Consider the following 56,828-nt stretch of genomic DNA (forward strand, 5'->3'; position numbering starts at 1 on the left):
ACGATATCAATGCAACACTGGATGAGGTTTTAAAAGAGTTGCTGAGTCTGACAAACCTTCAATCCGGATGGATTTTTCTGATCGAAGAAGATGGGTCTTATACGTTAGCGGCCGACGCTTATCTGCCCCCGGCTTTAAGCCGCAAGGAAAAAGTGCTGATGTGCGAAGGGGAGTGTTACTGCCTGACGAAATTCAATAACGGAGGGCTTAGAAAGGCTGCAAATATCATGAACTGCAAACGCATCGAATCAGCAGATAACCTGCATTGTTTTGACACAGAAGGGATTACGCATCATGCAACTGTGCCTTTAGAAGACGGGGACAGAAGATTCGGATTGTTAAATGTAGCGGCGGCCGGAAAAACCATGTTTGATGAGGAAGAGCTGCATTTACTCGAGTCTGTCGCCTTTCAGATCGGAACGGCAATCCAGCGTATGAGGCTTTCTGAATATCAACAAAAAAATGCTCTTTTAATGGAGCGTAACCGCCTCGCTCAGGAGCTTCACGATTCAGTCAATCAAATGCTGTTTTCCGTCAGTTTAACTGCCAAAGCTGCGAAGACACTAACAAAAGATGAAAATTTACAGCAGATGATTGATTTCATTCAAAACCTATCACAGGACGCGCTCGCAGAAATGAAAGCGTTAATTTGGCAGCTTCGCCCCGGAGGATTGGAAAAAGGGCTGGCTGAAGCCATTAAAAGCTATGGTGCGCTCATTGGATTGAAGATCATTTTTACACAAAAAGGCTGTCCTGTTCTGACTGATGAGCAGGAGCATATGCTATGGCGTGTCGTACAGGAAGCTTTAAATAACTGCAAAAAGCATGCCGGAACGGATACGGCATATGTTAGTCTGACTGCTTCTTTGTGCCATGCGGAGCTGGATATCATCGATCATGGGGCGGGATTTCGCTATGAAGCGCATGCCGATCTGCCTTCACTTGGCATCAAGGGTATGAAAGAGCGAGCGGAAAAAGCCGGAGCTAAGTTTTGGATTGAGTCAGCGCTTGGAACAGGAACAAAGCTGTCCATCAGGCTTCCGCTAACAAGCCGAAAAGGAGGGGCGGTATGAAAATTGTCATTGCTGATGATCATCATGTTGTCAGAAAGGGTCTGCGTTTTTTCTTTGCCACCCAGGATGATATTGAAGTCGTCGGAGAAGCTGCAACCGGAATAGAAGCTCTCCGTGTCATCGAAGAGACAAAGCCGGATCTTGTGCTAATGGATCTGTCTATGCCCGAAATGGACGGCATTCAAGCCATTAAAAAAGCAATACAGCAATTTCCGGAGACGAATATCATTGTGCTGACGAGCTACTCTGATCAGGAGCACGTCATCCCCGCGCTTCAGGCAGGCGCGAAGGCGTATCAATTAAAGGATACGGAGCCCGAGGAATTGGTGAAAACACTAAGACAAGTGCATGGTGGCGAATACAAGCTTTCTACAGCTATTATGCCCCATTTGCTAACACATATGAAAAATCAGCACGACCCGGAAAAAGAAAAATACTATCAATTAACAAGAAGGGAAAAAGACGTTCTGACTGAAATAGCGAACGGGAAAAGCAATAAAGAAATCGCAGCAGCCTTGTTTATTTCAGAAAAAACAGTAAAAACCCATGTATCGAATCTTTTAGCAAAACTTGAAGTGGCCGATCGCACGCAAGCAGCGCTTTTCGCAGTGAAATATAACCTGAATGGAGAGATCTCAAAATGAACATGTTAGTCATAAATGGCACGCCTAGAAAACATGGCAGAACAAGAATTGCAGCATCCTATATTGCAGCTCTGTATCACATGGATTTGATTGATCTAAGCGAGTTTGTATTGCCGGTTTTTAACGGTGAAGCGGATCAATCTGAACTGTTGAAGGTACAGGAGCTTAAGCAACGCGTTACGAAAGCGGATGCGATTGTATTATTATCGCCTGAATATCACAGCGGCATGAGCGGCGCTTTAAAAAATGCCTTGGATTTTCTAAGCAGCGAACAATTCAAATATAAGCCCGTTGCATTATTGGCAGTAGCGGGAGGCGGAAAAGGCGGCATCAATGCGCTGAACAATATGAGAACTGTGATGCGGGGTGTCTACGCCAATGTCATTCCGAAGCAGCTGGTGCTTGATCCGGTGCATATTGATGTTGAAAATGCTACAGTGGCTGAAAACATTAAGGAAAGCTTAAAAGAGCTTGTTGAAGAACTCAGCATGTTCGCAAAAGCAGGAAATCCCGGCGTCTAAACGCCGGGATTTGTTTATGTGAGAAGGGCTATTTGATCTTCATAAGTCAGCTCTGTGGCATGATCAATATATCGGAGAAGGGAATACAGCATCTTTTCTAAAACGGCGTAATCCTGTTCAAAATGATACGCATGCAGAAAATGCTCAATTCGTTTTGATAACAAATCGTCCTCTGTACGCACCATTAAAATTAATAAATTATCCCATTGAGAACGATGGGTGTAATAAAGCGCTTTATCGTAATCGGCATAATCCATGAATCGCTTCTCCTTTCTTGGGTGAGAAGTTCATGATTAGTTTATGCCGCATCCTCTGTTATTGACGGGGCAAAACTTGCCGTCTGCGTCAGTAAAGGGGTAGCAATATGAGGGAGACATAAAATCAAAATGCCTGAATGAAGATATCGCTTTTGGTAAACCTATGAGGGAATATATTCTGGGTACAGGAGACTGAAAAAATGAAATCCCTGCCGTATACCATCGCGCTTCTTTTTTGCGGATTGATTATCGTGTCAATGGCTGCAAAAGGTCATTCAACGGACACAGACGAGTCCGTTCAAAAGTGGGAACAGCTTGCCTGGAGCAAAATTCAGGATGAATATAAGGGCGCTTCATTTTCTGATTATGCTTATATGGGGCGTACAGAGGTGAATGATCAGCAGACGAAAGATGTCTTTCGGGTGACAGTCAGACAGAAAGATGACACTTTTTCTGTTCGGGCCGAAGTCTATTTTCATCCGGTGACAAATCATATGATCAGCATCAACGTCTTTAGGCTCTAATAAAAAACTGTACAGCCGTTAAGGCCGCACAGTTTCTATTTTTAGAAATATCGTTTTGCACCGAGATAGCGCTGTTTCCAGTAAGAGTTGTTCATATTGGAAATGACAACTCCGGAATCGTTGGCATTTATGAATTCCCCGTTGCCTAGGTAAATTCCGACGTGGGAAGGGCCGGCTTTATATGTTGTAAAGAAAACAAAATCTCCGACAGCAGGCTGGCTAACTGATTTCATTGTGTTCCAATATCCCGCTGCCGTTAATCTAGATACGGATGTGACTTTGTTCAGTACATAGTAAATGAATCCGCTGCAGTCAAACCCGGACGGTGTCGTGCCCCCCCAGCGATACGGAACCCCAAGCTGCGCTTTAGCGGCCGAAATCATTGTGTTAATCTTCGCACTCGTTGAGCTGGTGGTGTTTGAAGAACCGGATGAAGACGATGATGAAGCTTTTCCGGAAATGACCAGCTTTTGGCCAACCTGCAAGACATCCGTTTTTAAATTGTTTTTCTCACGAATCTGCTGAGCTGTTACATTAAATTTTTGAGCAATTACCCATAAGGAATCACCGCTTTTCACCGTGTATGTAGTCGTCGTGCCGGAGCTTGCATTTGACGAAGAAGACGACGATGATGAAGAGCCTGAAGATGCTTTACCTGTCAGCTTCAATACTTGTCCAACGTACAGCACATCTGATTTCAGATTGTTGATATTTCGGATTTGCTGTACAGTCAGGTTATAGTTGTTTGCGATTTTCCAAAGTGAATCACCGCTTTTAACGGTATATTTAGTTGTTGCTGAAGTTTGGTTCGATTTGGATGAATTGTCTTTAGAAGACGTATCAGAGCCGCTTGATTTTGTTTTCAACACCTGATTCACGTAAATGGTGTCTGATTTTAAGTTGTTCAAGACCTTCAATTCAGCGATGGACATATTGACTTTGTTTGCAATTTTCCAGAGTGAATCTCCAAGCTGCACCTTATATGTTCCCGTAGAAGATGAGGAACTTGAACTCTTATTAGAACTGCTTTTTGAACTGGAGCTTGAACTCTTATTAGAGTTGCTTTTTTTACTGGAACTAGAGCTTGAAGAAACTGTACCGGACACCTTTAATTTCTGCCCAGCACGAATTAAATCGCTGCTTAGTCCGTTTAATTTTTTCAGTTCCTGCACGGTCATTTTAAACTCATTTGCGATCAGCCAAAGTGAATCTCCGCTTTTCACTGTGTAAACAGAACTTCCGCTCTTCTTGGTTGTTGAGCTTGAAGTAGATGAAGAAGTGCTGGATTTGCTGCCTGGAATAGTAAGCGTCTGGCCGATCGACAGAACAGTAGTCGAAAGATGATTGGCGGATGTGAGGGCCGCCACACTTGTGTTATAGGTTTGGGCCAGTTTCCATAAAGAATCTCCGCTTTTTACCTTAATCGTTGCTGCTTCAGCTGGTGTCACTACTAAAGTTGTGCCGACAATCGCAGATGCTGTCAGCCCTGCTGCTAATTTCTTTTTCATCTTAGCTCTCCTTTTTCCCCCAATGATTTTGCATTTGCTGTTTCTTTTTTATATCGGCACATTTGTCTCATCGTTTTGCCTTTTTATAAAAATAGCCAAATTATCTTAACAATAAGGGGGAAAAAGGGCATAAAAAAGAAGGAATCTTGATCTATTCCTTCATTTTTAAAAGCTTCATGATATCTTCTTTGTTTTTGACGAGGTCGCGCAGTGTATATTTGTCTAAAACTGCGAGGTAGGCTAAAAGCGCTTCATTCAGCACATGTTTTAAGCCGCAAACCGGGGAAATAACACAGAGATTCTTGTTCGCATCAAAACATTCAACAATATTAAAATCGTCCTCCGTTTTTCTGACAACCTCACCGATGTTGATGTCTTCAGGTTCCATGCCTAATCGTATGCCGCCGCCCCGTCCGCGTATCGTTTCTACGTAGCCGAGCTGGCCGAGCCTGTATATGACTTTCATGAGATGATTTTTTGAAATAGAATACGTTTCGGCAATCTGTTTTATATTTGAAAGTTCTCCGGGACGCTCTGCAGCCAGAAAAATCAACACTCTTAATGAATAATCTGTATAATTGGTTAACTTCATAATAAGACCTCAGAATAAGACATTTTCTATATCTTATCATAATCGATTGAAAAATGAAAAAAAAGGAATTAAAAAAACATGCACCCAGCTGGGTGCATGTTTTTTGCTTACATGTCATTCGGTGGATTTTGGTTTTTTCGGTTTTTTTCGATTTCTGTGTTTTGCATTTTGCGTTCAAATGTAGACAGATAACGTGATGCAAAATCCTTACCGCCAAGGCCGAAGGATAAACCGAAAGCGAGTGCGAAGCCGCTAAGAACGATGATAAACGCGGAATTGACGATTGTCGCAGCGACACCAAGCTGATCCAGGGCCATAAAGAAAGCAAGTGCGATAATCGTATATTTAGCAATAGGCGCTAAAGACTTGAATTCCTGGCCTTTTATCATGCTTGAGAGCACTTTTCTCACCAATTCTCCTGCGTAAAGGCCGAGTCCGAGAATGAATACTGCGACAAGGACATTCGGCAGATACGCGATGATGCCAGTGGCAATTTCTACGAGGAAGTGCAGCCGAACAATTTGAAGCGCCTCAGCTGTAAAGAGCAGAATGACAATGATTTGCGCAATCATACCGACAACTTGAGACAAGGACAGCTTTGCAGGCGTTCCGGCTTCCATGCCCATTTTCCTTAAGACAGAATCAAAGCCTGCGCGATGGAGCAGTCCGGACACCATGGATTTCACCCATTTTCCTGTCCAGATACCCGCTAAAACAAGCACGATGGCAATCATGATGTTCGGAAGCATGTTTAAAATCGTATTCAGCATAGAGACAGCCGGTTTTGAAATGCCGGCGACATCCAGCTGATCAAGCGCTGAAATGACAACCGGAATCATAATCAGCACATAAGCGATTGTTCCAATGACTGCTGAAAGGCTTGTGTCTTTTAAGTAAATTGATAAACCCATACGTGCCGCGAATCTTTCCGTGCCGATGCTTGCAAGGAAATTCGTAATGATATCACGGACAAGGCGGGCAACAAGCCAGCCGATTAATACGATAAGCGCCGCTGCAAATAATTTCGGCAGAAAAGCGAGCACGCTTTCCATCATATTTGTAAAAGGACCTGAAATGCCGCTGATTTTCAAAGAAGATAAGACCCCTGGCAGAAAAACAAGCAGCACGAGATAAAAGACAATTTGTGAAGCGGTATTGACAGCCTGGTGAATATCTTTTCCTTCAGACACCAAATTCCACTTGCGCAGTTTGTCACTCGTGTTCAGCTTCATCCCGATTTTTTTGACAAGGAAGCTTAAAACAGAGGCTGCAGCCCATCCTAACAGCAGAATGAGTCCAGCTTTCAGCACGCTTGGGATCGCGGCTGCAATCGCCGAAAGCATACTGACAAACGGCGATGCCACTGTTGTCAGGTGCAAAATGTTAAAGAATAAAATAAAGACGATGATCAGTGCGATAAAATAAACGACCTTGCTTATGACTTTTTCCGAGGAATAGCGTGAAGGCTTTTTCCCAGCAAAGAGCTTGTCGTCGATTTTTGTTTTGCTGAGTCCTTTGTATACCGCTTTTTCAATGATTTTAGCAATAGCCCAGCCGATTAATAAGACGAGTAAAGCAATGATTACGTTTGGCAGCTTACTGAGATAAGAAGAAAACACGTCTGCTACATTCAATTGGTATCGCTCCTTTTTCGTAGTATGGTGTGTGTTTACCCACTTATCCAATAAGCAAACAGATGAATGTGCCGGGGGGAATTTTTTCTTGCCCGAGTGAGACTATCATCTTTTGTCTGGCGGGCTCATACATTATAGATAAGTCCAAGTAGGGGGGATTCGGTTGAACGCGGAGGAGAAGAAGGGATTACAGCGGGCAATTGAGGAAATTACCGAAATTGCAAAAGGATTCGGCCTTGATTTCTACCCGATGAGATATGAAATCTGCCCGGCTGAAATTATTTATACATTTGGCGCGTACGGGATGCCGACAAGATTCAGCCACTGGAGCTTCGGCAAGCAGTTTCACAAGATGAAGCTGCACTATGATCTAGGGTTAAGTAAGATCTATGAACTGGTCATTAACTCAGATCCATGCTACGCTTTTTTGCTGGACAGCAACTCACTGATCCAAAATAAATTGATTGTCGCACACGTTCTTGCTCATTGCGATTTCTTCAAAAACAACTGCCGTTTCCAAAACACGAAGCGCGATATGGTGGAAAGCATGGCGGCAACAGCTGAACGGATAAAACACTATGAACAGGTTCACGGGATAAAAGAAGTCGAATCTTTTTTAGATGCAATCCTTTCGATTCAGGAGCATATCGATCCGTCGTTGGTCCGACCAAAGCTCCAATGGAGTGTGGATGATGAGGAAGAGGAGATTGAAGAGGCAGCCACGCCTTACGATGATCTATGGTCATTGGATGAAAAGAAACCGAAAAAACAAGTGAAAAAATCGAAAAAACCGTTCCCGCCGCGGCCTGAAAAAGATATCCTGCTTTTTATCGAGGAGCATTCCCGGGAGCTGGAGCCATGGCAGCGTGATATATTAACGATGATGAGAGAGGAAATGCTTTATTTCTGGCCTCAGCTGGAAACCAAGATTATGAATGAGGGCTGGGCTTCCTATTGGCACCAGCGAATTATACGTGAGCTTGATTTAACCTCTGATGAAGCGATCGAGTTCGCCAAGCTGAATGCAGGTGTCGTTCAGCCGTCCAAAACAGGCATTAATCCTTATTATTTAGGGCTAAAAATATTTGAAGACATTGAGGAGAGGTACAACAACCCGACGGAGGAAATGAAGAAAATGGGCGTGCAGCCTGACTCCGGCCGGGAGAAAATGTTTGAGGTCAGGGAGATTGAATCCGATATCTCTTTCATCCGCAATTATTTAACCAAAGAATTAGTCATGCGCGAGGATCTTTATTTGTTTCAAAAACAGGGCCGAGATTATAAAATCATCGATAAACAGTGGAAGTCGGTGCGCGACCAGCTCGTAAGCATGCGGGTAAATGGCGGTTTTCCATATTTGACAGTAAACGACGGCGATTATATGAAAAATAACGAGCTCTATATTAAGCATTGGTATGAAGGAATAGAGTTAGATTTGAAATATTTGGAGAAAGTGCTCCCTTATTTATTCCAGCTTTGGGGAAGAAGCGTGCACATTGAGTCTGTGCTTGAGGATAAGGAAGTCATGTTTTCCTACGACGGAAAAGGTGTTCACCGCAGATATTTATAAAAAAGAGGATGCAGCGTTCTGCATCCTTTTTATTTTCCAGTTTTTAAAATCTTAAATATGATGTTTGCCTGGTCCGTATTGTTAATCAATCCGCGGAATTTTTCTTTTCCGGGGCCGTACGCGTATACCGGTACTTCTTCGCCGGTATGATCGGTACTCGTCCATCCGCTGTTGGAGCGAGTATTAAAAATCTTGATGATGGCTTTGTAGGCCCCTTTGCTTTTGTCAGCCTGTGCAGCTGCTTCAACGCTTTTGATTTCTTCAGATGTGACTTTCAGATTGCCATAGCGGGCGAGCACATCTTTAACCGGCTTGCCTTCACTGATTTTTTTGGCCATGAATTCAGGTGTTTTCTTAGCGGAGAGAATCGGTTCTGCGTGCCAATTTTTTTCCCCGTTTGCGCCAATGGTAAAGCCGCCGGTTGTATGGTCAGCAGTTGCAATCACAAGTGTATGTTTGTCTTTTTTCGCAAATTCAATCGCGGCTTTATAGGCCTGTTCAAAATCTTTAACCTCGCTCATGGCTCCTACTGTATCATTGTCATGGGCCGCCCAGTCAATCTGGCTCCCTTCGACCATCAAGAAAAATCCTTTTTTATTTTGGTTCAGGCGATCAATTGCTGAAACCGTCATGTCTTTGAGAGACGGTGTTTTGCTGTCACGGTCGAGCGCTTTAGCAAGCCCTTTATCTGCGAAAAGCCCGAGCACCTGCTGATCTTTATTTTTCTTCAATGCTTGTTTAGTTGTCACATAGCTGTAGCCGGCTTGTTTGAATTCCTTTGTCAAGTTTCTGTCCTTGCGGTTAAAATAAGATTTTCCGCCGCCGAGCAGCACGTCTATTTTATGTTTGCCTTTTATTTTGTCATCCATATAGCTGTTGGCGATTTGGTCCATGTTTTTCCGTGATTCATTGTGGGCGCCATATGCGGCTGGAGTGGCGTGGTTAATTTCAGACGTGGCGACAAGCCCTGTTGACTTGCCTTGCTGTTTGGCCTCTTCAAGTACAGATTTCACTTTTTTTCCGTTTTTATCGACGCCAATTGCATTGTTATATGTCTTAACGCCTGTCGCTAATGCTGTTCCGGCTGCTGCTGAATCTGTAATATTATAGTCAGGGTCATCCGGATGCGTCATCATCATGCCTGTCAGGTTCCGGTCAAATTCTGTTAACTTCGGGTTATTCGGTGTGTCACCGTTATTTTTCATGGAACGGTAGGCTCTTATGTAAGGCGTCCCCATGCCGTCGCCTATCATCACAATGACATTTCTGATCTCAGCTTTGTCTTGTTTTTTGGCGCTGGCCTTTTCTGTTTGCTGCAGCTCAGCTCCGGCAAAGATTCCAGCTGTAAGGACAGAAACAGCGGCGATTGGCAGAAATTTTGATTTCATATTTTGAAACAAATTCATTTTTTTCATGCCTCCTTTAATGTATTCCGTTTATCATGTTAGGAAAATTTTGTTAAATGCGGCTGTTGATCATGTAAACAATAAGTAAAGCCTTGTAAGGAAATGAAAAAACGCTTTTCGTTATCTTGCCTTATTTGATGTAAAGCATTCATTTTTCAGAAAAATCTTTACCTCTCTGTCTTTGCATGATATGTTTGTTTAAATAAAAAAACTGCGGATAACCGCAGCTCTCCTCGAATATTCTTTATCACTCATTTTTCCGATATGTGAGCCGACCCCGAAAGTTTTTCATTTATTTCCTTTATGTTGAAAAACATCCCATAAAACATGACAAAAGCACTCGTTTTTTGTCACCTTTGCAACGAAAATGAAATATTTAATACCCTTAAAAACTTTTTTTTAGAACGAATAATTAAGAAATTTGTCACATGAAGTCAAGACTATTTCTGATGGGAATCTATCCTTATAATAGAAATCAATAAGATTAATTAAAAAAGAGATACATATATAGAGAGTTAACATTTGGGGAGGAAAATATGAAAAAGCAAATCATTACAGCTACGACAGCAGTTGTTTTAGGATCGACGTTATTTGCAGGAGCGGCATCTGCACAAAGCATTAAGGTGAAAAAAGGCGACACGTTATGGGATCTTTCAAGAAAATACGACACAACGATCAGTAAAATTAAATCAGAGAACCACCTTCGTTCAGACATTATTTATGTGGGACAAACTTTATCGATTAACGGCAAATCTACAAGTTCAAAAAGCAGCAGTTCTTCTTCCTCTTCTTCTACATACAAAGTAAAGAGCGGGGACAGCCTTTGGAAAATTTCAAAAAAATACGGCATGACAATCAATGAACTGAAGAAGCTGAATGGCTTAAAATCAGATTTGCTTCGTGTTGGACAAGTCCTGAAACTGAAAGGTTCAACTAGTTCAAGCAGCTCCAGCTCATCAAAAGTGTCATCGTCTTCCACTTCTACTTATAAAGTGAAGAGCGGAGACAGCCTTTCTAAAATTGCGAGCAAATATGGTACTACGGTTAGCAAATTAAAAAGCTTAAACGGCTTAAAATCAGATGTAATCTATGTCAACCAAGTATTGAAGGTGAAAGGAACAAGCACAAGCAGCTCAAAACCTGCTTCATCTTCATCATCTTCAAGCAGCAAAACGTCATCTACATCACTTAATGTGAGCAAACTGGTTTCTGATGCAAAAGCGTTAGTCGGAACGCCATATAAATGGGGCGGAACGACAACTTCTGGCTTTGACTGCAGCGGATTCATTTGGTACGTACTGAATAAACAAACGAGTGTGGGCAGAACAAGCACTGCAGGATACTGGAGTTCTATGAAGAGCATTGCCAGCCCGTCTGTTGGTGATTTCGTCTTCTTCACAACATATAAATCCGGCCCTTCTCACATGGGGATTTACATTGGAAACAACAGTTTCATTCATGCAGGTTCTGACGGCGTACAAATCAGCAGCCTGAACAACAGCTACTGGAAGCCTCGTTACCTCGGTGCGAAAAGATTCTAATTTTAGAGAAAACCCGTTCATTGGAACGGGTTTTTTTATTAGACGGAGCATAGGCGTTTTGGTTGCTCCTAAAAATGAAAATGTGATAAAAAATCCAAGAATTTTTTTTCTTTCTTATTTTCATAAAGGGCAATCGCGTAAGCGCCGGCATAGGGCAGCTGTACAGACTGATAAGGAATTCTGATCATCTGTTTCTCTGCTAACTCACGCTTTACTGTAGATAAAGGCAGAAATGAAACTCCGAGTCCTTCCTTGATAAACCGTTTCGTTATATGTGTTTGAGTGACCTTCATTGTTCTCACAAATGGAAATGTCATTCTGACTTGACGGAGCAAGTCGTCCCAGTAATCAGGATGATTGTGGGTCAAAAGCAGGTATTGTTCGAGCACCTCTTTGGCATCAATTTCGTTGTCTTCTATGAAACGCTTATCGGGCGGGGCAACAAGGACGACAGGGTCTTTGTATAAGCAGTGGCAGCTTAAAGAAGAAGACTGTACCTTTAAACAGCTTAGTCCGATATCTGCTTCCCCGGCTTTAATCAGTGACGCGATTTCCGCTGATTCGAAAATCGTAACCGCCATTTCTGTTTCCGTATTCATTGCTGTGTACCGCTTCATGACAGAAGGAAGCACAGTATCTGCAATAAGCGGAGAAACCGCGAGCTGTAAGGTTTGAGAGTAGCCTTGTCTCACTCTGTGAAGCTCTGCCATGCTGTTTTCATAATCATCAAGAAGCCTGAGCGCATACGGCAAATACGCCCTGCCTTCATCAGTCAGCTGGATTTGCCTGCCTTTACGCTCGAACAGCTTGCAGCTGATTTCTTTTTCTAATTGCTTGATATGTACGGTCACAGTGGGCTGAGATAAGAAAAGTGTTTCCGCCGTTTTTCGGAAGTTCTCATATTTTGCAGCGGTCACAAAGGTGTGAAGCCATTTGAAATCCATTTCTATTCTCCCTCTGATTAATATTTTTAATTAATTCCCTTTAAAATATTCATTATTTTTTAAATATTATATTTACTATAATAACAGAAAAGGATAGGGGGAATACAAATGGTACATTACGGATTAAAGGGAATTACATGTGTGGAAACATCAATCAGCCATATTGATGGTGAAAAAGGGCGTCTGATTTACAGAGGACATCATGCAAAAGACATCGCACTGAATCATAGCTTTGAAGAAGCGGCTTATTTGATTTTATTTGGAAAACTGCCTTCAACTGAAGAATTGCAGGTATTTAAAGATAAGCTGGCTGCGGAACGGAATCTTCCGGAACATATTGAGCGCTTGATTCAATCACTGCCAAACAACATGGACGATATGTCGGTGCTGAGAACGGTTGTTTCAGCATTGGGGGAAAATACGTACACATTCCATCCGAAAACAGAAGAAGCAATCCGGCTGATTGCAATCACGCCTTCCATCATTGCATACAGAAAAAGATGGACGCGCGGTGAACAAGCAATTGCACCTTCTTCCCAGTACGGACATGTCGAAAACTACTATTATATGCTCACAGGCGAACAGCCTTCAGAGGCAAAAAAGAAAGCGCTTGAAACCTATATGATTCTGGCCATGGAGCACGGCATGAACGCATCCACTTTTTCGGCACGAGTCACGTTATCAACAGAGAGTGATTTAGTGTCAGCCGTCACGGCTGCTCTCGGCACGATGAAAGGTCCGCTGCACGGAGGCGCTCCTTCTGCGGTGACAAAAATGCTTGAAGACATTGGAGAGAAAGAACATGCTGAAGCATATCTGAAAGAAAAACTCGAAAAAGGAGAGCGCTTGATGGGATTCGGCCACAGGGTGTACAAAACAAAAGACCCGCGGGCAGAAGCTTTGAGACAGAAAGCAGAAGAGGTGGCCGGCAATGACCGTGATCTTGATCTTGCGCTGCATGTAGAAGCAGAAGCGATTCGTTTGCTTGAAATCTACAAACCGGGACGAAAGCTGTACACAAATGTTGAATTTTACGCGGCTGCAGTGATGAAGGCCATCGATTTTGACGATGAATTGTTTACTCCGACCTTTTCAGCAAGCCGAATGGTAGGGTGGTGCGCCCATGTGCTGGAACAGGCAGAAAACAACATGATTTTCCGCCCGTCAGCGAAATATACCGGTGCCATTCCCGAGGAAGTTCTTTCATAACATATTTTGGCGTTTATTCATTTCTTTCATGTGGTAACGTTCAGTATCAACCACATGTCTAGGAGTGATGAATGTGAACCCAATGGACAGACAAACAGAAGGACAAGAACCGCAGCATCAGGACAGACAGCCGGGCATTGAGTCAAAAATGAATCCGCTGCCGCTGTCAGAGGACGAGGATTATCGAGGAAGCGGAAAACTGAAAGGAAAAGTCGCGATCATTACTGGAGGCGACAGCGGAATAGGGAGAGCAGCAGCTATTGCCTTTGCTAAAGAGGGGGCTGATATCTCCATTCTATACTTAGACGAGCATTCGGACGCAGAGGAAACACGTAAACGGATCGAAAAGGAGAATGTCCGCTGCCTGCTTATCGCGGGAGATGTCGGGGACGAAAACCATTGTGAACAAGCTGTGCAGCAAACAGTCGACCATTTTGGTAAACTCGATATCTTAGTGAACAACGCCGCTGAACAGCATCCCCAGGACAGCATTCTCAATATTTCAACAGAACAGCTGGAAAAAACCTATCGCACAAATATTTTTTCCATGTTTCATATGACGAAGAAAGCTTTGCCTCACCTGCAAGAGGGGAGTGCCATTATTAATACGACATCGATTACCGCTTATGAAGGGGATACGGCGTTAATTGATTATTCCAGCACAAAGGGTGCGATTGTTTCCTTTACGCGTTCCATGGCGAAGTCGCTCGCAGATAAAGGCATCAGAGTGAATGCGGTGGCGCCCGGTCCGATTTGGACACCGCTTATTCCGGCGACATTCCCTGAGGAAAAAGTGAAACAGCACGGCTTGGATACCCCAATGGGAAGACCGGGACAGCCGGTTGAGCATGCAGGCGCCTATGTTCTGCTGGCGTCTGACGAATCTTCCTATATGACAGGGCAGACCATTCATGTGAATGGCGGCCGTTTTATTTCAACGTGATCAACGAAAAACCAGCTCCAGAGCTGGTTTTTTTTGTGATGAGAAATTTCAAAATAAAAAATTTGTCGATTTTTCTAACAATTTTGTTTTCATTTTTGCAATTTTATATATAATATTGAGTAGGAGAAAGGAATGATTCGCGACCAGGACAAATATAGTAGAAAAACAGAAAAATGACCATTGTTGCTCATGAATTCAGAAAATTCAAATAAAATATATAAAAATAGATGATCGGGAGTTGAAGGGGAATGAAAGGGAGCGTTTTTAGGAAGAAAAGCATTCAGGATTTAATCGCTGCGACGAGCGGGGAAAAATCTTTAAAAAGAGAATTAGGGGCATTTGATTTAACGTTGCTTGGAATCGGCGCCATTATTGGCACAGGGATTTTTGTTCTGACGGGAACAGGCGCAGTCACGGCAGGTCCCGGGCTGACGATTTCATTTGTTGTGGCGGCGTTGGCTTGTTTATTCGCCGCCCTGTCTTACGCGGAATTTGCGTCAAGTGTGCCTGTTTCAGGTTCGGTGTATACATTCACTTATGCGACATTGGGAGAGCTTATGGCCTTTATTATCGGGTGGGATTTAATTTTAGAATACATGCTGGCGGTAAGTGCAGTGTCGGTCGGCTGGTCTGGTTATTTCCAATCGTTTTTATCAGGGCTCGGCATTCATCTTCCGGTTGCTTTAACAGCGGCACCGGGCGCAGTGAAAGGCACCTTTACCCTGTTTAATCTTCCTGCATTCGTCATTGTAATGGCGATCACATATTTGCTTTATTTAGGCATCAAAGAATCAAAAAGAGTCAACAATATCATGGTTATCTTGAAGATACTGGTTGTTCTGCTGTTTATCGCGGTGGCAGCCGTTTACGTGAAGCCGCACAACTGGCAGCCGTTTATGCCAATGGGCTTTGGCGGCGTGTTCAGTGCAGCGGCGCTCGTATTCTTTGCTTTTATCGGATTTGACGCTGTATCCTCTGCTGCGGAAGAAACGAAAAATCCCGCGAAGGATCTGCCTAAAGGCATTATTTTCTCTTTACTGGTCTGCACGATTTTATATGTCACCGTATCAGCCATCATGACTGGGGTTATCCCGTTTGCTCAATTTGCGGGTGTGGATCATCCGGTTTCTCTTGTTCTTCAAAGCGCAGGGCAAAATTGGGTGGCAGGCATCATTGATATTGGCGCCGTGTTGGGAATGACAACAGTTATGCTCGTGATGCTTTACGGGCAGACCCGCGTCATGTTTGCCATGTCGCGTGACGGACTTGTGCCGGGTTCACTTTCTAAAGTGCATCCAAAGCACAAAACACCTTATGTAGCCACTTGGTTTTTCGGAACGATGTCGGCGCTTCTCGGCTCACTTGTTCCGCTGGATGAACTTGCAAAGCTGGTGAACATCGGGACGTTGTCGGCATTTGTCCTGATTTCTGTGGCAGTTATCGTTTTGAGAAAGAAACAGCCTGATCTTCCGAGAGCTTTTAAATGCCCGGGAGTTCCCGTGATCCCAGGCCTGGCGATTCTGTTCTGCCTGTTCTTGATTTTAAATCTGGGATGGGTGACGATTGTCCGCTTCCTAGTGTGGCTGTTAATCGGCTTGGTAATCTATTTCCTGTATTCAAGAAAGCATTCAAAATTAAATCAATAACCTTTTGATAAAGAGAGCGGCCATACAGGCCGCCTCTTTTCTGTTCTTGGCAAATGAATCTATAGAAATGAAGACAAAAATAAGAGATAATATAGGCTGGAAAGGAAGTGACGTTTATTGTCTGAGCAAAAGCCAGTCCAATGGGCTTCGAAAATTGGTTTCGTCATGGCAGCGGCCGGCTCGGCTATCGGCTTGGGCGCGATTTGGAAATTCCCTTACGTAGCGGGGACCAATGGGGGTGGAGCCTTTTTTCTTATCTTCGTGTTATTTACCATCCTCTTAGGCTATCCGCTTTTGGTGGGGGAATTTATTTTTGGAAGACGGAACCAGACGAATGCCATTGATGCATATAAAAAAGAAGCGCCGCGATCAGCTTGGTTTCTTACGGGGTGGATCGGCGTAGCCGCGTGTTTCTTAGTGCTGTCGTTTTACAGTGTAATTGGGGGATGGATTTTGCTGTATATCGTAAAAACGGCGTCAGGCTCACTGTCCGGGCTTTCTCAAGCACAGTATGGCGCTCTTTTTGCTTCTATTATCCAAAATCCGGTGCAGACGCTCGCGGCTCAGCTTGTCTTTATGGTACTTACTGTCATCGTTGTCGCAAGAGGGGTTCAAAAAGGGATTGAACGGGTAAGCGCGGTGATGATGCCGATTTTGTTTTTATTGTTTATTCTGCTCGTTCTTCGGTCTCTTACGCTTAATGGTGCAATGGAAGGCGTAAAGTTTCTGCTTGTGCCTCATTTCGGCGATCTGACTCCGGAATCCATATTATTCGCGCTGGGACAGGCCTTCTTTACGTTAACACTGGGGGTTTCGGTGATGGTGACCTACAGCTCCTATTTGCCGAAAACACAAAATATCCCTCGTTCGGCAGCCTCCATTGTCTTGATGAATATCATTGTGACACTCTTGGCAGGTTTGGCTATTTTTCCGGCGGTTTTCTCATTCGGTTTTCAGCCAAATGAAGGACCGACACTGCTGTTTACAGTGCTTCCGGCCGTTTTTGAACAGCTTCCGTTCGGCACGTTGTTTTTTATCGGCTTTCTCGTTGCATTTTTATTTGCAGCCTTAACCTCAGCATTTTCGATGGTTGAAATTATCGTTGCCACAATCGGAAAAGGGGACGAAAAGAAGAGAAAAAAACTGTCATGGACGAGCGGGCTTTTGATCTTTTTGGTCGGAATCCCATGCTGCTTGTCTTATGGCGTTTTGAGTGATGTGCACCTATTTGGCAAAACGTTTTTTGATATTGCCGACTTTACCGTCAGCAATGTTTTGATGCCTTCAGGCGCTCTGTTAATTTCTCTATTTATCCCGCTGAAAATTTCGAAAAGCGAACTCTTGGCTGAAATGCGAAATGGATCAAATGCAGGTAAAGCATTCTTTTACACGTGGTTTTATTTGCTTCGTTTTATCGTGCCGCTTGCCATTATTATCGTGTTCTTAAATTTAATCGGAATTTTATCATTTTAAAAAAACAGGCTCCGTTTCCGGGGCCTGTTTTTATTTAATAAGTTGATATCAACGGTGCCCATGCCGTTTTCAGTTTTTGGATGCCGAGCCTGATGTCCTCTTCTGACAAACCTCCATAACCGATTAAGACAGAAGCAAAAGGCGTCTGTTCTTTATATGAGGGAGACACGGGATAGATGGTTACACCGTGGTCTGCGGCTGCTTGTATTGCTTCTTCCTCACTTGCTGGAAACAAAAGGCGCAGCAGAATGTGAAGCCCCGAGTTTTTACCGAGAATCTCAACGGTGTTTCCTAGTTCAGAGCGGATGGCTTCTAACAGGATAGCGTGTTTTTTTCGGTATAAGCTTCTCATTCTATTTATGTGTTTTTGCCACTCTCCGGTTTCGATGAAGTCTGCCAGTGTCAATTGCGAGTGGACAGAGACGGTCTGCTTCATTAACTGAGCACTGTTTTTGATCGGTTCCATGAGTTCAGGGGGCACAATCATGAAGCTGAGCCGCAAGGAAGGCAGAAGTGACTTTGAAAAAGTGCCAAGATATATGACTCTGCCATTCGGATCAAGACCCTGTAAAGACGGAATTGGATGGCCGCTGTAGCGAAATTCTCCATCGTAATCATCTTCTATAATGAATGAATTTGTTTCTGCCGCCCATGCCAGCAGCTCCTGTCTGCGGGTAATCGTCATAATGGTCCCAATCGGAAACTGATGCGAAGGAGTCGTATACATGAGATAAGGATTCTGACGGTAGAGCTCATCCGGCAGGACGCCTTCTGCATCAGAACAAATCGGAGTGACATCCATGTGATTTGCTTCAAACATCCTTCTTGAACGGTGAAAGCCCGGTTCTTCAAAGCCGATTTTTGTACCTGGCTTTAGCGAAAGGCAAAGAATTTGCAGAAGCACGGTGGTTCCTGCGCCGATGATAATCTGGCCGGGCTCGCAATTTACTCCCCGAGACAGCCTGACGAATCGGGCAATCATGTGCCTGAGTTCGTATTCTCCTTGAGGGTCGCCAGAGGTGTGAAACGATCCGGAATAGCGATCAAGACTTTTTACTATGCTTTTTCTCCATGCGTTAAAGGGAAAGAGGGTCGGATCAACGTTGCCTTGATGGAAGTCAATAGCAGGTGCGTTCTTTTCATGTAATCCCGGCTGTACAGACTGCTGAAAATGGTCAGGAGCTGTCGGGAAGCCTGGTTCTACTTCCGCCGCGAACCAGCCGATTTTTGGCTTGCTTTTGACATAGCCCTCAGCAGTTAATTGCTCGTAAGCTCGTTCTATAGTTGCCGTGCTGACATCGAGCAAGCTGGAGAGCCTGCGTTTTGACGGAAGTCTTGTTCCCTTTGTGATTCGCGCATGTGAAATTTCTTGTTTAAAAAAGGTATAAAGCTGTTCATACAGCGGTGTTTTGCTCTTTTTATCAAGAAACGGCGTGATATCCATCTCGTGTCTCCTTTTTATCTGGCATGGTTATTTTTTCTTATATTGGCTATTTGGCAAATGCCATTTATTAGCTATGATCATTGTAACGAAAGGAAAGGGGATTGAGAAGATGATCCATATGAAACAATTAACCTCGAAAGAAGAATGGGCTGAGTCGTATCCGATTATGAGTGAATTGAGAACAGAACTGGATATAGAGACGTATTTACAAAGGCTTGAAGCCTGTGTGCAGAAAGAATCGTATATGCTGTTTGCCTTATATGAAGATACAGCAATCAGAGCGCTGTGCGGGGCTCTGCCGAGAGTTTCCATTCATAAAGGAGAGCACTTGTGGATTGCGGATCTTGTTACAACGGCACCTTGCCGATCAAAGGGATACGGCAAAATGCTTTTGGATTATGCCTCAGACTGGGCGAGAAAAGCCGGACTCGGTTTTGTCAGTCTTTCATCTGGCCTTCAGCGTAAAGACGCACATCGATTTTATACAGATAAAATGGGTTTTACTATAGAAAGTTATTTGTTCCGAAAACCGGTATAACGAAAAAAGACGCCTGAAAAGGCGTCTTTTTTAAAAGCCAAACTGTAAATTCGTATCTACAGATACAATGGTATACACACAAATAATCACAAAGAGATTAAGGATGACGCCGAGCAGGCCTGGACCTGTGCGCCCTCTCTTGATGAAGAGTTCAACAACGCCGAACGGAACGGCAGCCATGGCAAACGGAAGCATTTGATAGGAATAAAACGTGACGTTGCTGATAATGGCCAAATTCAGCAACAGCAGGGACAGAACCGCTGTCCCGACAGAGATCCAGCCGAATACATTGTGTTCTTTAAAAATTCTTACCAATTCCATAATTCCACCTCGCCGACATTCGCTGATTTTACAGATTTATTTTTCAGCATGCGCTGGATTTCCTTGGTTGGCCCTGTAACGACCGAACCGTATACATTGACACCGTTTTTCTCTACATAATCTAATCGGTTATCTACATTCAGGTCTTTCCGTTTTGAAATGACCTGAGCCCATTTTTCGTGTTTGGACATGAATTTCAGGGCGTTGATAAACTGATCGCCATTCGACTTGCCTTTTGTATTAAGGGCGGCCAGGAACTTTGAATCCTTTCCAGGATAGCCAAGAGGTTCTGTGGAAGCTGTCTTATTTGTGTTTTTCTCTGTTTCGATTGCGTTCCACAAAAAGCTCACATCATAGCCTTTGAATTTGTTATACACGTCTTTTGTCGGATATGCACGGTCATATGAAAGGTAGACCTCTGATACCGTTCCTTCAGGCAATGTGCTTAACGTTTTTTCTGCTTTTGCGGTCGTTTGTTCAGACTTGTTTGAAGGATGTGTAAAGTAATGGCCGGTTTTATTCACTTCTAAGTCATAGTAGTTTACTGCCGGCGCTTTTACTTTGTTATAAAACATTTCAACCCGTTCATTCCCTACGGCAGCCGTCTTCGTGCCAATCTGCTTTTGCAGCGGGAATTCCGTATTCATTCCAAATAGCTTCACTTGGCTTTTTAGTCCGGAAGTATCAACAAGAACATTCGGCATGGTCAGGGCTACAGTGACTGCGGCAGTTTCCATAAACTCATTGCCGGTGCTGTGTTTTCCACCCATTCCGTAATAGAGGTAGCTTCCCAGCGTACAAAGCGGCAAAATCATCAATGTCGAAATGACGGCAAGCACAGAAATTCGCAAATAAGACTTGCGTTTGCCGTAGGCTAAAATCGCTTTTTGTTTTTCAGGACTGATGCTGAGATCCCAATCGTTATCGTCCTCTAGTTCGCTGTCAATCAGTTCCTGATATACTTCGAGCTTCTCGAGTTCTTCCTCAAATGCAGTCATTTCCTGGTCGCTCATTTCCCCATTTTTATATTGATCAAAACGCTTTTTAAATTCTTCATTCATCATTAACACCTCTATTATAAAGTGCTTTCAGCCGCTGTCTGGCACGAAATAAAACACTTTTAAAATTCGCCTCTGAAATATTCATAATATGGGATGCTTCTTTGTAGTTTAACTCTTTTAAATAATATAGCGTTAAGGCCTCCCGATAATTATCGGGGAGCTCGGACATATAACCAGTCAGCACTTCCTTTATCTCTACCTGATGGGCAGGACTTTGAACAGCATTTTGAAAGAGGCTTCCGATTAAGTCATCAGAAATGGTTACTTCTTTCTTATGCTTTCTGACGTAATCAATGAAGGCGTTTCGCGCCACTTGAAAAAGCCAGGGCTTTACTTTGCTGTGATCATAGGAGTGAATGTGTATGTATGCCCGCATAAAGGTTTCCTGCAGCAAGTCTTCAGCAAGATGCTTGTCTTTTGTCATGGAGAGCAGGAACCTGTAAACATCATTCATGTACATTTGGTAAATTTCATCGATCGTCACTGCCTTTTCTCCCCTCTATGTTATACACGCATAAGAAAGGTTTAAAGTTGCACATTACATGCAAACGGCTTTTTTATACCTAATCAAACACCATTACTATATAGTACCCAAAAATGGCCGCAAAAGATAGTGCGGAGAAAGGTTTAACATTTTTTCCAGAGGGGAAAAGATAGTGAAAAAGTGAAGGAGTGGCACAATGGAATATACCAGTATAGCAGATACAGGAATAGAAGCCTCCAGAATCGGCCTCGGCACATGGGCCATTGGCGGAACGATGTGGGGAGGCACTGACGAAAAAACATCGATTGAAACAATCCGCGCCGCTCTTGATCAGGGGATTACACTGATTGACACCGCACCGGCTTACGGCTTCGGGCAGTCCGAGGAAATTGTCGGAAAGGCAATCAAAGAGTACGGCAAAAGAGACCAGGTGATTCTCGCAACGAAAACGGCTCTGGACTGGAAGAACAACCAGCTGTTCCGCCATGCGAACAGAGCGAGAATTATAGAGGAAGTTGAGAATTCTTTGAATCGGCTTCAAACAGACTATATTGATCTTTATCAGGTGCATTGGCCCGATCCGCTTGTGCCAATTGAAGAAACGGCTGAAGTCATGAAGGAATTATATGATGCGGGAAAAATCCGGGCGATTGGCGTCAGCAATTTTTCAATTGAGCAAATGGATACATTTCGCGCCGTCGCACCTCTCCATACGATTCAGCCTCCATATAATCTGTTTGAAAGAGAGATGGAAGAGAGTGTCCTTCCTTATGCGAAAGATAACAAGATAACAACATTATTATACGGCAGTTTATGCAGAGGGCTGTTAACAGGCAAAATGACCGAAGAGTATACATTTGAGGGCGATGATCTGCGTAATCACGATCCAAAATTCCAGAAGCCCCGCTTTAAAGAGTATCTTTCTGCTGTCAATCAATTGGATAAGCTGGCGAAGACACGTTATGGAAAATCAGTGATTCACTTGGCTGTCAGATGGATCTTAGATCAGCCGGGAGCGGATATCGCTCTTTGGGGAGCAAGAAAGCCTGGGCAGCTCGAGGCCCTATCTGAGATTACAGGCTGGACGCTGAACAGTGAAGATCAGAAAGATATCAATACTATATTGGAAAAAACGATATCAGATCCTGTCGGACCGGAGTTTATGGCCCCGCCGACCAGAGAGGAAATATAACAAAAGCTGAGGGCGAATCCTCAGCTTTCAGCGTGTCGACAAACCCTCGCATTCGTTGTCAGGCATGCGCGTCGGTGCTCACGAATGATGAAGGGACAGCGGCTAAATGCTTAGGCGTCCTGCCCAAACACCGCTGTCATCACATCCTGTGAAAGTCTGCTCCATGCTCGCCTTTCCTAGACTCAAGGGTTTTCAATTACGCTGAATAGATGACAAAATCATAAAATGAAAACCATTTTATGATTTTATCAACAATCTAAAAGCTGAGGGCGAATCCTCAGCTTTTTGGCGTTTTAACGGGAGAAATCTTAAAAATTAGTACCAGGTAATAAAAAATATTGTTATAATAGATGATAGAAAGAATCATTGATTACGACAAAGGAAGTGCGATATGTATAAGTTTTGTGCAAATGCTTTAAAAGTTATTCTTTCTCTTCGCGGAGGAGTGAAGGTGTATAACAAAGAAAACCTTCCGGCCGATTCAGGTTTTGTCATCGCGTGTACACATTCCGGCTGGGTTGATGTGATTACACTCGGAGTCGGGATTCTTCCTTATCAAATACACTACATGGCGAAAAAAGAGCTTTTTCAAAATAAATGGATCGGTTCGTTTCTGAAGAAAATTCATGCCTTTCCGGTAGATCGGGAAAATCCCGGGCCAAGCAGTATTAAAACGCCGATTAAGCTGCTGAAAGAAGGAGAGATCGTCGGTATCTTCCCAAGCGGAACAAGAACCTCTGAGGATGTGCCTTTGAAAAGAGGTGCGGTGACGATTGCTCAAATGGGGAAAGCGCCGCTTGTCCCCGCTGCATATCAGGGCCCTTCAAGCGGAAAAGAGTTATTCAAAAAAGGAAAAATGAAGCTGATTATCGGTGAGCCTCTTCACCAGGCTGATTTTGCCCACCTGCCTTCAAAGGAAAGACTTGCAGCAATGACAGAGGCTTTGAATCAGCGGATTAAAGAACTAGAGAATAAACTTGATCAGCTATAAGGCGTTCTGAGAGATTGCCCTGAACTGTGAAAATAAGAAAAGCACCTTATACAAGGTGCTTTTCTTATTATGCTTCCTGCTGGTTAGCTGTCTCCAGAAGTTCTTCTTCTTGAAGCTTTTTCACTTCAATATATGCGACGTGGTGGCCGTCAATTTCATTAATGATGAATTCGCAGCCCTCTTCGATGATGGAATCATCTTTTTCAACATCGTATTTTTGAGTAAGGAACCAGCCGCCGATCGTATCGACTTCTTCGTTCTCTAAATGGATGCCCAGCAGGTCGTTTACTTGGTCAATTAACACTTTTCCGTCAAGAATATAATGGCCTTCGCCGATTTTGCGGATTTCGCTAATTTCATCAATATCAAATTCGTCGCGGATTTCACCGACAATTTCCTCAATGATGTCCTCAACCGTCACGAGTCCGGCAGTACCGCCGTATTCATCTGACAAAATGGCCATGTGGACCCTCTCTTTTTGCATTTTGACAAGCAGGTCTTGGATTGGCGCAGATTCAATGACATGAATGATCGGGTTGACGAATTGAGAAATGGTGGAATCAACAGATACCTCACCGCTGATGCAGGCGGTCAGCACTTCTTTAATGTTAATAACCCCGATAATGTTATCTTTATCGCCCTCTTCCACAGGGTAGCGGGTATATTTTTCAATCTGAATGATGTCCATCATTTCAGAAATCTTGATATCATGCGGAAGGCTGACAATTTCGGTCCGCGGAATCATAATTTCTTTCGCGAGCCTGTCGTCAAATTCAAAGATTTTATTCACATATTTAAACTCTGATTGGTTGATTTCACCGCTTTTATAGCTTTCAGACAAAATGATTCGCAGCTCTTCTTCTGAGTGTGCCAGTTCGTTTTCTGAAACGGTCTCCAGGCCAAATGCTTTGGTCAATAACCGTGCGGAATTGTTCAAAAGCCAAATGAATGGGAACGCGATGCGGTAAAACCAAATCAGCGGTTTCGCAAACAGCATAGACACTGCTTCCGCCTTTTGGATAGCGACTGTCTTAGGTGCAAGTTCTCCGACAACAACGTGTAAGAACGTGATAATGGCATACGCAAAAATAAACGATATGACATGTGAAAGGGAACCTGGAACGTTCATTTGTACGAAAAGCGGGTGAAGCAGCCTTTCGATCGTTGATTCACCTAAAACCCCTAATCCGATGGAAGTCAATGTAATTCCGAGCTGACACGCAGATAAATATTCATCAAGATGCGTGGTCACTTTTTTTACGGCTATTGCTGCTTTATTTCCTTCCGCGATCAGCTGATCGATCCGTGAGCCTCTGATTCTGATAATGGCAAACTCAGATGCCACGAAAAATGCCGTCAGGGCGATTAAAACAGCAACTAAAATCAAATTCACTATGTCCAATTAGAACCTTCACTCTAGCAATGAGAATGAAGGTAACACCTCCTGTTAGATAAAATGGTTTTAACTTAACAGCAGCATAAATGATTGGAACACGGCGAGCTTTTCAGGCGGGAGTTTGCTTTTCAGCTTGTCACGATCCTCGGGCTTCAGCCGTTCAAACCGATGCAAGATTCCGGAGATGTTTTGATTCATATGATCAATTTCTAATGCCAGATTTCCAATTTCATCATCAAGTTTAGCTGAAGAGGGAAACTGGTTCTCCAGTCGATCTTTAATATCGGACAGGGCCAATCGCTGCTTCTTGCAATCTACAATAAATATAAGTCGTTTGAGTGCATTTTCGTCGTAGTAACGGTAATTTGAACAGGATCTGGCCGGCGTAAGCAGACCGAGATTCGTATAATAATCAACTGTCCGTTTCGTTACTCCGGCGAGTGCCGCTAGTTCACTGATGCGATAAGTCTCAGCCCCATCTATATCCCTCCCAACCATCACGTTATAGTTATGAGAATAGTTTAATATATGAACGGTGTCTTGCACAAGTTTATTGTTTTTTTTTAGACCGGAATTGGAAGTTGTGGAATTCATCATCTGATTGAAGTAACATAGGAAGATAGAATTTTCAAATTTTTATATGCGGAAGGGACAGATGAAATTGGCTGGGTTATCCCGGGAAGTTGAAGAAAACTTAAATAAAGGATCATGGATTCGCAAGCTGTTTGATGAAGGTGCAAGGCTGAAGAAGGAGTTCGGGGAAGACCAGGTATTTGATTTTTCACTCGGCAACCCGATTGTTGAACCGCCTGAAGCTTTTAAGAGAGCGTTAATAGAGGAAGCTGAAAAAGGCAGCCACGGATACATACAAAACCAAGGGCTTCTTGCAGCGAGAGAAAAAGTCGCGCAATTTCTGGGCTCGCGTTTTGAAGCTGATTTCTCAGCGGAGCGCATCGTCATGACGGTGGGCGCGGGAGGCGCTTTGAATGTTGCGTTAAAAAGCATCGTAAACCCTGGGGAAGAGGTCATTATTCTCGCACCTTATTTTGCCGAATATAAGTTGTATATTGAGAACTACGGGGGAAAGGCCGTCAGTTGCCCATTGACAGGTCGGTTTGAGATCGACATTGAAGCGGTAAGGCAATCGATCACTCCACAGACGAAAGGGCTGATCCTCAATACACCGCATAACCCCACAGGCACGGTTCTCAGCCAGAAAAATATAGACGATTTAGGCGCTTTATTAAAAGAAATAGAAGAGAAGAGCGGCCAGACGATTTATGTGCTGTTTGATGAACCGTACAGTCAATTAATCTATGATGAAGAACTGGCAAATCCGTTTCAATCGTACTATCGTGTGATATTGGCCAGCTCATTCAGTAAAGATCTAGGCATAGCCGGGGAGCGGCTCGGGTATATCGGATTGGACAGCCGAATGCCGGATGCGGACCTTTTGATCAACGCTTTTGTGTATTGTAATCGAACGCTTGGATTTGTGAATGCCCCTGTCATGATGCAGCGGGCTGTGGCACGAATGGATGATTTAAGAGTAGACGCGAGCGCTTATAAAGAGCGCCGGGATTTAATGGTAGACATTTTAAAAGAAGCCGGTTTTGAATTTGAAATGCCAAAGGGAGGTTTCTTTGTTTTTCCGAAATCGCCGATTGAAGATGAAGTTGCATTTTGTGTGCATGCCGCCCAAAAATACAAATTATTAATTGTGCCGAGCAGCGGTTTTGGAATGAGCGGGCATTTCCGATTATCCTTCAGTGTGCCGATCGAGCAGATTAAAAACTCACGGGACATTTTCATTTCTTTATATAAAGATTTTGCTTAAGAAGGCAAAGAAAAGAAAAGAAAACAGTTTTCAAGGCTGTTTTCTTTTTATATCCGCAAAATCCTTCCTCTTCCAATCCAGACAGGCGCAGAATTGACAAGCAGGCATGCAGTTAAGTCTTTCTTCATGATAAAAGTCTAAAAATTAAAAATCATTTTTGGAATGAGTTGTGTTACAATAAAATATACAATTTATAATCAAACTTTGACTTTTGGAGGTGGTATGATGGGGCCCGCTGCTTAGGCAACAATACACCGCGTACCTCAATGTTAAGGAAAAATGATTATATCAGGAGGTGACTCCTTATCCTTTGTTGAGAGGATAGGGTTAAATGGACGATATTGACAGTCTGATTTTAATTGGTGTGCTCATTGCTTTAACCGCGTTTTTCGTTGCAAGCGAGTTTGCGATTGTTAGAGTAAGGAGATCCAGAATAGATCAGCTTATCACAGAAGGAAACAAACGGGCGATACTCGCAAGGCGTGTCATTACAGATTTGGATGAATATTTATCCGCATCCCAGCTAGGCATTACATTGACATCAATCGGGCTTGGCGTACTGGGTGAGCCGGCCTTTGAACGGCTGCTGCATCCACTGTTTGAACCGCTCGGCTTGCCAGACTCGGTTTCACATGCAGCCTCTTTTGCAGTCGCGTACGGCTTGATCACGTTCCTGCACGTTGTTGTAGGTGAACTGGCCCCGAAAACGGTCGCGATTCAAAAGGCAGAACAGCTGACTTTACTGATAGCGGGCCCTTTGCGTTTATTCTATTTGCTCCTGTTTCCGTTTATTTGGATCCTCAATGGATCGGCGCGGTTTTTATGCGGGATGTTCGGTTTGAAGCCTGCGTCAGAACATGATGGTTCCCATTCTGAGGAAGAACTCAGGATGCTGTTATCTGAGAGTTTAAAAAACGGAGAGATTAATCCGTCTGAATATAAATATGTGAATAAGATTTTTGAATTTGATAATCGGATCGCCAAAGAAATTATGATACCGCGGAAGGAAATGGCTGCTGTGTCAACTGAGATGACGATGGCCGAGATGCTTGAAGTCATGCTGAAGGAAAAATACACGCGCTGGCCAGTCACAGATGGAGACAAAGACAGTGTGATCGGTTTGGTCAATACGAAGCATTTGTTTTCTGATTTGCTGTTTATGACAGAAGAAGAACGAATGAAGATGACGATCCATCCGTATGTGAGGCCGGTCATCGAAGTGATTGAAACGATCCCGGTTCATGACTTGCTGATTAAAATGCAGCGCGAGCGCATTCATATGGCAATATTGTCGGATGAATACGGAGGAACCTCGGGACTTGTGACGACAGAGGATATTCTTGAGGAAATTGTCGGAGAGATCAGAGATGAATTTGATGAAGATGAACAGCCGCTGATCCAAAAGCTTGGCGACGGCCATTATGTGATGGATGGAAAGGTTCGGATCGATCAGGTGAACAGCCTTCTTGGCGCATCGATTCAAGAAGACGTCGATACGATCGGCGGGCTGATATTAAAAGAAAACATCGATATTGAGGCTGGTGAATCCATTCGCATCGGTTCATATACGATAAAGGTGCTGAAGATGGACGGCCGATTAATCAAGCAAATCGATATAAAAGAAGAAGCCGGCAACACAACCGGGATTACGGCGCACCACAAGCTGCCGCTGCCCGAGCCTGTGATGCTGAACAGTGCAACCTTGAGCGAGAAATAAGCTCAAGGTTTTTTTACATTGTGATTGTCCAGCCGCACCAAAATGCCAAAAGCGACCCGCAAAGTGTCAGGGCGATGTACAAGATGCTTTCTATTACACGTTTGGCCATAAGGAGTTGAATACTTTCAACGCTGAAGGTGGAAAAGGTCGTAAAGGCGCCAAAAAACCCCGTGCCGATGATAAGCGAGACCGAAGCATTTGCAACGTGAAGTCCTGTAATTATTCCGAGCCCGAGAGCACCGAGAATATTGACTGTCAGTATGCCAATGGGCAGGCTCAGACCTTTGGTTTTGGCGGTTATGACATTGCCAAGCCAGAAGCGAAGCATTGCGCCAAGTCCGCCCCCTATGAAAATACCCGCTAGTGTCATCTTTCCTGCAGCCCCTTTCTTTGCTGAATGCCTGCTATGCGCCGTCCCGCAAAAACACCAATCAGTGCAAATATGATCCCTGATATCAATGAGGCTGCCACATATAAAAGAGCCAATGAGGGTTGTCCTTGCAAAAGCATCACTGTTTCCTTAGAAAACGTGGACATTGTTGTGAAGCCTCCGCAAAAGCCGGTGCCTAAAAAAGCCAACAGCAGAGGCCGTTTTGCACCGATCATAAAAAATCCGGTCAAAATGCCTAATAGAAGGCTGCCTGCCGCATTTTCCAGCCAGGTTGCCGCCGGGAACTGACCGGTGTGTATCCATAAGTTTAATCCGTATCGGAGGCAGGCGCCAAGCGCGCCTCCGATAAAAACCGCGCTATATATTTTCATGTTTGCCATCCTTTATGATGAAATCCGGGTAATCTGTAACGATGCCGTCCACGCCCATGGCTTGTAATTTTGCCGCTGTCTTTTGATTGTTGACAGTCCATGCAAATATGTTTAAGCCATTTTTATGGACGGAGCCGATCATCAGACGGTTGAGCCGTGTGTATTTTATATTGACATAGTTTGCAAAAGAGCGGAAGGCCTTCATCTGATTTCTGGACAGCATGCCAAAGTTGGGCCTTGTAATGACCGCTGTCGGAATCGAAGGATAAAGCTCGCGGAACCTTTGGACGGAGCGGTACTGAAAGGACTGAACAATATTATTGATAGAAAAAGAAAATTGCCCTAATAGCTGTCCCACCTCTTTTTCAATTCCGACTTGAGACGGATGGCCTTTTAGTTCAATTAAAAGGCCGATTTTTTTGTGGTAGCGCTTGAGCACCGCTTCCAGGGTCGGAATACGCTCTCCTTGAAAAGCGGGACCGTACCAGCTTCCTGCATCGAGTTTTTGCAATTCCTCCAAGGTAAAATCCTTAACAAAGCCCGATCCGTTTGTTGTTCGGTCAACCCTGTCATCGTGTATCACAACAATCTGCCTGTCTTTTGTAAGCTGGACATCCAGTTCGATCATATCTGCGTTCATTTTCACCGCAAGGTCAAATGCGGCAATCGTATTTTCCGGAGCGTAGCCGGATGCTCCGCGATGGGCAATGATGTACAAGCTAAGTCAGCTCCTCGTATGGGCATTTCTGTTATTGTATCAAATCCATATATGCACCGCGATACAAACTGGTGAATTTTTTCTGCCATATCGGAATGGTCCGGGCTGAGGAATGCGTATAACTAAAAAAAGACACTCAGCGTATCAGAACACATTTCGTCAGAAAATTAGGTCTTTCGACATGTTCACAACAAAATATGATCCTTTATAATAGCAAAAAAGGAGGCGAGATCATGGGAAAAGGGAGAATCAGAGTGGAGGAAAGAATTAAAGCCGAAACGGATGCTGAAATGCAAAAAGCAACTCTCCTTGATCAGACACAAACGAAAAAAGGTAAGTGACTGTCCCTATTGAATCTGGCTGATAGATGAATTGAGAAATGACCCCGGCGTTTCGCCGGGGTTTTGTGCTGCAAAAGACATTTAAATGAACATCTTTACGAATATTTTAGTATAATAAACAATTGATTGGGATAGAGGGGAGACAGTCATGCCGGATTATCTGCAGCAGTATTTTACGCTTGATAACATCATACAAATCGGCATCAGCTTGGCGATTTTGCTGGTGTTTCTTATACTTAGAAAATTATTCACAAGATATTTTTTTAACCTGCTTTTTAATTTGACAAACCGGCCGAAAACAGAAATTTTTAAACAGGTGGTTCTGGCGTTTGATAAGCCGGCCAGATGGTTTTTTGTTGCCCTTGGGCTGTTTTTAGCGATCCGGTATTCACCGTTTTTAGATGAGCAAATGCCGGTCATCAGCAAAATATACCGCTCACTGATTGTGGCGCTCTTGTGCTGGGGTCTTTGTAATTTGACCGCAACATCGTCGTTTATCTTCCATAAGGTGAATCAGCGCTTCGAGCTTGACATGGATGACATTTTGGCCCCGTTTTTATCCAAATTGCTCCGTTTTGTGATCATTGCGCTCAGTGTCAGTGTGATCGCTCAGGAATTCAATTATGATGTCAACGGATTTGTAGCGGGCCTAGGTCTTGGCGGGCTGGCTTTTGCGCTTGCCGCGAAGGATACCATCAGCAACTTCTTCGGCGGTATTATTATTATTACTGAAAAGCCGTTTACAATTGGTGACTGGGTGGAGACGTCGACAGTAACAGGATCAGTCGAGGATATTACCTTTAGGAGCACGAGATTCAGAACAGCACAGGGGGCGCTTGTAACGGTGCCGAACTCTACGCTGTCGATGGAAGCGATCACGAACTGGACAAGAATGACCAAACGCCAGATTACGTTTTCCATCCATGTGTCCTACGCTACGCCGATTGAGAACCTTGAACGCTCCATTCATTCTCTCAGAACAATGCTCTTAGAGCATGAGGGCGTTGATAATGAAACAATCATGGTCAACTTCGATACGTTTGCCGACAGCTATTACAATTTATTTTTTAACTTCTATACAAAAACGACGGTTTGGGCTGAAAACCTTAATATTAGAGAGGATATCAACTATAAAATTATTGAGATTTTAGGTGCAGAAGGTGTCCAGTTTGCATATCCCGGCCAAATGGTTGTTGTCAAGCAAAAGCACGAAAGCGACCCATTCCAGGTGAATCTAAATAAAGAGGAAAAGGAACGGGCTTAAAAGAGAGACTTCGTCTGACAGAGGCGGAGTCTTTTTCATGGTAAAATAAGAGAAAAAGGCGGTGTTGAGTTGGAAGCATTCAAAAGTATTCTACATGAAGCACAGCGAATTGTTGTGCTGACCGGAGCGGGAATGAGCACAGAATCAGGGATCCCCGACTTTCGTTCAGCAGGGGGCATTTGGACGGAGGATGCCTCAAGAATGGAAGCGATGAGCCTTGATTATTTTTTAAGTTATCCGCGTCTGTTTTGGCCCAAATTCAAAGAATTGTTCCAGATGAAAATGAGCGGCAGCTTTGAACCGAATGAAGGCCATTTGCTTTTAGCTGAGCTGGAGAAGCAAGGGAAGCAGGTCGATATTTTCACGCAAAACATTGACGGTCTTCATAAAAAAGCGGGGAGCAGGCATGTGTACGAACTGCATGGTTCTATCCAGACAGCAGCTTGTCCGGCATGCGGCGCCCGATATGATCTTCCCCATTTGCTGGAGCGGGAGGTGCCGGAGTGCACGGCGGCCGGAAACAATGGGGACATTTGCGGAACGGTATTAAAAACCGATGTGGTTCTCTTTGGCGACGCCGTCATGCACTTTGACACCCTTTATGAAAAGCTGGATCAAGCAGATCTTTTATTGGTTATCGGCACGTCTCTCGAAGTGGCTCCGGCTAGATTTGTGCCTGAGGATGCAAGCCTGGTGCCTGGCATGAAGAAAGTCATCATAAACCTTGAACCAACGTATTGCGACAGCTTGTTTGACATGGTCATCCATCAAAAAATCGGCGAGTTTGCCCGAAGTTTGGGCGTGAAAAAGTGAGCCGCTTTATGCGCCTCACTTTTTTATTCATGAACAGGAACCATTGTGTCCTCTAACACTCCGAAGGAATAGCCTTTTTCTTTTAATTTATTGATTAGTACCGGCAGCGCATTTACAGTAGCAGGAAGATCATGCATGAGAATTACATTTGGGCGGCTTGAAGAGCTGTGTTCCATATTCTCAAGCTGCTGTAATACGGCGGTCACATACTGTGAATTCCGGTATTTCCAGTCCATGCTGTCGATCGTCCAATCCCAGTACACAAACCCATCTTTCTCCAGATTGCGAATTTGTGAGGCGGTTAGTGACGGCTTGCTTCCGTATGGCGTTCTGACAAGATCGGTTTTATATCCTGTAATGTCCTGCAGCGTGTCACGCGCCTCCTGCATTTCTTTTAGCGGAGATGTCGGTGTTTGATAGAACAATCTGTTATTGTGGGTAACGCCATGTAAACCGAGTGCGTGGCCTTCCTTTTCTGCTCTTTTCACAGCCTGCTTGAATTCGTTCATCCGCGGTGACAGCATAAAAAACGTCGCTTTTACATCAGCGCTTTTCAGTACGTCGAGCAAGCGGGTTGTAACAGCTGAAGGGCCGTCGTCGAAGGTTAAGTAAACCGTTTTATCTCCCAAGTTCTGCTTTGTCTGCAGATGTTTGATCAGGAGATCGGGGGAGTCGTTTTTCAGCTTAAGGCTTTCCTTCTCATCTCGAAGCTGGCCGTTTGTTGTGACAGTGACTTCCTTTGCTTTCGTTGAACTGTTGGAATAACCCAAAATCACCATAAGCAAAAGCAGCACACATAAAACTGCTAAACTTGCAAATTTAAAAGCAAGCGAAACTGCAGAAGGAGAAGCCTCTCCTCTCGTTTGTCGCATAACAATCTCTCCATTGGCATAAAATCTCTACATAATGCTGTACAGCAGGCAGCTTATGAAGATGCCTTATGTTTACAACCTATGTATTACCAGTCAAGTATACAGGAATAAAACTGGAAAGCACATAGAAAATTTGTCGAAATGTCAGATTTTAAGGAAAAAATAAACTCCTTTCCGCTATAGATCTCTTGATCTTTCTGTTTTTCAGCTTGTCCAATATGGTAGAATTAGTGACAATGACAGCTTGAATGACATCAGGGACATCTCGAAAAGGGAGGGCTTTTATGAAGGTTTTAGTCAATGGCCGGCTGATTGGGCGCAGTGAAGCATCAATCGATTTGGAAGATCGCGGTTATCAGTTTGGTGACGGCATCTATGAAGTGATCAGGGTGTACAAAGGAGTATTGTTCGGCTTACGTGAGCATGCAGAGCGTTTTTTCAGAAGTGCTGCTGAAATCGGAATTTCACTGCCAGTCAGTATAGAAGATCTCGAGTGGGACCTGCAAAAGCTTGTACAGGAAAATGCGGTCAGTGAGGGAGCGGTATACATTCAGACAACAAGAGGTGTGGCCCCGCGAAAACACCAGTATGAAGCCGGCCTCGAGCCGCAGACTACTGCTTATACGTTTACGGTGAAAAAACCGGATCAAGAGCAGGCATACGGAGTGGCAGCCATTACAGATGAGGATCTTCGCTGGTTAAGATGTGATATCAAAAGTCTGAATTTACTGTATAATGTCATGACGAAGCAAAGGGCCTATGAAGCGGGAGCATTTGAAGCCATTTTACTTAGGGACGGCGTTGTTACGGAGGGTACATCCTCTAACGTTTATGCGGTTATCAACGGCACGGTGCGAACACATCCGGCTAACCGGCTCATTCTCAATGGAATTACACGGATGAATATTTTAGGACTGATTGAGAAGAATGGGATCAAACTGGATGAGACTCCTGTCAGTGAAGAAGAGTTGAAACAGGCGGAAGAGATCTTTATTTCGTCAACGACGGCAGAAATTATTCCGGTCGTGACGCTCGATGGACAATCGGTCGGAAGCGGGAAACCCGGACCGGTGACCAAACAGCTTCAGGCTGCTTTTCAAGAAAGCATTCAACAGGCTGCTAGCATTTCATAAATGAACGAAGAAAAGAGCCCGCTTTTTACAGCGGGGCTCTTTTTATTTTTTAACAAATCCAATCAAAATGGAGATCATTGGCGATATATAGAGGAAGAACGTAAATGGGATGTAGTCTATGACTGGAACACCAAGTGCGCTCGCCATAAATGCGCCGCTGACGCCCCAAGGAATCAATGGGTTAATTAATGTTCCGCCGTCCTCTAATGATCTTGTCAGAAATTTTCGCTGGATGTTTCGTTTGTCATATAAAGATTTAAATGATTGTCCCGGTATTAATATCGATAAATACTGTTCGCCCGTTGCCAAGTTGACGCCGATGCTTGAGCAGACAGTTGCTGCAACAAGACGGCCTTTTGAGCGGATGCCTTTCATGACGCCTTCCAATAGTGCAGAAATCAATCCGATTTTCTCCATCAATCCGCCGAGTGCAAAAGCAATCATAATGAGAGAGACAGAGCCCATCATGGATTGCAGTCCGCCTCTGTTAATAATTTTAGCGGCTGCCTCATTGTCAGTTTCGAAAGTTGTGCCATTTTGTAAAGCTGTCATAAACGCCTGCAGGCTGCTGTCGGGTACAAAAATAGCAGTCAAAATTCCCGAGGAAATAATTCCGGCAGTCAGAACGGGGATTACTGATACCCGTTTTATTGCCAGCAAAACGACTAAGAGCGGAGAAAGAAGGGCCCACGGTGTCACGTTTGCGGCATCTTTTATTCCGGTTATGACCTGCTGAATATTCTCGGTTGAAGCAGCGTCCGCTGACACTGATGAACCGAGAAAGTAAAACAGAACGACAGTGATGAGCAAAGCTGGAATGGTTGTGCCCATCATATGGCGAATGTGTTCAAAGATCGGTATTTCGCCTATTCCGGCTGCAAAGTTGGTTGTGTCCGACATCGGCGACATTTTATCCCCAAAACAAGCGCCGCATATGACTGCGCCTGCTGTCCATTCAAGCGGAACGCTAGCCGCGCTCGCCACGCCGATCAGCGCTACTCCGATTGTGCTTACAGTTGTCAGGCTTGAGCCAACAAGTGTGCTGATGATCATACATGAAAACAAAGCAGTCAACAGAAGGTGGCTTGGTTCAATAAAGGATAGGGCATAAACTGTCACAGTCGGTATTGCGCCGCTGTACATCCAGGCGCCGATTAAGATGCCGATCAGCGCTAGAACAATAATCGGCTGTACGCCGTTTTTGATCCCGTCTACAATCCCTTTTTTAATACTCTTCCAGGAAAATCCAAACCATAAAGCTGCTGCTGAAAGCATGACAACACTTAAAAACAGCGGGATATGAGGTTCTACATGAAGCAAGAATAAGCAAGAAATAATAATGCATAACATCAATATAAATAAACCGACGGCTAACGGAAACGTCAGCTTTTTTTGAGAATCCAAAATAACACCCCATATTTATCTTTAATGCTTTTGTGCTTTTGGGCACGAAAGCATTATAACAGAAAAAAACGAAAATCTATGTTTTTTCACAATTATGAATATAAAAGAAGTGAGCACAGGGCGTGCTCACTTTACAATCAGGACGGGTATATCCGATTTCGCTGAAAGCTTTTCACTTACACTTCCGAATATTAGCTTTTTCAGCCTGTTTTGGTCTCTGCTTCCGGTTACGATCATATCGGCAGAAATGCGGTTTGCATGCTCGATAATTGATTCAGCCGGATCGCCTTCTAATATATCGATATCTCCATCTGCCTGCTGTTCATTAAGCATCATTCTGGCTTCGGCGATGACTTCTTCCGTACGGTCTTCATAGATCATTGTCTCAGGTGATGTTACATCCGATATCAGCGGATCAGGAACACTTGTCATGCCTCCGCTGATATAGCTTGCCTCAGCTGCGGGTCTGGGCGGGTCTATGACGGTCTGATTGTCTTTCATATCATGTGAATGGGCGACGGTAATAGCGGCATTTACGGTTTTAGCAAGATCAATGGCTGTCTGAAGCGCTTTCTTACTATTTTCACTTCCGTCAAACGCAACGATGATACGGTCAGCATGGAACATCCTTCTCACCCTTTCAAAGCGTCTTACAACACTACTACCCGAATTTGAGCACAATTAACCTTTTCCTATTCAAGTAATGATTGACAATAAAAGGTTTTGTTTATATGATGATAAAAAGATGAAATCAGAATGGAAGGAGGGTTTGCTATGCCAAGGAATTTGCGTGTTTATCAAACAGTTTCATATTGGCGCGGCAAACCTTTTGTTCTGTTTTCGTGAACGGTTTTTTAGGTGGGACCGCGCGCTGAAAAGCGCTGTGCGTAACATATCGGTTAAAAAAGGCATGGAGCTGACGCTTCATGCCTTTTTTATATACAAAATCTAAGGAAAGACAGGTGTATGGGATGTGAAGGTAAATACAGAGGCGAGGGCTGTTCGTGCCAAATTGGATGAAAAAAGCTGCAAGGAAAAAATAGAAGGCGGCTGATGAGGAGATGGGGATAGATGTTTTCAGTTTTGAAAAAGCTTGGCTGGTTTTTTAAGGCGTACTGGCTGCGCTATACGATTGCGATTGTCCTTTTATTAGCAGTCAATGTCATTGAAATGTTTCCGCCTAAGCTCTTGGGGAACGCCATAGATGATATGAAAACAGGGGCATTTACTGCGGAAGGGCTGCTGTTTTATATCGGTATCTTTTTTGTGCTGACGGCGGCCGTGTATATCATGTCTTATTTTTGGATGCATCAGCTGTTTGGCGGAGCGAATCTGATGGAGAAAATTCTTCGTACGAAGCTGATGGGGCATTTGCTGACTATGTCGCCGCCGTTTTATGAAAAAAACCGGACAGGCGATTTAATGGCACGAGGGACAAATGATCTTCAGGCCGTCAGTTTAACGACAGGGTTTGGCATCTTGACGTTAGTCGATTCTACGATGTTTATGATGACGATCTTTTTGACGATGGGGTTTTTGATCAGCTGGAAGCTGACCTTTGCCGCCATTATCCCGCTTCCAGTCATGGCGATTGCAATCAGTCTATATGGAAGTAAAATTCATGAGCGGTTTACTGAGGCCCAAAACGCGTTCGGGGCGCTGAATGACAGAGTGCTGGAATCTGTTTCAGGCGTGCGGGTGATTCGCGCGTATGTTCAGGAAACAAACGATGTTCGCCGGTTTAATGAAATGACCGCTGATGTTTATCAGAAAAATATGAAAGTGGCTTTTATTGATTCACTGTTTGAGCCGACGGTAAAACTGCTTGTCGGCGCAAGCTATCTGATTGGGCTCGGCTACGGAGCGTTTCTTGTATTCCGGAACGAGCTGACGCTTGGAGAGTTAGTGTCCTTTAACGTTTATCTCGGCATGATGATTTGGCCGATGTTTGCAATCGGTGAACTCATTAATGTGATGCAGCGCGGCAATGCGTCATTAGATCGGGTAAATGAAACTCTTTCTTATGAAACGGATGTGACAGATCCAAAACAGCCCGCTGATCTTAAAGAGCCTGGAGATATCGTTTTCAGTCATGTCAGCTTTACATATCCAAGCTCAACAAGTGACAATCTTCAGGATATTTCATTTACGGTGCGAAAAGGGCAGACTGTCGGGATTGCAGGTAAAACCGGGAGCGGAAAAACGACAATTATTAAGCAGCTTTTGCGCCAGTATCCTCCAGGTGAAGGGAGCATTACATTTTCAGGTGTACCGATTCAGCAAATCCCTCTTGACCGTCTCCGCGGATGGATCGGATATGTGCCTCAGGATCATTTACTGTTTTCACGGACTGTAAAAGAAAATATTTTATACGGAAAACAGGATGCAACTGATAAAGAGGTTCAGCAAGCCATTGCCGAAGCACATTTTGAAAAAGATTTGCACATGCTTCCGTCCGGTCTGGAGACAATGGTCGGTGAAAAAGGCGTGGCACTGTCAGGCGGGCAGAAACAAAGAATTTCGATCGCGAGAGCACTCATGGCGAATCCGGAAATCTTGATTCTGGATGATTCACTTTCCGCTGTAGATGCCAAAACAGAGGCTGCAATTATCAAGAACATCAGAGAAAACCGCAAAGGAAAAACGACATTTATTTTGACGCACCGATTATCCGCGGTAGAGCACGCTGACCTGATCCTTGTGATGGACGGCGGCGTCATTGCTGAGAGAGGCACGCATCAAGAACTGCTGGCCAATAATGGGTGGTACCGGGAACAATATGAAAGACAGCAGCTGTTCACTGCGGAAGAAGGGGGAGCAGGGGCATGAAAATAGGAAAAACGTTATGGAGATACGCACTTCTTTATCGAAAATTGCTGATCACAGCCGTCCTTTTGCTAACTGTTGCCGTCGGTGCAGAACTGACTGGGCCCTTTATTGGCAAAAAAATGATAGACGACCATATCCTCGGCATTGAGAAAACATGGTATGAAGCTGCGGAAAAAGATAAAAATGCCGTTCAGTTTCACGGCGTCTCATATGTCAGAGAGGACCGATTGCAGGAGCCTGTTTCAAAAGCAAAAGAAGCACATATTTATCAAGTGGGAATGGCGTTCTATTTTGTTGATCAGGCTGTCAGCTTCGACGGGAATAGAACGGTTTCTGACGGGAAGCTGACGATCACAAACGGAGACAAGAGCCGGACATATGCTGCCGAAAAGCTGACTAAGCAGGAACTTTTCCAGTTCTATCAGCCGGAAATAAAGGGAATGGTGTTACTGATCTGCCTGTATGGGGGCTTGCTTGTGTTTTCGGTATTCTTTCAATACGGACAGCATTATCTGCTGCAGATGAGCGCCAATCGGATTATTCAAAAGATGAGGCAGGACGTGTTTTCGCACATACAGAAAATGCCGATTCGCTATTTTGACAACCTTCCGGCCGGAAAAGTCGTTGCGCGGATTACCAATGATACGGAGGCTATTAGGGATTTATATGTCACAGTGCTTTCAACATTTGTGACAAGCGGAATCTATATGTTCGGGATATTCACGGCTTTGTTTCTGCTTGATGTGAAGCTTGCGTTTGTATGTCTGGCAATTGTGCCGATTATCTGGCTGTGGTCGGTCATATACCGGAGATATGCGTCATATTACAACCAAAAAATCCGCTCGATCAACAGTGACATTAACGCAAAAATGAATGAGTCAATTCAAGGCATGACCATTATTCAGGCTTTCCGCCATCAAAAGGAAACAATGAGAGAATTTGAGGAATTAAATGAATCACATTTTTATTTCCAAAACAGGATGCTGAATTTAAACTCCTTAATGTCCCATAATCTGGTCAATGTCATCCGCAATCTTGCGTTCGTCTGTCTGATCTGGCATTTTGGCGGTGCGAGCCTGAATGCGGCGGGGATTGTTTCTATCGGTGTGCTGTACGCGTTTGTCGATTATTTGAACCGGTTATTTCAGCCGATCACAGGCATCGTCAATCAGTTTTCAAAGCTGGAGCTTGCAAGGGTCTCCGCCGGGCGTGTTTTTGAACTGCTTGAAGAAAAGAATACGGAAGAAGCGGGTGAACCGGCGAAGGAGCGCGCGCTGGGGCGGGTTGAATTTCGTGATGTGTCATTTGCGTATCAAGAAGGTGAAGAGGTATTAAAGCATATTTCCTTTACTGCGCAAAAAGGCGAAACCGTAGCGCTCGTCGGCCATACCGGATCAGGAAAAAGCTCGATTTTGAATCTTCTGTTTCGTTTTTATGATGCGCAAAAAGGTGATGTCTTAATTGATGGAAAAAGCATTTACAACATGTCAAGACAGGAACTCAGATCCCATATGGGTATTGTGCTTCAGGACCCGTACTTATTCTCGGGCACAATCGGATCTAACGTAAGTCTGGATGACGAAAGAATGACTGAAGAAGAAATAAAAAATGCACTGCGGCAAGTCGGTGCTGAGCCTCTTCTTAAGAAGCTTCCGAAGGGCATTAATGAGCCCGTGATTGAAAAAGGCAGCACGCTATCCTCTGGAGAGCGGCAGTTAATTTCTTTCGCTAGAGCTTTGGCGTTTGATCCCGCGATCTTGATTTTAGATGAGGCAACGGCGCATATTGATACAGAGACAGAGGCCGTAATCCAGAAGGCGCTTGATGTCGTCAAACAAGGACGCACCACCTTCGTCATCGCTCACCGGCTTTCAACAATCAGAAATGCTGATCAGATTTTGGTTCTTGATAAAGGAGAAATTGTTGAGAGAGGGAACCACGAGGAACTGATGGCATTAGAAGGCCAATATTATCAAATGTATGAACTGCAAAAGGGACAGAAACATTCCATTGCATAACGCTCAAAAAACCCAAAACAATCGTGTTTTGGGTTTTTGGTTTATGTAGTCAATAAGCCAGTCCGACACGGTATCCGACATACTTACCTGTAACAAGCTCACGATATAAAAAGTCCGCAGTATCGCCGACCGAAATGCTTGTGCCGCCCTCAGGCAAAACGTTACGCTCCGTACGATAAACGCCGGTTGCTGTTCCGTCCGGGAGGTAAGTGGGGCAGATGATTGTCCAGTCTAATGATGATTGTTTAAGCATTTCGTATACTTTTGCATGCTCCTTGGCTGCGCGGGTCTGCTTTCGTTTCGATTCATTTGTTTCAAACCGGTATTTTCCCGGTTCATATCGGGAATCTAGGATCCCTGCGGTGCCGATCGTAATAAGCCGTTTGATATGCTGTTCCTCCATAGCGGAGAGAATGTGTGCCATAGCAGTTGACAAGGTATCATCACCATCTGTGCCTAGACAGCTGATCACGATTTCAGCATTCTCCATTATTTTTTTCACATCTTCTAAGCGGCGGGCGTTCCCCATGACGGTTCTGTCTTTTGAAAGGGGAAGATCAGCATGTTGAGATCTGATCAGAGCGAAAATATCAAATCTTTCATCTGCTGCAGCTTGTGTTAAAAAGGCTTGTCCGACGCGGCCGCTGGCTCCTAATAAAGCGATTTTCATTAAAAAACCTCCTCGCCTTTTATTATAAAAGGATGTTCTCAGTTTGAACAGCGCGGGAAAGAATACCTGTACAAATAAACAGAACGATGGGAAACATATTCATGAATCATGGATACACTTACGAATTGAACCAGCTCCCAATTCACAATGGTGATGAATGACACCCCGATTCCCTCCCTTTTTTTCTAGGATATGTGGAGCAGGAAAAAAGGGTGACAAAATAAAGAGAGCGCGGAAACCGCGCCCTCTATAGCCATATATTGAATTGTTATTGAACTCTGCCGCCCATTTGCTGCTGAGCGAAAGATACTAAACGTTTTGTGATTTCTCCTCCGACAGAACCGTTAGCGCGAGAAGTTGTGTCCGCTCCAAGGTTAACGCCGAATTCAGAAGCGATTTCAAGTTTCATTTGATCGATAGCCTGAGCTGCGCCAGGAACTAGTAAGTCATTTGATGAGTTTTGGTTAGCCATGTGTAAAATCTCCTTTTTATTTAGTATGGTTGGGTTAACTGGAGTTGCACCAATCTGTGAACCCTTCTCGGGTGTCACTGCCGCCTCGGCGTAACCCAATGCTTTGCCGGCTTGTTACTACGTATTATGTTAAAATTGCCGGAAACTCATGCGGAGAATTGTGTGGTAAATCTTGAGAAAGAAAAAAAGCTTAGCCGTTTAGGCTAAGCTAGTCATAAATATGAAAAAGCATCAGTTCATGTATCTCGTTTGTAAGAGCAGGCTCGTCAGCGCGGGCGGGAAACAAGTCTCCCCATTCAATTTCACCGCTCTTATGATAGATGCCTTCATAATGGGTCCCTTTATAATAAAATGAAATTTTCCATCCGGGCAGCTTTTCTTTTGGGAACAAAGGTTTCCAGCTGAAATGAGAAATCATTACGGCCACGCTCCTTACATTTGGTATCAATTGACCTAAATAAAAACGGCTTATGTTCATTGTATCATTGTTTCAGAACATCATTGAAGAGGCCTAAATATGCAGTTTGTCCCAGCTTTGGATAAAGATAAGCCCGCTTTATTAAAAAAGCGGACAGTTACGAAGGCCACAATGCTTCAGGAGATGTGATTGCCTTTTCAGATAAATATGACGCGTATTCAAAACTTCTTCGTTTTGTAAGAGAATCAACATGATGCAAATTTGGATGAGAAAAAATGCTTCGGCCCGGGCGCGAATTCGCTTCAAACATCCATACTTTACCGTTCTGATCAATGCCAAAATCGAAACCAATCTCCCCGATAAACCCCTCGATATGATCATGAAGGACATGGCTTGCAGTCAGTGCCGCTGCAGAAAGCTTTTTAATGACCTCAACTCTTTCAGCGGGATCATCGTATACTTCCGCAAGTGTCTTTACAGTGCCGCCGTTAGAAAGATGTGTTGTAATGCTGTTCTTTCCGGAAATTTTTACGGCGATTGCTGTCACTGTCCATTTTCCTTTTCTGTTTTTATTGGTATGGACACGGAAATCCGCTGGTTTGCCTTGAAATTCGATGAGATCAACACCTTGCTGAATGAGAAAGTCGGACGGGTTGTGATGTTTTTGAAATTCTGCAAGGAATGAGGCGGCATCGGAATAATCAATCGAAGTAAATGTTTTGGCGTCATTTGTATGCTTTACCGTCAGGCCGCCATCTGTTCTTGTCAGCTGATAAATGCCGGTGCCGAGTGCTCCATTTGCCGGTTTGATATAGACTTTTTTGTATGCGCCACAGAGCTCATCAATCAGCTCCACAGACGGTGTCAGCTCGGATCTAGGCAAAAAGGGTGCCGTTCTCGGATCTTTTTCGAGCAATTGATGAACGTTCCATTTATTGAAAAACGTTTTATTAAACCATGGGATCTGATATTCATCGATCAGCCTCTTTTTTGTATGTTGCAAGAGAAGTGAATCTTCAATTTTTCGGTTCGGCAAACGGTCATAAACGACGTTCGGCAATGGAACGATTTTTTTCTCCCAGCCGTTTTCCCTGTAAAGGAGGCCTTCAATCGTGCCTTCCTCCCAATTGATTTGGTGCGCGCCAAAAACGAAGCAGTAGCCCCCGGCTTGCTCGTGTAACGTGACAAGTTTAGAAAAAAAGAGGGAACGATCCTTAAATGGGCGTTCAAGAGATACAGTAAACCCTGCCGTAAAGATGCCGACTAACGGCCCGATATGCACTGTATGATCATGAATCAGTATATCTGCCCTGCTTCGGTGGGGAAGCAAAAGCTCATGAAACAGATTTTCAGAGAGAAGCACGGTTTGTTCCAGATGCCGTCTGTAAGCAACGTGGCATCTGACAACCTTCGTTCCGAATGCGGCATGCAAAAGTCCGTCTTGCTTCAGCGAAGAGGGCAGAAACAGGGTGTTTTCACTGGTTTTGTCTATGCCGATCAAAAACCGTTTAGGATTCACGCGGAAGAACTCCTTTCTGGCTTTGCTCAGAAAACAGATATTGGCAGCGTTTTAGGGGACAAGTGTACAGCTGTTCTTTTTGCTCGGGAGAGACACGCAGGATTGACTTCCTGCCTGGTTTGGAATTGATATCTAAAATCCAAATTCTCCCGTCCTTTGCAAGACATATATCAAGACCGAGTTCAAACAACGGCCCATAGCGCTCGTCAAGATAATACGGAACCGATTGGGTAATTGAAAACACATCATCTAGTAAAACCACTTGCTGTTTTTTCGGTATATCTTCAAACCAGGAGTCAAATGTCAGCGCATCAGATCCGCCTGACAAATTGGCCAGCAGCCCGTGTTTGTATCCGCGTCTTACTGCCTTTCCGACTGTATTCCATTCACCTGCTTCGTTTTTTTCCATAAACAGACGAATATCACAAGGGTATTGTTCCTTATCTTGAATGTTTAAGTAAGGCTGGAGCAAATATTGATGCTGAAGCACTTTTTTGCACCATGTTTTAAAAGAAGTCTGGTTGGAAAACGTTTTTGTCTGCTTATCCTTTCCGATGTGATAAGTAGCAGTGATGTTTTTCTTGCCCAGCTTCAAAAGAATCACGCCTCTGCCTCCCGCGCCGAATGCCGGTTTAAGGATGCAGGCTTTTTCTTTGGATAAAAAGGAGTGAATTTGTTCGTAGCGGTTCACCTTTATCGTTTCGGGAATATAGGGATTGATTACAGAGTGCTGCTGCAAATCGTGAAGGACGGTCCACTTATCGGGAAGACCCCGCCCGATAAATTCCGTTTTCGGATATTTTTTGAGCCACTCAACGATTGGTTTTGCTTTTTGGGAATGTGAATCCTTGCCGTAAAAACAGCGATCATAAATATAATCTGGAATCGCCATTTCAGTTTCGTTCCATGTGCTGCTGGCCGAATGATAGACCGATGCTTTGACACGCAAAGTGTCAGGTGAAATATCAAATGGTGTAAACCGGATGAAACGTATGCCGAATTCGGGTGCTCTTTTGGCCAGTTCTGCGGAATAATCCGCTTCATGCTGGCGGGATAAGGACATAAAACCGAGTGTTATCATGGTGAGACTCCCCCTTTTATTCAAAAGCTGCCGGCGGGTGTCCGCAGCTTTACACTAAATACATGTAAGACGAACGCAGCTGACGGTATTCTACTTTACAGAATACGATTCTCCACCTTGCCCTATTCCAAAAGAACAAGCTGATTTTCTAAGAACAGGAATTTGTCTCCTCGTTTGCTAAGTGATTGCATGAGCCTCTATAATACGTATAGGTACATAATCTATATGAAAAAAGTTGAAGCACAGATGGAGGAAGATGAATAGGAATGGGTATTGCAGGAACCTTTATTTTTATGATCGTGATCGGCGCTGCCATTGGAGCGGTGACCAATCATTTAGCAATTCAAATGCTGTTTAGGCCGTATAAAGCGTACTATTTGTTTGGGAAACGAGTTCCTTTTACGCCCGGGCTGATTCCAAGACGGCGAGATGAACTTGCAAAACAAATGGGACTGATGGTAGTCAATCATCTCTTAACCCCTGAAGGCATTAAAAAGCGGCTCGTCTCTGATGCAGCCAAAACGCAGGCTCTTCGAGTGGGGGAACAGCTGATTCAAAAGCTGTCACTTTCTGAAGTGACAGTAAAAGAAGCGCTTGAAAAAGCCGGGATGAAGCGCCCCGAAAAAGCTGCTGATGCATGGATCAGCAGCTGGACCGATGATAAGCTGAATGAGCTTTTCCGCCAATACGGGGACCAATCGTTAAAAGAGCTGGTGCCTATAGAGGTGCAGGAAAAGCTTGAGGAAAAAATTCCGATGATTTCAGGATATATATTGTCACGGAGTGTCAGTTATTTTGAAAGTGATGAAGGAAAAATCCGTCTTGGCAATATGATTGATGACTTTTTAAAAGAGCGCGGCATGCTTGGAAGCATGGTGCAAATGTTTCTTGGCAATTCAAGCCTTGCGGATCGCGTGCTGCCGGAGCTGCTGAAATTCTTGCGCAATGAGGAAACAAATAAATTGCTTTCTGATCTCTTAAAAAACGAATGGGGCAAGCTGAGGGAGTATACGTTTAATGAAGCAGATGAAAAATGGAATGCAAAGGCGCTCATTTTCAGTTTGAAACGAAGAGTGCTGCAAGCATTTTCGACTGCCCCTTTCTTCGACAATACGATTGGCACGCTTACCGTCCGCTATGAATCTGAGCTGACCCAGCAAATGCTGCCGGCACTGTTAGACAAATTGCTTGAAGGGATTTCGTCCAACCTTGAAAGTGTCTTAAAACGGTTGCGTCTTGAGGAAATCGTCAAGGAGCAGGTGGATCAGTTCCCGGTGGAGCGTCTTGAAGAAATGGTGCTGTCCATTTCAAAAAAAGAATTTAAAATGATTACCTATTTGGGGGGGCTTCTCGGCGGAATTATAGGCGCGATTCAAGCATTGTTTGTCATCCTTTTTTAAGAAGAAATGGGTTTTGATTAATGAAAGGAGCTCCATAGTCTGTTATAGTGGAGTGGTATGTCAAACGGCAATGATGAAAGGAGCTATTTACAATGGCTGTTAATTTTTATGATGTAGCGTATGATCTGGAAAATGCATTACGCGGGAGCGAAGAGTTCACCCGTTTAAAAAACCTTTACGACGAAGTTAACGCAGATGAATCAGCGAAGCGCATGTTCGAAAACTTCCGTGATGTACAGCTTAGACTCCAGCAAAAACAAATGGCAGGAGAAGAGATTACACAAGAAGAAGTGACGCAGGCTCAAAAAACAGTTGCGCTTGTACAGCAGCACGAAAAAATTTCTCAGCTGATGGAAGCGGAGCAGCGCATGAGCATGCTGATTGGTGAATTGAACAAAATCATTATGAAGCCTTTAGAAGAGCTTTACGGCAGTGTTGAAGGCTAATAAGCAAAATCCCTTCTTGGATAAGAAGGGATTTTTTATTCATTCAGCAAACTTGGAAATCCAATGAATCTTTTACCTCTCCATTGATGATCACTGATAATGTATGAATTCCTTTGTAGTGCTTTCTGGTGGTTAAATCCTTAAAGGATTGGTTTCTTGTGTATGACTTCGTTTCGTTTTTTCGTATAGTTGTTTCTGTTATTTTAAATACTTTCTGATGACGCTGGCCTCTTGCTTTTACAAAATCAATTGCGTACTCAATTCTTACTTTTTGATCCCTGTCTGAATGAATATAGAAAGAAAATTCAAGGCTTTCGCCAATAACTATACGTTTGGGCAGGCATGTTAAATCATGTAGTTGTATCGAATCAGCATTTTCATAACCAAAAAGCGCTAAGGCCTGTTTATCACCCTTTTTTAATAAGGTCCGATAGGCGTGTTTGATAATCCAGTCTGTATGGGGATGTGTTCCGTACCATTGATCTGCGACTTTTCTCAGTAAATGAGGATGCGTTTTTGATATATCATTAAGGTTGTTGGCCACGCTTTTTCTTACATATAAGGACTCGTCCTGCATCAGCTTCTCAAGGATCGGCAATACGGGGGAAGGGTCCGATTTCAAAGCCGATATCGATTTTCCCCATGGCAGGCGGGGCCTGCTGCCTTCGCTCGCAAGTCTTCTTACGTGTTCATTTTTATGCTCAGACCATGCAAGCAATTGTGCAACCATCTTTTCTTGATCTAACAGCAAAAAAGGCCTTACAGCAAATTCTGAGGTCGAATATTGCGTAAAGTATTCCAATGCCTTTATTGATTCTTCCCAATGCGCTAACCCGTACTGTTTCACATAATCTGGAAATAAAATTCCGCTGAGTCCTTTAAAATGAGGGGCTGTATCCCGTAAAATTGTGAGCGCTTCAACGTATTGTTTTGGCAAAGTTTCGTATAAAGAAACTGTCACGCGGCGCATCCGCTCTTTTAAAGTGAGTTCAGGCCAGTCCTCCAGCCGTAAAGTATCCAAGAATCTGTTTTTGTTAAAATCAGGATAGGATGACCTTACATGATGGATCAACTGAGATATCAGTTCTTCATTATATATTTCTTTTAAATCAGCCATATAAACACCGCTTTTTCGTTTATTATTTATATTGTATGGGAATGTACGTTCTGGATCAAGTGTATAGTCCTAAAAATTAACAACTGATCCTACCACGGATATACAAAAGTTGGTTACTTTTTTTAGTTAAAAAAACCCTTGTCATCGGAAAAGAAAACTGAGATAATAACATTGAAAGCGCCTACACTTACCTATTTCAAATGGATACGGTCGCATATCATGCCGTTATATAGAGGGGATAAGCAACAGAGAGTAAGTGTTCGGAGCGCATCATTGGTCAAACAAGGGGTTCCTGATACATGATTTTTCGTAAATCGAAATAACGATATTAGGGAGAATGGCTGCTTCGATCGTATCCTATCAACAAGCCATACATAAAGTCTGCTGAGCCAGGCTTTTTTTGCTTTAAGAAAAGGTTGTTCTAAACACAGAGACAGGGTCATATCCTATACACAAGTACAGTCATCAAGGAGGGGGACATCTCTGTGTCAAAACAATTGCTTGCCTTAAATATAGATGGAGCGCTGCTTCGGTCGAACGGGAAGATTCATCAGGCAACGAAAGACGCGATTGAATATGTAAAGAAAAAAGGGATTTACGTCACACTTGTGACCAACCGTCATTTTCGCTCAGCACAGAAAATAGCGAAATCGCTAAAGCTTGATGCCAAGCTGATCACCCATAGCGGGGCATATATCGCTGAGAAAATTGACGCCCCGTTTTTTGAAAAAAGAATTTCTGATGATCATACCTTTAACATTGTTCAAGTGCTGGAGAGCTATCAATGTAATATTCGGCTTCTTCACGAAAAGTATTCCATCGGAAACAAGAAAAAGGTGAATTCGAATTTATTGGGGAAAGCACTCATTCATCCGTCTGACCCGATCTTTTATCCAGTCCAGTTCGTTGAATCATTAAGCGATCTCCTCATGGATGAGCCGGTGAGTGCACCCGTCATCGAGGTGTACACGGAGCACGACATTCAGCATGACATTACAGAAACGATTACAAAAGCCTTCCCTGCAGTGGATGTGATTCGCGTAAACGATGAGAAGCTGAATATCGTCCCGAAAGGTGTCTCGAAGGAAGCGGGTTTGGCCCTCGTCGCTTCAGAGCTGGGCCTGAGTATGGATGATGTCGTGGCCATTGGGCATCAGTATGACGATCTGCCGATGATCGAACTTGCCGGTCTTGGGGTAGCGATGGGGAATGCCGTTCCGGAAATTAAGAGAAAGGCAGATTGGGTTACAAGGTCCAATGACGAGCAAGGTGTCGCTTATATGATGAAGGAATATTTCCGAATGCAGCAGCGAAAAGGATTTCTTGATAAGTTCCACATGAAACGTGTGTAAAAAAGCCGCTCGCACCCTGACAGGTGCGGCGGCTTTTTTGCCGGATTGATTTTAGCAGTTTATTTCTGTACACTAAAGAAAGTTTTGAATCTGATAAATTAGGTGATGAAGTTGCAAATTAAAATAGAAGGCATACATGATGACCGCCTGCATCGGCCTCTGCAAAATATTGCAAATTTATTTTATGAAGAGTGCGAGCTTGCGTATGGCGGAGAGGAGCCCGCAGATTTTGTCATTTCTTTAGCGTTGTCACAAACGGATGAGCATGTGACGGTTTCGGGAGAAGTGAAGGGAACTGGCATAAAGGAACAGCATACAAAATTCTTTTCTCCCGGCATGACTGAAAAAGAAGCTTTTAAGCAAGTGAAAAACACAATTTCTTATGTGTATCTCAATCTTCTTCAGGCGCATACGGGCATTACGCAGAAGTGGGGAATCCTCACAGGAATCCGGCCCACAAAGCTGCTTCATAAAAAACTGCAAAGCGGAATGTCCAAGGAGCAAGCACATGCTGAGTTGAAAAAAGACTATTTAATTCATGATGAAAAAATCATGCTAATGCAGGAAATTGTTGACCGTCAGCTGGCGGCAGTTCCGGATTTGTACCGAGTAAAGGATGAAGTCAGCATTTATATCGGCATTCCGTTCTGCCCGACAAAATGCGCGTATTGCACATTCCCTGCGTATGCCATCCAGGGACAGGCAGGCAGAGTCGGCTCATTCCTATGGGGACTGCATTACGAAATGCAGAAAATCGGTGAATGGCTGAAGGAGCATGATGTTAAGGTTACAACCATTTACTTTGGCGGCGGGACGCCGACAAGCATTACAGCGGAAGAGATGGATCTGCTGTATGAAGAAATGGTCCGCTCCTTCCCGGATGTGAAAAACATTCGTGAGATTACGGTGGAGGCCGGTCGTCCTGACACGATTACAGAAGAAAAACTCGCCGTTTTAAACAAATATGACATTGATCGGATCAGCATCAATCCGCAATCCTATGAAAACGAAACGCTAAAGGCGATCGGGCGGCACCATACGGTTGAAGAGACCATTGAGAAATATCATCTGTCACGCCAGCATGGCATGAATAATATCAACATGGACTTGATTATTGGTTTGCCTGGGGAAGGCGTGAAGGAGTTCAGGCACAGTCTTTCAGAAACAGAAAAACTGATGCCGGAATCCCTTACCGTTCATACTCTTTCATTTAAACGGGCGTCAGAAATGACGAGAAACAAGCATAAGTACAAAGTTGCCGGCAGGGAAGAGGTTTCTCAAATGATGGAAGACGCGGTAGCCTGGACGAAAGAGCATGGGTACGTGCCTTATTATTTATACCGCCAGAAAAACATTCTTGGAAACCTTGAAAACGTCGGATACTCTTTGCCGGGACAAGAAAGCATCTACAACATTATGATTATGGAAGAGGTGCAGACGATTATTGGCATCGGCTGCGGCGCTGCTAGTAAATTTATTGATCGGGATACAGGGAAAATTACGCATTTTGCGAATCCGAAAGATCCGAAATCGTACAATGACCGCTTCGAGCACTACACGGACGAAAAAATCAAATATTTAGAGCAGATTTTTGAGAAAACGACAAAGCAGCACTGATCACAGTGCTGCTTTTTTTATCCCTGTTTTTTTGCGGGCTGAACCTCAGGCTTCCATTTAAATACCTTGTTAAGCAAGCGGTAAATTCGTTTTGATTCCTTTGTGACAAGCGGTCCCAAAATCGCCAGAATGAGGACATATAATGCGGCAAACGGCTTTAATGTGGCTGACAGTCCGCCGGCTATTCCGAGATTCGCAACGATAATCGAAAATTCTCCCCGCGATACGATCGTCAGCCCGATATTCGATGAAGCCTTATGAGAAAGCCCTGCGCGTCGTCCTGCCACCATTCCGGCGATAAAATTTCCCAGAATGGTCAAAATCACTGCACCCAACGCAAGCCAAACCGCTTCACCTAGCGAAAACGGATCGATACTGAGGCCGAAGCTGAAAAAGAACATCGCACCGAAGAAGTCGCGAAACGGAACAACGAGGTGTTCAATCCTATCGGAATGCTCTGTTTCTGAAAAGACCAAACCGAGCAGCAGCGCGCCGATTGCTTCTGCTACATGAATCGTCTCGGAAAACCCGGCGATAAAAAAGAGCGCTGCGAAAATGACGATAATAAACACTTCGTTTGAGCGAATGTCCAACAGTTTGTTCAACAGCGGCGGGAGTTTTCTTGCTGCGATAAAAAACAGCAGCATATAACCGAAGGCGATCAAAATGGACAAGAGTGCACTCCCTACGGATGTCGCATCACCTAGTATAAGGCCGGAAACAACGGACAGATATACGGCAAGGAAAATATCTTCAAACATGATGATGCCGAGAATCAATTCGGTTTCCGGATTGGCGGTTCTTTTTAAATCAACGAGCACTTTTGCGACAATCGCACTTGACGAGATTGTGATGACGCCTGCGAGGATGAGGACTTCCAGAAAGGAAAATCCGGTGATAAACCCGTAAAGCAGTCCGAGGCTGAAGTTAATCAAAATATAAATCGTCCCGCCGACCGCGATTGATTTTCCTGATTTGATTAACTTCCCGACAGAGAATTCGAGTCCGAGATAGAAGAGGAGGAACAGTACGCCCATTCGCCCGAAAAACTCGATGATTTCACTGCTTTGAATAAATGTTAGATCAATAATCCCCATTTTCGGCGCGTGCGGTCCAACAAGCATTCCCAGCACAATCAGAAACGGAATAATCGAAAATTTAATTTTATTGGCGATCACACTGGCGATTGCCACAAGCACAAGTGCAGTTCCGACTTCAAATACAAGATGGTCCATCGGGGCTCACACGCCCTCTCCAGAAAGAAAATCGTGAATCAGTTTCTTCAGATGCTTTCTCTCACCTGAGAGGACAAGGGTGTCATTTTCTTCAATAATCGAATCGGCTCCGGGATTTAGGAGCTTTTCCTGGTTGTGTTTGATAATCGCAATAACAGTGACATCGTAATTCTGGCGGACATCAAGCTCTCCGAGTGTGCGCCCGATCGATTTGGCGCCTTTTTCGACCTTAAACCATTCAATAATAAGATCGCTGAAGGCCATTTCAATGGACTCCAGAGCTTGCGGTTTATAGACCATGCCCCCGAGAATAGCTGCAATTTGCCTTGCTTCAGAATCATCCAATGAAATATTTGAAAGAAGCTCATCCGGGTCCCGGTCATTAAACCGGTAAATTTCCCTTCTTCCGTCATCATGAATGATAATCGTCATTTTTTCGTGGCTTCTTGTTTCGATTTCAAACTTTTTGCCGATGCCCGGCAGATCGTTTTCTTTAATATTCAATGAAAATCCCTCCGAATGTAGTGTTGGCAGTATGGGGTGAGTTACTAATAAAACTTGAGCAAATTATATTCGGAGGTAATTAGACTGGTATTTGACAGGGACGGCCCAAGCCTTTTCCAGCCTGTTTATCAGCGGTTCGTCAAGTGGTTTGACAGAGAGCTGCCTGACAGACTGCGCCAGCGGGCTGTACTCTTTGATCAGCTCAGCCGGGTGCATGCTGCCCGGCGACGGCGTTTTTGCCGATTGTGTTTCCTGCGGATATGAGGACATAGGCACATAGCTGTCAGTGCTTGCTTCAAACTGGGAAGGCAGAACCACGTCCGAAGGGGGAAAGTACACCATAAATAAACTTAACAGAAAACTGATCAGCAATTTATCCATGTTCCTTTCCTCCCTTCTCGTCAAGATATCCCTTCTTTTTCACTATATAAAACTTTATGTTTCCATTCAAACAATATGCATTTTTCAGTATCTATTGACCTTGAAAAATAAAAAGGTTTATTTGAGGATGGCGGGGAATGTATAGGAGAAAGAAAAAAGCAAGCGCATACATGGAGGTGCTTCATATGGAGTTTGTTCAATATGCATGTAATGGGGCCGTTGCAGAGATTATCCTGAATCGGCCTGATGCCCATCACGCCCTGAATGAACAGATGCTGTCTGAATTGAAGGAGGCAGTCGAAATGGCGGCTGCAAGCGAGGCGCTCATCGTTCTCCTGAGAGGAAGCGGGAAAGGCTTTTCGGCCGGCGGTGATATCAGGATGATGACGTCAGAGCATGACTCTGATCAATTTAAACGGCTGATGGATACGATTGAAGCTGTCACCCTGAATTTATATCAGATGAAGAAAGTGACAATTGCAGCCATTCATGGTGCTGCTGCGGGACTGGGCCTGAGTTTGGCGCTTTGTGCGGACATTGTGCTCGCTGAAAAAAACGCCGTTCTCGCGATGAATTTTATCGGCATTGGGCTTGTTCCGGACGGTGGAGGACATTATTTGCTGAAGAAAAGAATCGGTGAAGCAAAAGCGAAAAAACTGATTTGGAGCGGAAAAAAACTATCTGCCTCGGAAGCTGCCGATATGGGGCTTCTTGATGGGACATTTGCCGGAGACCCTGCCGAAGGCGCAAGACCCATTATCGAAACCCTGTTGGCCTCCCCTCTTTTGGCGATGATCGAAACGAAAGCTATTTTTCAAAGCCTCCAGATTGAAGAACTGAAAAAAGTGCTATCCCTTGAGCGCAGCGCCCAAGAGAGAATGAGAAGGACCAAGGATCACCAAGAAGGAATCCGTGCCTTTTTAGAAAAACGGGAGCCGAAGTTTCAAGCGTAACAGATCAGCCGGAAAGCTGATCATCTGTGAAACAAAATCAGCTTTCCGGCTGCATTGACTAAACGATGAGTATGACTATGAAGCTCTTTTTCTTTTAAGAGGGCTTCACCATGCGTTTTTGCCGCTTCTTCATGTTCTGCCTCGAATCGCTCGTTTACCAGCGTGTTCCCCGAAGGATCAAATACGGTAAGGAAATAATCAGCCATCAGGTTTCTCCTCCATTTTAAGGTTTATCAGTCTTTCTTCATTTATATTCTAAAAAGGAAATCAAAATCCTTTATTATGCTTTATCCAAAATTAGTATATAATGGGTCAGGGAAGGAGGAGATTCAGTGCTTACAATTGATCACGTAACGAAGACATTTGGAGATTATAAAGCCGTTGACGGATTGGACTTAGATATTCCGGAACAGCAAATGTTCGGTCTATTAGGCGCAAACGGAGCGGGAAAAACAACGACGTTTCGCATGATCCTAGGATTATTAAGCATTACGGAGGGCTCAATCAGGTGGAAGGGCCGTCCTGTGAATTATCATATCAGCAACAAAATCGGTTATTTGCCGGAAGAGCGGGGCCTTTATCCGAAAATGAAGGTAAGGGATCAGCTCGTCTATCTTGCCAGATTAAAAGGGATGGAGAAGCGGGAGGCTGTAAAAGAGCTCGGTACATGGCTTGAACGCTTCAATATAACAGATTACGAGAATAAGAAGGTGGAAGAGCTTTCAAAGGGGAATCAGCAGAAAATCCAATTTATTTCAGCAGTTTTGCATAAGCCTGAGCTCCTGATTCTTGATGAACCATTCAGCGGCTTGGACCCTGTCAATGTTGAGCTGTTAAAAGAGGCTGTGATCTCGCTGAAAAACAGCGGTGTTTCTATTTTATTTTCAAGCCATCGGATGGAACATGTGGAGGAGCTTTGTGAGAACCTTTGCATATTGCAGAAAGGAAGACCGGTCGTGCAAGGCAAGCTGAAGGAGATCAAGCGTTCTTTCGGTAAAAAGAATGTTACCATTCACTCCGATGACGATCTGCGCTTTTTGCAGTCCCATGAAGGCATTCTTCAATGGAAGGAAACGGCAGACGGTGTCAAGCTGCAGATTGCCAATGAAGACATTTCTCAAGAGATTTTTGCTATGCTCCAAGGAAAAGGGTTTATCAGAAAGTTTGAGCTTGAAGAGCCGTCACTGCATGATATTTTTATAGAAAAGGTGGGGGCCGTCTATGAATAAATTTTGGATCATGCTTTCTCATACATACAAAAATAAGATTATGGCAAAATCCTTTATTATTTCGACTGTCATCACGGTGCTGCTTGTTTTAGTTGTAACAAATCTGGAGTCGATCATTTCTTTGTTTCAAGGTGACGATGCGAAAGAAAAAATCGCCGTTGTTGATGAAACAAACGAATTATATCCGGTTTTTTCTAAGCAGCTGAAAGCGGTGGATACAGACGGCGATCTTGATGTGAAGCTGTCGAAGCAATCGGAGGATGAGGTCACAAAGCAAGTCAAAGATGAATCACTCGATGGCATGCTCATCATCAAACGAGATGAAAAAGGGACCATTTCAGGAACATATAAAGCGTTAACGATTTCTGATGAAAGCACGTATCAAACGCTGCAGCAGGCGCTGACGCAAACCAAAACAGCTGTCGGAACAGCGGAGCTCGGCGTGTCGCAGGAAACGATCAGCAGCCTTTATGCGCCTGTTACTGTGGGGCAGAAGGCGCTGAAAGAAGGGGCAAAGTCTGAGGAAGAGCTTGGCCAGACGGTAGGGCTTGTTTACATTATGCTGTTCGTCATTTATTTCTCGGTGATTATGTATGCCAGCATGATAGCGATGGAGGTCGCAACCGAAAAATCTTCGCGAGTTATGGAAATCCTGATCTCAAGTATGCCGCCGATCCAGCAAATGTTTGCAAAGCTGCTTGGTATCGGGCTTGTCGGGATCACACAGCTTGCTATTATTATAGGAGCCGGCTCTCTGTCGCTTAAGCTGAACCAAAAGAGCGAAACGGCTTCATCTGTCGGCGGATTCCTTAATTTGACCGACGTATCTGCAACCACTGTCATCTATGCTGTCATTTTCTTTTTGCTCGGATACTTTTTGTACGCGACACTTGCCGCGTTTCTCGGCAGTGTCGTCAGCAGAATAGAGGACGTGCAGCAAACGATCACGCCGATGACGCTTTTGGTTGTCGCCGGTTTTATGATCGCGATGTTCGGTTTGAATGCGCCTGACGCAGGATTTATTACGGTAACTTCGTTTATTCCGTTCTTTACGCCAATGATTATGTTCCTGCGCGTCGGCATGCTTGATATTCCGTTCTGGCAGGCGGCTGTCGGAATCGGAATCACACTGCTCACCATTGTCATACTGGCCGTTATCGGCGCCAGAATTTATAAAGGCGGTGTATTAATTTACGGCAATTCAAGCGCGTTCAAAGCGATCAAACAAGCGCTTCGTTTAGCGAAAAACTGATTGGAAAACAGCCTGGGGATTCTCAGGCTGTTTCTTTATTGACAGAACGTGCATTCGCAAGAATTCGGTGCTAAAATAAGGGTACTTCATCCTGGAAAGGAGCAGAATGTTGACTGATCTAACCTTTATTCATGCGGCAGATCTTCATCTTGACAGCCCGTTTTACGGGATATCGCATCTGCCGGAGCCGATTTTTGCCCGGATTAAAGAAAGCACGTTTGCAAGCGTGAGACATATGATAGACGCCGCAGTGAGAGAGCACGTTGATTTCATTTTGCTTGCGGGAGATCTGTTTGATGAAGCCAATCGAAGCTTAAAGGCTCAGCTCTTTTTGAAAAAACAGTTTGAAAGACTCAGAGAGTGCGGAATTTCGGTATACGTCATCTTTGGGAATCATGATCATCTTGGCGGGGAGTGGACGCCGATTGAATGGCCTGAGAATGTCCATATTTTTTCGTCCGCTGTTCCAGAAGAAAAATCATTTTTTAAAGAAGGCAGGCGCATAGCAAGCATTTACGGCTTCAGCTATCAAGCCAGAGCAGTGACGGAAAACCAAGCCGCC

At 44.1% G+C, this 56,828-nt stretch carries 58 protein-coding genes and 1 pseudogene (2 of these 59 running past the window's edge); 30 read left to right on the plus strand and 29 right to left on the minus strand.

The genetic code is table 11. The features are described 5' to 3' along the window. The 3 genes in view from yhcY to yhdA are tightly spaced (each overlapping or abutting the next) and all read left to right on the plus strand, a layout consistent with a single transcriptional unit that may run on beyond the window. Positions 1–1,073 carry the 3' portion of a two-component system sensor histidine kinase YhcY gene (gene yhcY, locus NSQ16_RS04970; protein WP_230488417.1) on the plus strand. Its footprint begins 67 nt before the window's first position, so only the last 1,073 of its 1,140 coding nucleotides appear in the window; the start codon falls outside the window, past its left edge; the stop codon is at positions 1,071–1,073. Next, entirely contained in the window at positions 1,070–1,717 is a 648-nt protein-coding gene (gene yhcZ, locus NSQ16_RS04975) for a two-component system response regulator YhcZ (protein WP_032721230.1), read from the plus strand. Before yhcY ends, yhcZ begins: the two co-directional genes overlap by 4 nt. Beyond that, the gene (gene yhdA, locus NSQ16_RS04980; protein WP_230488418.1) at positions 1,714–2,238 is read left to right on the plus strand and encodes an FMN-dependent NADPH-azoreductase; all 525 of its coding nucleotides are present in this window, start codon (positions 1,714–1,716) and stop codon (positions 2,236–2,238) included. The genes yhcZ and yhdA overlap by 4 nt, the downstream gene beginning before the upstream one ends. Positions 2,239–2,252: 14 nt before the next feature. On the opposite strand, the gene NSQ16_RS04985 is transcribed toward yhdA, so the two are convergent. Next, on the minus strand, positions 2,253–2,495 hold the full coding sequence (locus NSQ16_RS04985; RefSeq protein ID WP_003233373.1) for a YhdB family protein: 243 nt from the start codon (positions 2,493–2,495) through the stop codon (positions 2,253–2,255). A gap of 200 nt (positions 2,496–2,695) precedes the next feature. Here NSQ16_RS04985 and NSQ16_RS04990 point away from each other — a divergent pair, with 200 nt between their 5' ends. Next, on the plus strand, positions 2,696–3,019 hold the full coding sequence (locus tag NSQ16_RS04990) for a YqzG/YhdC family protein (protein ID WP_003233371.1): 324 nt from the start codon (positions 2,696–2,698) through the stop codon (positions 3,017–3,019). 41 nt (positions 3,020–3,060) lie between these two features. Here the strand turns inward: NSQ16_RS04990 and lytF are convergent, their stop codons facing one another. From lytF to NSQ16_RS05005, 3 genes and pseudogenes are all read right to left on the minus strand, one after another. Beyond that, complete coding sequence (gene lytF / locus NSQ16_RS04995; protein WP_032721232.1) at positions 3,061–4,527, minus strand: peptidoglycan endopeptidase LytF; 1,467 nt, start codon at positions 4,525–4,527, stop codon at positions 3,061–3,063. 151 nt (positions 4,528–4,678) lie between these two features. Next, positions 4,679–5,119: a nitric oxide-sensing transcriptional repressor NsrR gene (nsrR, locus tag NSQ16_RS05000; RefSeq protein WP_014479293.1), complete on the minus strand. Its 441-nt coding sequence runs from the start codon at positions 5,117–5,119 to the stop codon at positions 4,679–4,681. Between the two features lie 107 nt (positions 5,120–5,226). Then, positions 5,227–6,886, minus strand: a pseudogene (locus NSQ16_RS05005) (mechanosensitive ion channel). Positions 6,887–6,916: 30 nt separating this feature from the next. On the opposite strand from NSQ16_RS05005, the gene spoVR reads away from it, so the two are divergent. Beyond that, on the plus strand, positions 6,917–8,323 hold the full coding sequence (spoVR, locus tag NSQ16_RS05010) for a stage V sporulation protein SpoVR (RefSeq protein ID WP_014479295.1): 1,407 nt from the start codon (positions 6,917–6,919) through the stop codon (positions 8,321–8,323). 29 nt (positions 8,324–8,352) lie between these two features. On the opposite strand, the gene phoA is transcribed toward spoVR, so the two are convergent. Then, complete coding sequence (gene phoA, locus NSQ16_RS05015) at positions 8,353–9,738, minus strand: alkaline phosphatase PhoA (protein ID WP_230488419.1); 1,386 nt, start codon at positions 9,736–9,738, stop codon at positions 8,353–8,355. Positions 9,739–10,265: 527 nt separating this feature from the next. Here phoA and lytE point away from each other — a divergent pair. Further along, entirely contained in the window at positions 10,266–11,270 is a 1,005-nt protein-coding gene (gene lytE, locus NSQ16_RS05020; protein ID WP_003244816.1) for a peptidoglycan endopeptidase LytE, read from the plus strand. 68 nt (positions 11,271–11,338) lie between these two features. Here lytE and citR read toward each other — a convergent pair whose 3' ends face one another. Further along, a complete protein-coding gene (gene citR / locus NSQ16_RS05025) occupies positions 11,339–12,214 on the minus strand; it encodes a transcriptional regulator CitR (RefSeq protein WP_003233357.1) in 876 nt (291 codons plus the stop codon). A gap of 108 nt (positions 12,215–12,322) precedes the next feature. Between citR and citA the strand changes: the two genes are divergently transcribed. The 4 genes from citA (at position 12,323) to NSQ16_RS05045 (ending at position 17,485) form a co-directional block, all read left to right on the plus strand. Continuing rightward, positions 12,323–13,423 (plus strand): citrate synthase CitA, encoded by a 1,101-nt coding sequence (citA, locus tag NSQ16_RS05030; protein ID WP_015715577.1) that lies wholly within the window; start codon positions 12,323–12,325, stop codon positions 13,421–13,423. A gap of 73 nt (positions 13,424–13,496) precedes the next feature. Beyond that, entirely contained in the window at positions 13,497–14,366 is an 870-nt protein-coding gene (locus NSQ16_RS05035; protein WP_069322480.1) for an SDR family oxidoreductase, read from the plus strand. A 248-nt stretch (positions 14,367–14,614) separates the two neighbouring features. Next, entirely contained in the window at positions 14,615–16,012 is a 1,398-nt protein-coding gene (bcaP, locus tag NSQ16_RS05040; protein WP_003245791.1) for a branched-chain amino acid transporter BcaP, read from the plus strand. Positions 16,013–16,129: 117 nt separating this feature from the next. Next, complete coding sequence (locus NSQ16_RS05045) at positions 16,130–17,485, plus strand: sodium-dependent transporter (protein WP_003233348.1); 1,356 nt, start codon at positions 16,130–16,132, stop codon at positions 17,483–17,485. Between the two features lie 34 nt (positions 17,486–17,519). Here the strand turns inward: NSQ16_RS05045 and NSQ16_RS05050 are convergent, their stop codons facing one another. Next, entirely contained in the window at positions 17,520–18,929 is a 1,410-nt protein-coding gene (locus NSQ16_RS05050; protein ID WP_230488420.1) for a PLP-dependent aminotransferase family protein, read from the minus strand. A gap of 109 nt (positions 18,930–19,038) precedes the next feature. Between NSQ16_RS05050 and NSQ16_RS05055 the strand changes: the two genes are divergently transcribed. Next, the gene (locus NSQ16_RS05055; RefSeq protein ID WP_015483014.1) at positions 19,039–19,467 is read left to right on the plus strand and encodes a GNAT family N-acetyltransferase; all 429 of its coding nucleotides are present in this window, start codon (positions 19,039–19,041) and stop codon (positions 19,465–19,467) included. Between the two features lie 30 nt (positions 19,468–19,497). Here NSQ16_RS05055 and NSQ16_RS05060 read toward each other — a convergent pair whose 3' ends face one another. Genes NSQ16_RS05060 through sigM form a run of 3 tightly spaced genes read right to left on the minus strand, consistent with a single transcriptional unit; the run spans position 19,498 to position 21,333 of the window. Further along, on the minus strand, positions 19,498–19,788 hold the full coding sequence (locus tag NSQ16_RS05060) for an anti-sigma-M factor (RefSeq protein WP_003233341.1): 291 nt from the start codon (positions 19,786–19,788) through the stop codon (positions 19,498–19,500). Further along, on the minus strand, positions 19,776–20,852 hold the full coding sequence (locus tag NSQ16_RS05065; RefSeq protein ID WP_010886459.1) for an anti-sigma factor: 1,077 nt from the start codon (positions 20,850–20,852) through the stop codon (positions 19,776–19,778). The genes NSQ16_RS05060 and NSQ16_RS05065 overlap by 13 nt, the downstream gene beginning before the upstream one ends. Beyond that, positions 20,842–21,333 (minus strand): RNA polymerase sigma factor SigM, encoded by a 492-nt coding sequence (gene sigM, locus NSQ16_RS05070; RefSeq protein ID WP_003224177.1) that lies wholly within the window; start codon positions 21,331–21,333, stop codon positions 20,842–20,844. Before sigM ends, NSQ16_RS05065 begins: the two co-directional genes overlap by 11 nt. Before the next feature lie 196 nt (positions 21,334–21,529). Here sigM and akrN point away from each other — a divergent pair, with 196 nt between their 5' ends. Then, positions 21,530–22,525, plus strand: a complete 996-nt coding sequence (gene akrN / locus NSQ16_RS05075) for an aldo/keto reductase AkrN (RefSeq protein WP_230488421.1) — start codon at positions 21,530–21,532, stop codon at positions 22,523–22,525. A gap of 391 nt (positions 22,526–22,916) precedes the next feature. Next, positions 22,917–23,516, plus strand: coding sequence for a 1-acylglycerol-3-phosphate O-acyltransferase (locus NSQ16_RS05080; protein ID WP_003233335.1), 600 nt, complete (start codon positions 22,917–22,919; stop codon positions 23,514–23,516). Positions 23,517–23,583: 67 nt separating this feature from the next. Here the strand turns inward: NSQ16_RS05080 and NSQ16_RS05085 are convergent, their stop codons facing one another. Both NSQ16_RS05085 and cueR read right to left on the minus strand, forming a co-directional pair. Further along, entirely contained in the window at positions 23,584–24,918 is a 1,335-nt protein-coding gene (locus NSQ16_RS05085) for a hemolysin family protein (RefSeq protein WP_009966903.1), read from the minus strand. Positions 24,919–24,978: 60 nt separating this feature from the next. Continuing rightward, entirely contained in the window at positions 24,979–25,410 is a 432-nt protein-coding gene (gene cueR, locus NSQ16_RS05090; protein WP_010886460.1) for a Cu(I)-responsive transcriptional regulator, read from the minus strand. Between the two features lie 157 nt (positions 25,411–25,567). On the opposite strand from cueR, the gene NSQ16_RS05095 reads away from it, so the two are divergent. Beyond that, the gene (locus NSQ16_RS05095) at positions 25,568–26,749 is read left to right on the plus strand and encodes a pyridoxal phosphate-dependent aminotransferase (RefSeq protein WP_230488422.1); all 1,182 of its coding nucleotides are present in this window, start codon (positions 25,568–25,570) and stop codon (positions 26,747–26,749) included. 331 nt (positions 26,750–27,080) lie between these two features. Continuing rightward, positions 27,081–28,466 (plus strand): hemolysin family protein, encoded by a 1,386-nt coding sequence (locus NSQ16_RS05100; RefSeq protein ID WP_230488423.1) that lies wholly within the window; start codon positions 27,081–27,083, stop codon positions 28,464–28,466. A 13-nt stretch (positions 28,467–28,479) separates the two neighbouring features. On the opposite strand, the gene crcB is transcribed toward NSQ16_RS05100, so the two are convergent. Genes crcB through NSQ16_RS05115 form a run of 3 tightly spaced genes read right to left on the minus strand, consistent with a single transcriptional unit; the run spans position 28,480 to position 29,946 of the window. Beyond that, entirely contained in the window at positions 28,480–28,836 is a 357-nt protein-coding gene (gene crcB / locus NSQ16_RS05105) for a fluoride efflux transporter CrcB (RefSeq protein WP_230488424.1), read from the minus strand. Then, positions 28,833–29,228 (minus strand): CrcB family protein, encoded by a 396-nt coding sequence (locus NSQ16_RS05110; protein ID WP_015252463.1) that lies wholly within the window; start codon positions 29,226–29,228, stop codon positions 28,833–28,835. Before NSQ16_RS05110 ends, crcB begins: the two co-directional genes overlap by 4 nt. After that, positions 29,215–29,946: a glycerophosphodiester phosphodiesterase family protein gene (locus NSQ16_RS05115; protein WP_015252462.1), complete on the minus strand. Its 732-nt coding sequence runs from the start codon at positions 29,944–29,946 to the stop codon at positions 29,215–29,217. The genes NSQ16_RS05110 and NSQ16_RS05115 overlap by 14 nt, the downstream gene beginning before the upstream one ends. A 233-nt stretch (positions 29,947–30,179) precedes the next feature. Between NSQ16_RS05115 and NSQ16_RS05120 the strand changes: the two genes are divergently transcribed. From NSQ16_RS05120 to srtN, 3 genes are all read left to right on the plus strand, one after another. Beyond that, the gene (locus NSQ16_RS05120) at positions 30,180–30,287 is read left to right on the plus strand and encodes a YhdX family protein (RefSeq protein ID WP_009966908.1); all 108 of its coding nucleotides are present in this window, start codon (positions 30,180–30,182) and stop codon (positions 30,285–30,287) included. A gap of 148 nt (positions 30,288–30,435) precedes the next feature. Continuing rightward, a complete protein-coding gene (mscY, locus tag NSQ16_RS05125; protein ID WP_015252461.1) occupies positions 30,436–31,551 on the plus strand; it encodes a small-conductance mechanosensitive channel protein MscY in 1,116 nt (371 codons plus the stop codon). A gap of 69 nt (positions 31,552–31,620) precedes the next feature. Then, the gene (srtN, locus tag NSQ16_RS05130; protein WP_230488425.1) at positions 31,621–32,364 is read left to right on the plus strand and encodes a sirtuin NAD-dependent deacetylase; all 744 of its coding nucleotides are present in this window, start codon (positions 31,621–31,623) and stop codon (positions 32,362–32,364) included. A gap of 23 nt (positions 32,365–32,387) precedes the next feature. On the opposite strand, the gene NSQ16_RS05135 is transcribed toward srtN, so the two are convergent. Beyond that, entirely contained in the window at positions 32,388–33,236 is an 849-nt protein-coding gene (locus NSQ16_RS05135; protein WP_230488426.1) for a polysaccharide deacetylase family protein, read from the minus strand. A 284-nt stretch (positions 33,237–33,520) separates the two neighbouring features. Between NSQ16_RS05135 and dat the strand changes: the two genes are divergently transcribed. Next, the gene (dat, locus tag NSQ16_RS05140; RefSeq protein ID WP_230488427.1) at positions 33,521–34,369 is read left to right on the plus strand and encodes a D-amino-acid transaminase; all 849 of its coding nucleotides are present in this window, start codon (positions 33,521–33,523) and stop codon (positions 34,367–34,369) included. 42 nt (positions 34,370–34,411) lie between these two features. On the opposite strand, the gene nhaC is transcribed toward dat, so the two are convergent. Together nhaC and NSQ16_RS05150 are read right to left on the minus strand one after the other, a co-directional pair. Next, a complete protein-coding gene (gene nhaC / locus NSQ16_RS05145) occupies positions 34,412–35,773 on the minus strand; it encodes a Na+/H+ antiporter NhaC (RefSeq protein WP_230488428.1) in 1,362 nt (453 codons plus the stop codon). A gap of 126 nt (positions 35,774–35,899) precedes the next feature. Continuing rightward, entirely contained in the window at positions 35,900–36,400 is a 501-nt protein-coding gene (locus NSQ16_RS05150) for a universal stress protein (RefSeq protein WP_101172523.1), read from the minus strand. Positions 36,401–36,563: 163 nt separating this feature from the next. Here NSQ16_RS05150 and NSQ16_RS05155 point away from each other — a divergent pair, with 163 nt between their 5' ends. The 3 genes from NSQ16_RS05155 to bmrD all read left to right on the plus strand — a co-directional run bounded on the left by NSQ16_RS05155 (position 36,564) and on the right by bmrD (position 40,620). Then, positions 36,564–36,725 (plus strand): hypothetical protein, encoded by a 162-nt coding sequence (locus tag NSQ16_RS05155; RefSeq protein ID WP_072175824.1) that lies wholly within the window; start codon positions 36,564–36,566, stop codon positions 36,723–36,725. Between the two features lie 119 nt (positions 36,726–36,844). Further along, the gene (gene bmrC / locus NSQ16_RS05160; RefSeq protein WP_198878824.1) at positions 36,845–38,602 is read left to right on the plus strand and encodes a multidrug ABC transporter ATP-binding protein BmrC; all 1,758 of its coding nucleotides are present in this window, start codon (positions 36,845–36,847) and stop codon (positions 38,600–38,602) included. Further along, the gene (bmrD, locus tag NSQ16_RS05165; RefSeq protein ID WP_181216932.1) at positions 38,599–40,620 is read left to right on the plus strand and encodes a multidrug resistance ABC transporter ATP-binding protein/permease BmrD; all 2,022 of its coding nucleotides are present in this window, start codon (positions 38,599–38,601) and stop codon (positions 40,618–40,620) included. The genes bmrC and bmrD overlap by 4 nt, the downstream gene beginning before the upstream one ends. Positions 40,621–40,669: 49 nt before the next feature. On the opposite strand, the gene NSQ16_RS05170 is transcribed toward bmrD, so the two are convergent. The 6 genes from NSQ16_RS05170 to spaC all read right to left on the minus strand — a co-directional run bounded on the left by NSQ16_RS05170 (position 40,670) and on the right by spaC (position 44,780). Beyond that, complete coding sequence (locus NSQ16_RS05170) at positions 40,670–41,290, minus strand: SDR family oxidoreductase (RefSeq protein ID WP_046380894.1); 621 nt, start codon at positions 41,288–41,290, stop codon at positions 40,670–40,672. A gap of 38 nt (positions 41,291–41,328) precedes the next feature. Further along, the gene (locus NSQ16_RS05175; protein ID WP_003245136.1) at positions 41,329–41,454 is read right to left on the minus strand and encodes a hypothetical protein; all 126 of its coding nucleotides are present in this window, start codon (positions 41,452–41,454) and stop codon (positions 41,329–41,331) included. A gap of 104 nt (positions 41,455–41,558) precedes the next feature. After that, entirely contained in the window at positions 41,559–41,762 is a 204-nt protein-coding gene (gene sspB / locus NSQ16_RS05180; RefSeq protein WP_003233287.1) for a beta type acid-soluble spore protein SspB, read from the minus strand. Between the two features lie 208 nt (positions 41,763–41,970). Further along, positions 41,971–42,189, minus strand: a complete 219-nt coding sequence (locus tag NSQ16_RS05185) for a YheE family protein (protein ID WP_010886462.1) — start codon at positions 42,187–42,189, stop codon at positions 41,971–41,973. Between the two features lie 148 nt (positions 42,190–42,337). After that, entirely contained in the window at positions 42,338–43,699 is a 1,362-nt protein-coding gene (gene yheD / locus NSQ16_RS05190; RefSeq protein ID WP_003245015.1) for a spore coat associated protein YheD, read from the minus strand. Further along, complete coding sequence (gene spaC, locus NSQ16_RS05195; protein WP_003233283.1) at positions 43,689–44,780, minus strand: spore coat associated protein SpaC; 1,092 nt, start codon at positions 44,778–44,780, stop codon at positions 43,689–43,691. The genes yheD and spaC overlap by 11 nt, the downstream gene beginning before the upstream one ends. Positions 44,781–45,046: 266 nt before the next feature. Between spaC and NSQ16_RS05200 the strand changes: the two genes are divergently transcribed. Both NSQ16_RS05200 and NSQ16_RS05205 read left to right on the plus strand, forming a co-directional pair. Continuing rightward, positions 45,047–46,180, plus strand: a complete 1,134-nt coding sequence (locus NSQ16_RS05200; protein WP_003233281.1) for a DUF445 domain-containing protein — start codon at positions 45,047–45,049, stop codon at positions 46,178–46,180. Positions 46,181–46,272: 92 nt separating this feature from the next. After that, positions 46,273–46,626: a YlbF family regulator gene (locus NSQ16_RS05205; protein ID WP_003224239.1), complete on the plus strand. Its 354-nt coding sequence runs from the start codon at positions 46,273–46,275 to the stop codon at positions 46,624–46,626. A gap of 43 nt (positions 46,627–46,669) precedes the next feature. Here NSQ16_RS05205 and NSQ16_RS05210 read toward each other — a convergent pair whose 3' ends face one another. After that, positions 46,670–47,743, minus strand: coding sequence for a DNA alkylation repair protein (locus tag NSQ16_RS05210; protein WP_230488429.1), 1,074 nt, complete (start codon positions 47,741–47,743; stop codon positions 46,670–46,672). Positions 47,744–48,228: 485 nt separating this feature from the next. Between NSQ16_RS05210 and NSQ16_RS05215 the strand changes: the two genes are divergently transcribed. Together NSQ16_RS05215 and NSQ16_RS05220 are read left to right on the plus strand one after the other, a co-directional pair. Continuing rightward, complete coding sequence (locus tag NSQ16_RS05215; protein WP_003233277.1) at positions 48,229–49,095, plus strand: Cof-type HAD-IIB family hydrolase; 867 nt, start codon at positions 48,229–48,231, stop codon at positions 49,093–49,095. A 111-nt stretch (positions 49,096–49,206) separates the two neighbouring features. Beyond that, complete coding sequence (locus tag NSQ16_RS05220) at positions 49,207–50,712, plus strand: coproporphyrinogen III oxidase (protein WP_029726321.1); 1,506 nt, start codon at positions 49,207–49,209, stop codon at positions 50,710–50,712. Positions 50,713–50,729: 17 nt separating this feature from the next. On the opposite strand, the gene khtU is transcribed toward NSQ16_RS05220, so the two are convergent. The 3 genes from khtU to khtS form a co-directional block, all read right to left on the minus strand. Further along, on the minus strand, positions 50,730–51,947 hold the full coding sequence (gene khtU / locus NSQ16_RS05225) for a K(+)/H(+) antiporter subunit KhtU (protein WP_003233272.1): 1,218 nt from the start codon (positions 51,945–51,947) through the stop codon (positions 50,730–50,732). Positions 51,948–51,953: 6 nt separating this feature from the next. Next, positions 51,954–52,451: a K(+)/H(+) antiporter subunit KhtT gene (gene khtT, locus NSQ16_RS05230; protein WP_003233269.1), complete on the minus strand. Its 498-nt coding sequence runs from the start codon at positions 52,449–52,451 to the stop codon at positions 51,954–51,956. A gap of 63 nt (positions 52,452–52,514) precedes the next feature. Then, entirely contained in the window at positions 52,515–52,832 is a 318-nt protein-coding gene (gene khtS / locus NSQ16_RS05235) for a K(+)/H(+) antiporter modulator KhtS (RefSeq protein WP_015383234.1), read from the minus strand. A gap of 185 nt (positions 52,833–53,017) precedes the next feature. Here khtS and NSQ16_RS05240 point away from each other — a divergent pair, with 185 nt between their 5' ends. Next, complete coding sequence (locus NSQ16_RS05240) at positions 53,018–53,785, plus strand: enoyl-CoA hydratase (protein ID WP_124059656.1); 768 nt, start codon at positions 53,018–53,020, stop codon at positions 53,783–53,785. A 20-nt stretch (positions 53,786–53,805) separates the two neighbouring features. Here NSQ16_RS05240 and NSQ16_RS05245 read toward each other — a convergent pair whose 3' ends face one another. Further along, entirely contained in the window at positions 53,806–53,991 is a 186-nt protein-coding gene (locus tag NSQ16_RS05245; RefSeq protein WP_015715596.1) for a YhzD family protein, read from the minus strand. A gap of 126 nt (positions 53,992–54,117) precedes the next feature. Between NSQ16_RS05245 and NSQ16_RS05250 the strand changes: the two genes are divergently transcribed. The 3 genes from NSQ16_RS05250 to NSQ16_RS05260 all read left to right on the plus strand — a co-directional run. Next, on the plus strand, positions 54,118–55,014 hold the full coding sequence (locus NSQ16_RS05250) for an ABC transporter ATP-binding protein (protein ID WP_230488430.1): 897 nt from the start codon (positions 54,118–54,120) through the stop codon (positions 55,012–55,014). Continuing rightward, positions 55,007–56,266, plus strand: coding sequence for an ABC transporter permease (locus NSQ16_RS05255; protein ID WP_003244912.1), 1,260 nt, complete (start codon positions 55,007–55,009; stop codon positions 56,264–56,266). Before NSQ16_RS05250 ends, NSQ16_RS05255 begins: the two co-directional genes overlap by 8 nt. Before the next feature lie 106 nt (positions 56,267–56,372). After that, on the plus strand, positions 56,373–56,828 hold the start of the coding sequence (locus tag NSQ16_RS05260; RefSeq protein WP_327837783.1) for an exonuclease SbcCD subunit D. 771 nt of this gene lie beyond the right edge of the window; the window shows 456 of its 1,227 coding nt (coding positions 1–456); its start codon is at positions 56,373–56,375; the stop codon falls past the right edge of the window.

The organism is Bacillus sp. PS108, assembly GCF_037963335.1.
Lineage (GTDB): Bacteria > Bacillota > Bacilli > Bacillales > Bacillaceae > Bacillus > Bacillus subtilis.

Excerpts from the sequence above, each read along its gene's own strand:
- yhcZ (WP_032721230.1), top strand. The coding sequence starts at position 1,070 with ATGAAAATTGTCATTGCTGATGATCATCATGTTGTCAGAAAGGGTCTG.
- yhdA (WP_230488418.1), top strand. The coding sequence starts at position 1,714 with ATGAACATGTTAGTCATAAATGGCACGCCTAGAAAACATGGCAGAACA.
- NSQ16_RS04985 (WP_003233373.1), bottom strand. The coding sequence starts at position 2,495 with ATGGATTATGCCGATTACGATAAAGCGCTTTATTACACCCATCGTTCT.
- NSQ16_RS04990 (WP_003233371.1), top strand. The coding sequence starts at position 2,696 with ATGAAATCCCTGCCGTATACCATCGCGCTTCTTTTTTGCGGATTGATT.
- lytF (WP_032721232.1), bottom strand. The coding sequence starts at position 4,527 with ATGAAAAAGAAATTAGCAGCAGGGCTGACAGCATCTGCGATTGTCGGC.
- nsrR (WP_014479293.1), bottom strand. The coding sequence starts at position 5,119 with ATGAAGTTAACCAATTATACAGATTATTCATTAAGAGTGTTGATTTTT.
- phoA (WP_230488419.1), bottom strand. The coding sequence starts at position 9,738 with ATGAAAAAAATGAATTTGTTTCAAAATATGAAATCAAAATTTCTGCCA.
- lytE (WP_003244816.1), top strand. The coding sequence starts at position 10,266 with ATGAAAAAGCAAATCATTACAGCTACGACAGCAGTTGTTTTAGGATCG.
- citR (WP_003233357.1), bottom strand. The coding sequence starts at position 12,214 with ATGGATTTCAAATGGCTTCACACCTTTGTGACCGCTGCAAAATATGAG.
- citA (WP_015715577.1), top strand. The coding sequence starts at position 12,323 with ATGGTACATTACGGATTAAAGGGAATTACATGTGTGGAAACATCAATC.
- bcaP (WP_003245791.1), top strand. The coding sequence starts at position 14,615 with ATGAAAGGGAGCGTTTTTAGGAAGAAAAGCATTCAGGATTTAATCGCT.
- NSQ16_RS05050 (WP_230488420.1), bottom strand. The coding sequence starts at position 18,929 with ATGGATATCACGCCGTTTCTTGATAAAAAGAGCAAAACACCGCTGTAT.
- NSQ16_RS05055 (WP_015483014.1), top strand. The coding sequence starts at position 19,039 with ATGATCCATATGAAACAATTAACCTCGAAAGAAGAATGGGCTGAGTCG.
- NSQ16_RS05060 (WP_003233341.1), bottom strand. The coding sequence starts at position 19,788 with ATGGAATTGGTAAGAATTTTTAAAGAACACAATGTATTCGGCTGGATC.
- NSQ16_RS05065 (WP_010886459.1), bottom strand. The coding sequence starts at position 20,852 with ATGATGAATGAAGAATTTAAAAAGCGTTTTGATCAATATAAAAATGGG.
- akrN (WP_230488421.1), top strand. The coding sequence starts at position 21,530 with ATGGAATATACCAGTATAGCAGATACAGGAATAGAAGCCTCCAGAATC.
- NSQ16_RS05080 (WP_003233335.1), top strand. The coding sequence starts at position 22,917 with ATGTATAAGTTTTGTGCAAATGCTTTAAAAGTTATTCTTTCTCTTCGC.
- cueR (WP_010886460.1), bottom strand. The coding sequence starts at position 25,410 with ATGGTTGGGAGGGATATAGATGGGGCTGAGACTTATCGCATCAGTGAA.
- NSQ16_RS05095 (WP_230488422.1), top strand. The coding sequence starts at position 25,568 with ATGAAATTGGCTGGGTTATCCCGGGAAGTTGAAGAAAACTTAAATAAA.
- NSQ16_RS05100 (WP_230488423.1), top strand. The coding sequence starts at position 27,081 with ATGGACGATATTGACAGTCTGATTTTAATTGGTGTGCTCATTGCTTTA.
- crcB (WP_230488424.1), bottom strand. The coding sequence starts at position 28,836 with ATGACACTAGCGGGTATTTTCATAGGGGGCGGACTTGGCGCAATGCTT.
- NSQ16_RS05110 (WP_015252463.1), bottom strand. The coding sequence starts at position 29,228 with ATGAAAATATATAGCGCGGTTTTTATCGGAGGCGCGCTTGGCGCCTGC.
- NSQ16_RS05120 (WP_009966908.1), top strand. The coding sequence starts at position 30,180 with ATGGGAAAAGGGAGAATCAGAGTGGAGGAAAGAATTAAAGCCGAAACG.
- mscY (WP_015252461.1), top strand. The coding sequence starts at position 30,436 with ATGCCGGATTATCTGCAGCAGTATTTTACGCTTGATAACATCATACAA.
- NSQ16_RS05135 (WP_230488426.1), bottom strand. The coding sequence starts at position 33,236 with ATGCGACAAACGAGAGGAGAGGCTTCTCCTTCTGCAGTTTCGCTTGCT.
- dat (WP_230488427.1), top strand. The coding sequence starts at position 33,521 with ATGAAGGTTTTAGTCAATGGCCGGCTGATTGGGCGCAGTGAAGCATCA.
- NSQ16_RS05150 (WP_101172523.1), bottom strand. The coding sequence starts at position 36,400 with ATGTTCCATGCTGACCGTATCATCGTTGCGTTTGACGGAAGTGAAAAT.
- bmrC (WP_198878824.1), top strand. The coding sequence starts at position 36,845 with ATGTTTTCAGTTTTGAAAAAGCTTGGCTGGTTTTTTAAGGCGTACTGG.
- bmrD (WP_181216932.1), top strand. The coding sequence starts at position 38,599 with ATGAAAATAGGAAAAACGTTATGGAGATACGCACTTCTTTATCGAAAA.
- NSQ16_RS05170 (WP_046380894.1), bottom strand. The coding sequence starts at position 41,290 with ATGAAAATCGCTTTATTAGGAGCCAGCGGCCGCGTCGGACAAGCCTTT.
- sspB (WP_003233287.1), bottom strand. The coding sequence starts at position 41,762 with ATGGCTAACCAAAACTCATCAAATGACTTACTAGTTCCTGGCGCAGCT.
- spaC (WP_003233283.1), bottom strand. The coding sequence starts at position 44,780 with ATGATAACACTCGGTTTTATGTCCTTATCCCGCCAGCATGAAGCGGAT.
- NSQ16_RS05200 (WP_003233281.1), top strand. The coding sequence starts at position 45,047 with ATGGGTATTGCAGGAACCTTTATTTTTATGATCGTGATCGGCGCTGCC.
- NSQ16_RS05205 (WP_003224239.1), top strand. The coding sequence starts at position 46,273 with ATGGCTGTTAATTTTTATGATGTAGCGTATGATCTGGAAAATGCATTA.
- NSQ16_RS05210 (WP_230488429.1), bottom strand. The coding sequence starts at position 47,743 with ATGGCTGATTTAAAAGAAATATATAATGAAGAACTGATATCTCAGTTG.
- khtU (WP_003233272.1), bottom strand. The coding sequence starts at position 51,947 with ATGGACCATCTTGTATTTGAAGTCGGAACTGCACTTGTGCTTGTGGCA.
- khtS (WP_015383234.1), bottom strand. The coding sequence starts at position 52,832 with ATGGATAAATTGCTGATCAGTTTTCTGTTAAGTTTATTTATGGTGTAC.
- NSQ16_RS05240 (WP_124059656.1), top strand. The coding sequence starts at position 53,018 with ATGGAGTTTGTTCAATATGCATGTAATGGGGCCGTTGCAGAGATTATC.
- NSQ16_RS05245 (WP_015715596.1), bottom strand. The coding sequence starts at position 53,991 with ATGGCTGATTATTTCCTTACCGTATTTGATCCTTCGGGGAACACGCTG.
- NSQ16_RS05255 (WP_003244912.1), top strand. The coding sequence starts at position 55,007 with ATGAATAAATTTTGGATCATGCTTTCTCATACATACAAAAATAAGATT.